The sequence below is a fragment of the Exiguobacterium sp. U13-1 genome, assembly GCF_001750115.1.
Lineage (GTDB): Bacteria > Bacillota > Bacilli > Exiguobacteriales > Exiguobacteriaceae > Exiguobacterium_A > Exiguobacterium_A acetylicum.
In genome coordinates, this window is record NZ_CP015731.1 from 522672 (window position 1) to 572500 (window position 49829).

Genomic DNA, 49829 nt, shown 5'->3' on the forward strand with positions numbered 1-49829 from the left:
CGATCGATGCATCGAACATCCTTAAACCATCACTCGCACGAGGCGAACTTCAGTGTATCGGAGCAACGACTCTTGATGAGTACCGGAAATACATCGAAAAAGATGCGGCACTCGAACGTCGTTTCCAACCGATCCAAGTCGCAGAGCCAACGACGGATGAAGCAACACAAATCCTATTTGGTCTTCGCGATCGTTATGAAGCACACCACCGTGTGACGATCACAGACGAAGCAATCCAAGAAGCCGTCACATTGTCGGATCGATACATTTCGGATCGTTTCCTTCCGGATAAAGCGATCGATTTGATCGATGAAGCGGCATCAAAAGTTCGTTTACGCTCGTATACAGCACCACCGAACTTAAAAGAAGTCGAAGCAAAACTCGAAGGTATCCGTAAGGACAAGGATGAAGCTGTCCAAAGCCAAGAGTTTGAAAAAGCAGCAAGTCTTCGTGACACAGAACAAAAATTACGCGATGAACTTGAGCGTTTGAAAGAGGAATGGCAGAATAAACAAGGCAACGAAAAACTTGAAGTCACAAAAGATGACATCGCACAAGTTGTTGCCAACTGGACAGGTGTACCGGTCACGAAGATCGCGGAAGAAGAGACGGATCGTCTCCTTCGCCTCGAAGAAATCCTTCACGATCGTGTCATCGGTCAAAACGAAGCCGTTAAATCGATTTCAAAAGCCATCCGCCGCGCACGTGCTGGACTCAAAGATCCAAAACGTCCGATCGGTTCGTTCATCTTCCTCGGCCCTACTGGGGTTGGTAAAACAGAACTCGCACGCGCTGTTGCCGAAGCGATGTTCGGAGATGAGGATGCGATCATCCGGATCGACATGTCAGAGTACATGGAGAAACATGCAACGAGCCGTCTCGTCGGTTCACCTCCAGGATATGTCGGTTACGAAGAAGGCGGTCAATTAACGGAAAAAGTTCGCCGGAAACCGTACTCGGTCATCTTACTTGATGAAATCGAGAAGGCGCACCCAGAAGTCTTCAACATTCTCTTGCAAGTACTTGATGATGGACGCTTAACAGACTCGAAAGGTCGGACGGTTGATTTTCGTAACACGATCATCGTCATGACATCGAACGTCGGTGCAAGTGCCCTTAAACGGAATAAATATGTTGGATTCGCTGTTTCTGAAGATACGGATCGCGAATACAAAGACATGAAAGATAAAGTCATGGAAGAACTCAAACGGGCATTCCGTCCAGAGTTCTTGAACCGGATTGATGAAACGATCGTCTTCCACTCACTCGAGAAACAACACATCGAAGAGATCGTGAAGTTGATGGCGAAAACCCTTGAAAAACGTTTGGCTGAACAGGAAATTCATTTCGAATTGACACCAGCTGCCCTCTCGAAGATCGCTGATATCGGGTACGATCCAGAGTACGGCGCACGTCCAATCCGTCGTGCCCTTCAACGGGAAGCGGAAGACCGGTTGTCAGAAGCATTGCTCGCAGGCGATATCCAAAAAGGAGAACGTGTTGCGCTTGATGTCGAAGAGAACGAATTCATCGTTCGCCGGAATCACGTGAGTTCTGCCGCAACGGAATAAGCACTGAGCACAGGGCCAGCTTTCGCACTTTCTGAGCGAAGCTGGTCCTTTTTTTGAAACAGAAAGGATGAATCGATTGGCTAAGTTAAAAACAAAATTCGTTTGTCAAAGCTGTGGGACCGAATCACCGAAATGGATGGGACGTTGTTCCGGGTGCGGGGAATGGAACACGATGGTCGAAGAAGTCGTCGAAGAGAAAAAAGGACGGCGCGGTGCCGCTTTCGTTCATACGACGACAAAACAATTGAAGCCAGAGCGTCTCGCGAACATCGTCTCGCAAGAAGAGAGTCGCGTCTTTACCGGAAGTGGTGAATTCGACCGTGTCCTCGGAGGAGGTATCGTTCCAGGTTCGATGGTGCTTGTTGGAGGAGACCCAGGGATCGGGAAGTCGACAATCTTGCTGCAGACGAGTGCACGCCTTGCTCAACGTGGCGAAAAAGTGCTCTACATCTCAGGGGAAGAATCGCTTAAACAAACCAAATTGCGCGCGGAACGGCTTGGCTTACCGACACAAGATTTGTTCGTCCTCAGTGAGACGGATATGAACATGATTGAACGTGTCGTCGATGAAGAACAGCCACGTTTTTTAATCATCGACTCGATTCAAACCGTCTACATCGATGAAATCCAGTCCGCACCCGGCAGCGTGACACAGGTACGTGAATGTACGGCGATGCTGATGAAAATTGCGAAGAGTCGCGGTATTGCGATTTTCATCGTCGGTCACGTCACGAAACAGGGTTCGATTGCTGGACCACGTTTACTGGAGCACATGGTGGATGCCGTCTTGTATTTCGAAGGCGAACGTCACCATACGTTCCGGATTCTGCGTGCCGTCAAAAACCGATTTGGTTCAACGAATGAAATCGGAATTTTTGAGATGCGGGAGTCCGGTCTTGAAGAGGTCTTGAATCCGTCAGAAATTTTCCTCGAGGAACGGACATCCGGTGTATCTGGTTCGACGATCGTCGCTTCCATGGAGGGGACACGGACGGTCCTCGTTGAACTGCAAGCGTTGATTTCACCGACGTCATTCGGGAATCCAAGACGGATGGCGACCGGAATCGATCAAAATAAGGTTGCCTTATTGATGGCTGTTCTTGAGAAACGGTCGGGTCTTCTCTTACAAACACAAGATGCCTACCTCAAGGCAGCCGGTGGTGTGAAGCTTGATGAACCTGCGATTGACTTGGCGGTTTGTGTTGCGATTGCTTCTAGTTTCCGTGACAAACCGACGCGTCCGACGGATGTCGTGATTGGTGAAGTCGGATTGACAGGTGAGGTTCGCCGTGTATCGCGGATCGAACAACGTGTAGCAGAAGCAGCTAAACTTGGTTTCACACGCGCCATCATTCCGAAAAACAACTTGGGTGGTTGGACGTATCCGGATGGAATTACGGTCGTTGGTGTCGAGAGTGTGGACGAAGCATTACGTGAAACAATTCCGTTTTAAACTGGAATGACGCAAAAAATGGGGGAACTGTAATGGATATGTAAACAGTTTCCCCTCCTTCCGGCGTAGGTAGTTCAAATCAGTACATGTTACAATGAACTTAAAATAAGCAAAGGAGGTGAGAAGATTGAAAATCGTCATTCGGGTATTTTTTGCATTACTCGGACTTGCCCTCGGGATTTTGTTGCTGCCTCAGTTCTTCCAATTAATTGAAACGGCAACGAATACGACATTCCCCGCCTGGTTGATGAGCGAATACGTAACTGGAACGATTGGTGCACTCATATTCTTATTAATTGGATTATTCATTACGGATTCGGTAATTCGACTTCTCCGATTTTTAGAAGAACGACTCGTCAAAGCCCCAGTGGCAGATCTCTTTTTTGGAACATTTGGTTTGTTGATCGGGTTGGTACTGGCTTTCCTTGTTAGTACATTGATTGATTTAGTAGGTATTCCTGTCCTCAGTAACGTCTTAACAATTTTCGTGACCGCGTTATTCGGATATCTCGGCTTTACGGTCGGGTATCGTAAACGTCATGAATTGACGAAAATCTTCTTACGCAGCAACCAAAGTGAGAAAAAAGCAACACCTGAAGTCGTCGTTCCAGTTAAATCAAACAGCAAGGTACTTGATACGAGCGTCATCATCGACGGACGAATTACGGATATCACGAAAACCGGCTTCGTCGAAGGAAAACTGATCGTCCCGCAATTCGTTATCGGTGAGTTGCAGTACATCGCGGATTCTTCCGATACGTTGAAACGAAACCGTGGACGTCGTGGACTTGATGTCTTAAAAGAGTTACAAGACATCCCTGGAGTCGAGGTCGAAATTTATGACGGCGATTTCGAGGATGTACCGGAAGTCGATATTAAGCTAATTAAACTCGCGGAACTCGTCAAAGGCATCGTCGTCACGAACGACTATAACTTGAACAAAGTCTGTGAAGTCCGACATGTTCCTGTTCTCAACATCAATGATCTGGCGAATGCCGTCAAACAAGTCGTCATTCCAGGAGAAGAGATGACCGTCCTTGTCATCAAGGAAGGGAAAGAACAAAAACAGGGCATCGCTTATCTCGAAGATGGGACGATGGTCGTCGTCGAAGGAGGCAAACACCTCATTTCGAAAACGATTGGTGTCGTCGTCACGAGTGTCTTGCAGACGTCAGCTGGACGAATGATTTTTGCGAAACCACAAGAAAAATGAGACACTATGCCTAGAGAGACATCGAGAGGCATTCGGATAGACCCCGCAACGGATTCGATTTCATGATCGAGTCCGTTTTCGGTGTGATGGAATGGATCACGATGATCAGTGAGAGAGAAAAGAGGGAATGGGATGTCTACAACCACCTATCGCGTCGTCATCCCCGCTGCTGGTGCCGGTAAGCGGATGGGCGCAGATCGTAATAAATTGATGCTTGAACTGAGAGACCGTCCAATCATCGCTTGGACACTAGATGTCTTCGAGGCAGATCCAGCTTGTACGGAAATCGTCCTCGCGATCAATCCACTAGAACAGGAATGGTTTACAAGTATTATCGCGTCTTATAAGACATCGATTAAACTTGTCACGGGTGGTGCCGAACGTCAGGAAAGTGTGCTCCGTGGTCTTGAGGCGTTAGAAGGCGAAGGAATTGTTCTGATCCATGATGGTGCCCGACCGTTCATTTCACAAGCAGCGATTCATGCGGTCGTCCAGGCGGCAGCTTTGGATCAAGCAGCGATTCTTGCCGTGCCGATCAAAGACACCGTCAAACGGATTGAAGCGAACCACATCAGCGAGACCGTTCCGCGGGAGCACCTGATGGCAGCCCAGACACCACAAGCGTTTGATCTTGCGACGATTCGTACGGTTCATGAAAAAGCGGCAACGAAATACCTAGGAACCGACGATGCAAGTTTGATAGAATGGGACGGAGGAAAAGTAACGATCGTCCACGGTCACTACGAAAATATCAAGATGACGACACCGGACGATCTTTGGTTCGGTGAAGCGATTCTAATGAAACGAGGGAAATGACGATGATTCGAATTGGACAAGGCTTTGATGTACATGCCTTTGCAGAGGATCGGAAATTGATTTTAGGCGGCATCGAGATTCCGCATACGAAAGGATTGCTCGGTCATTCGGATGCAGACGTTTTATTACATACGATTGCCGACGCAGCACTTGGTGCGATCGCAGCAGGGGATATCGGAAAACATTTTCCAGATACGGATCCGGAATTCAAGGATGCCGATTCAGCAAAATTGCTACAACATGTTTACGCGCTTGTTAAACAACAAGGGTATGAGCTTGGCAACCTAGATGCGACAGTCATCGCACAGGCACCAAAGCTGCGTCCTTACATCGACACGATGCGTGCGCGGATCGCGGAATTACTCGAAGCGGACATTGAACAGATCAATGTCAAGGCAACGACGACGGAATGGTTAGGTTTTACGGGACGTGAAGAGGGAATCGCTTGTCAAGCAGTGATTCTACTGAAACGAATCGAAGAATAAGGTATACTAGATAAGCGAATTTTAGTCGAAGGAGTGATTGGCAATGGCAGAAGTACGAGTACGTTATGCCCCAAGTCCAACAGGACACTTGCATATCGGGAATGCCCGGACTGCATTATTTAACTATCTGTTTGCACGCCATTTAGGCGGTAAGATGGTATTACGAATCGAGGATACGGACCAAAAGCGGAACATCGCAGGTGGTGTCGAGAGTCAAATGAAGAACCTCGAGTGGCTCGGTGTCGATTGGGACGAAGGTCCAGGTCGCGGTGGCGAGTACGGTCCTTATTCACAAATGGAACGTCTCGATATCTATCAAAAGTACACGGATGAGTTACTTGAAAAAGGACTTGCTTACCGTTGCTACATGACATCGGAAGAACTCGAAGCAGAACGTGAAGCACAAATCGCACGCGGAGAAGCACCACGTTATTCAGGAGCGCACCGTAACCTGACAGCAGAACAAGAAGAAGCGTTCCGCGCAGAAGGTCGCACGCCGTCAATTCGGATTCGTGTACCGGAGGATGTCACGTATACATGGAATGATATCGTTAAAGACGATGTCTCATTCGAATCAAAAGACTTCGGTGACTGGGTCATCGTCAAAAAAGATGGCATTCCGACGTACAACTTTGCCGTCGTCATCGACGATCATTTAATGGCGATCAGCCATGTTCTTCGTGGCGATGATCATATTTCGAACACACCGAAACAGATGATGATCTATGATGCGTTCGGTTGGGAATACCCAACGTTCGGTCACATGACATTGATCGTCAACGAATCACACAAGAAACTCTCGAAGCGTGATCACTCGATCATTCAGTACATCGAGCAGTATAAAGAGCTCGGTTATCTCCCGGAAGCATTGCTCAACTTCATCACGCTTCTCGGATGGTCACCGGTCGGCGAACAAGAAATCTTCACGAAAGAAGAGTTCATCGAAATCTTTGACGCGGATCGTCTCTCGAAGAGTCCAGCTGTCTTTGACCAAAACAAATTGGCTTGGATCAACAGTCAGTACATGAAACATCAATCGTTCGAAGAAGTATTCGAAGCCAGTCTTCCGTTCTTACAAGAAGCAGGTCGCGTCGAAGCGTCGCCTTCAGAAGAAGAGCTCGCTTGGGCACGTGATCTTGTCGCGTTATACCGCGAACAGATGACGCATGGCGCGGAAATCGTCAAGCTTTCAGAGATGTTCTTTGAGGACGAAGTGGTGTATGATGAAGAGGCAAACACTGTCTTGAGTGGCGAGACGGTTCCAACTGTACTTACAGAATTCGCGAACCAGTTACGCGCTCTCGAAGAGTGGACACCAGAAGCAATCAAAGCATCGATCAAAGCGACGCAAAAAGCGACTGGTCAAAAAGGTAAAAACTTGTTCATGCCAATTCGTGTCGCGACGACAGGACAGACACATGGTCCAGAACTCCCGAACACGATTCAATTACTAGGAAAAGACCGTGTGCTTGCACGGCTTGAAGCAGAATAACGAAAGCGTAGACGAGGAAAGTAACGATGCGTCTTCTTCTCCAGAGACAAGCTCGAATGGTGCGAGGGCTTGAAGAAGCGAATCATGAAATGCCCCTCTGAGTGCTGCCCGAAATCCCTGAGAGTAGGCGCAGACGTATCTCCGGCGTTAACGGACGTCGAGAGGGACGAGTCAATCGTCCAAACAGAGTGGGACCGCGCTTCGTTAGCGTCTCTGTGCAGCAATGCATAGAGGCGCTTTTTCTTATGGAGAGGAGAACGTATATGACACGGATACGAGAAGATATCCGCAATGTGTTTGAGCAAGATCCAGCTGCCCGCAGCACGTTAGAAGTCATTTTGACATACCCGGGCTTACATGCGATTTGGATGCATCGCCTGGCCCATCGACTCTGGAACGCAAAGTTTCGCTTACTCGGTCGATTAATTTCGCAGTTCAGTCGCTTTTTGACAGGCATCGAGATTCACCCAGGAGCGACGATTGGACGCCGATTCTTTATTGACCACGGGATGGGTGTCGTCATTGGTGAGACGACGATCATTGGTGATGACGTCACGTTATTTCAAGGCGTGACGCTCGGCGGAACGGGGAAAGAAACAGGAAAGCGTCATCCGACGATTGAAGACGGCGTACTTGTCTCTGCCGGTGCCCGTGTCCTTGGTGATATCACGATCGGGGCATACTCAAAAATCGGTGCCAGTTCCGTCGTCTTAAAACACGTTCCGCCAAATGCGACCGTCGTCGGCATTCCGGGACGTGTCGTCATTCAAGATGGCATGAAGGTCGAAGCACCGCTTGATCATCGTTTCCCGGATCCGGTCAGCGAATGCCAAGAGCGAATTGAAATGGAACTAGAAGTATTAAAACAAGAAATTGAACGGATTAAAGGAGGGCGACGTCATGATTCAACTGTACAACAGCATGACCGGAAAAAAGGAACCATTTAAACCATTAGAAGAAGGAAAGGTCAAGATGTATGTCTGTGGCCCGACTGTTTACAACTACATTCATATCGGGAACGCACGTCCAGCAATCGTCTTCGATACGGTTCGTCGCTACTTCACATACCGCGGATACGAAGTCAAATATGTCTCGAACTTCACGGACGTCGATGATAAGATCATCCGGACAGCGAACGAACTCGGAGAAGACTATCATGCGTTGACGAAACGTTTCATCGAGGCGTACCACGCGGATACGGGTGCCTTGAATGTCCAAAAAGCGGACATCCATCCACTCGTCACGGAAACGATGGACGATATCATCGCCTTCATCGAAGTCCTCGTCGAAAAAGGCAATGCCTACGCATCAAGCGGAGATGTCTACTTCCGGACGCGTAGTTTCAAGGATTATGGTCAATTGAGCCAACAGTCGATCGATGAATTGCGCGCAGGCGCACGAATCGAAGTCGGAGAGAAAAAAGAAGATCCGCTTGATTTCGTGCTCTGGAAAGCAGCAAAACCAGGGGAGCCGGCATGGACGAGTCCATGGGGCGAAGGACGACCAGGCTGGCACATCGAGTGCTCGGCGATGGCGAAGAAATACCTCGGGGAGACGATTGATATCCATGCTGGTGGACAAGACTTGAAGTTCCCGCACCATGAGAATGAGATCGCCCAGTCAGAAGCATGCAACTCGCAGAAGTTCGCGAACTACTGGATGCATAACGGGTTCTTGAACATCGAAAACGAGAAGATGTCGAAGTCACTCGGTAACTTCCTGACGGTCCATGAAGCGATCCAAGCAGTCGACCCGATGGTGTTACGTTTCTTCATGTTATCGGTTCAGTATCGTCACCCGATCAACTACAGTCGTGAACTGATCGATCAAGCAGCGAATGGTCTCGCGCGGATTCGGGAGTCGGTCGCAAACATCGAACACCGCCTTGAAATGACGGCCGATCTCGGAACAGGTGACGAGAAGTGGTTGAATCGTCTAGCGGCGATCAAGGAACACTTCATCACATCGATGGATGATGATTTCAATACAGCGAACGCTGTGACGGATTTATTTGATCTCTCGAAAGAAGCCAACTTATACCTCGGAGAAGCACATGTGTCAAAACAGGTGCTCGAACAGTTCCTCGCACTCTTCTCGGAATTATCAGATGTCCTCGGTGTCACGTTGACAGTCGACAAAGGCTTACTCGATGAAGAAGTCGAACAGTTGATCAAAGAGCGGAACACAGCACGTCAAAATCGTGACTTCGCACGAGCGGACGCAATCCGTGATCAGCTACGTGATCAAGGGATCCTGCTCGAAGACACAGCGCAAGGGATGCGGTGGAAGCGCGGATGAAGAACTACAAACAACTGAATGCACTCGCGTTAGCGTACATGGGCGACGTCGTCTATGAGATTCGTGTGCGGGAGCGATTGCTCGAACAAGGTTATGTAAAGCCGGGCGAGTTGCACAAAGCAGCTGTCCGGTATGTTCGGGCACAAGCACAAGCGACGGTCGTGACGCACTGGTTGAACACGGATGTGTTGACAGAAGAAGAAGCAGCGGTCGTCCGGCGCGGAAAGAACGCGAAATCCGGTTCTGTCCCGAAGAGCACGGACGTCCACACGTATCGCTACGCGACAGCATTTGAAGCATTGCTCGGTTATATTTATCTTTCAGAAGGAGGGGATCGCCTTGAAGAACTCATCGGACAAGCGTTCGAACTACTCGAAGCCGAAAAAACAGACGAATCCTAAGGCTACCGGTGCGAAGCCGAAAACGAAGGCGCAGCGTCCAGCGCAAGAGAAGCGAAAGACTGCTTCTGTTAAGGAACAACCGGTCGTAATCGAACCGCTCGAAGAAGGACAAGATTTCTTGTCAGGTCGTAATCCGGTCCTAGAGGCATTACGGAGCGGACGAGAAATGAACAAGCTGTTCTTGCAGGAAGGACAACAAAAAGGACCGCTTGCCGTCATCCATGCGATGGCGCAGGAAGCGGGCATTCAAATCCAGCTCGTCCCGCGTTCACGGTTAACCGGTTTAGCTGGAACGGAAAATCACCAAGGTGTCGTCGCCGCGGTTGCAGCGTATGAGTACGCTGAGATGGAAGATATCTTCGAGCTTGCCCGTCAAAAGGATGAAACACCACTCTTGATCATGCTTGATGAACTCGAGGATCCCCATAATCTCGGATCGATCTTGCGGACGGCAGACGCTGTTGGAGCTCACGGGATCATCATTCCGAAGCGTCGCTCAGTCGGATTGACGCAAGTCGTCGCGAAGGCATCAACAGGCGCAATCGAACATATCCCGGTCGTTCGCGTGACGAACCTCGCTCGGACGATGGAGGATCTAAAGAAACAAGGCATCTGGTTCGTCGGAACGGATGCACGTGAAAGTGACGACTACCGGACACTCGATGGTACGATGCCGCTCGGAATCGTCATTGGAAGTGAAGGAAAAGGAATGAGCCGGCTCGTCCGTGAGAAATGTGACTTCCTCGTCCACCTCCCGATGGCAGGACATGTCACGTCGCTCAACGCATCGGTTGCGGCTTCGCTATTATTATATGAAGTCTATCGGACTAGAAAGCCGTATGCGCGATGAAATATGATCGCCTCATCGTAGATGGCTACAATATCATTGGCGCATGGCCAGAATTTCGGACGTTGCGGGAGCAAGACTTTGAATTAGCACGGGAACGGTTGATTCATGCGATGGCGGAGTACCAAGCCGTCACAGGGATCAGCGTTACGATCGTCTTTGATGCCTATCTGCAACCAGGACGTGAGTCTAGGATGCTAAAAAGCGGAATCGATATCGTCTACACACGAGAAAACGAGACGGCGGACGAATGGATCGAGAAAACAGCGGCTGACTGGCTGCAGGATATCCGGGTCAAGCTGACGGTAGCGACGAACGACTATACGGAGCAATGGGTCATCTTCACGCTTGGAGCACTCCGTATATCGGCGCAGGAACTCCGGCGTGAGTGGAAAGCAGCAGTTGCCGTCATCAAGCAACAGACGACGTCTGCGAAGACGACGGCTCAACCGCGTTCGAAGATTGATTTACCGGAAGACGTCATCGCGCGCCTCGAAGCGATTCGTCGCCGAAAGAATTCAGATACATGATATGAACCATTCGCATGAGCAATCCACCGTTCTCCTTCATTCGAAAGAACGGTGGATTTTTTTGTAGAAAAGATACATTTTGGATACAACAAAAGAGGTCATGCCAATTTTCATTGTCGTGCCACAGGTAATTATTGTATAATTAAAAACAATTGAACTATTCGTCAATGATGCTTGGAGGGATACAGGATGAGTTTGGTTTCGTTCGACCAGTTTGAGTGCATGACCGATGAAGCGCTTGTAGAACAAGCGAAAGAGTTCGATAACAGCGATGCGCTCGAATTTTTGATCGAGCGGTATCGAAATTTCGTACGTGCCAAAGCCCGTTCTTACTTTTTGATCGGGGCAGACCGAGAAGACATCATCCAAGAAGGAATGATTGGTCTCTATAAGGCGGTACGGGATTACCGAACGGATAAGCTCGCCTCGTTTAAAGGATTTGCCGAATTATGCATCACGCGACAGATGATCACTGCGATCAAGACGGCGACACGTCAGAAACATATCCCGTTGAACTCGTACATCTCGCTCGATAAACCGATCTATGACGATGAATCGGAGCGGACGTTACTTGATATCATCACGTCGACAGCACCTTCTGATCCACAAATCTTGATCATCAACCGGGAAGAATACGCAGACATCGAATCGAAGATGGATGAGATTCTGAGCGACCTCGAACGGAAGGTCCTCGCGCTCTATCTCGACGGACGGACGTATCAGGAAATCTCTGACGACCTCGATCGTCATGTGAAATCGATCGACAATGCCTTGCAACGCGTCAAGCGCAAACTTGAGCGATATCTCGAAGCACGAAAGATGACGGTCTAACAGAGAGGTAGATTGACCGTAATCCCTTCCTATGCTACTGTATAACTAGCGCCTTACTAGCGAGACGCCGCTCATAGGCGTTTTTTTTTACGCTCTTTTTCGGAAGGAAAGTACCTTAACAGAAGAGAAGAGTGGCAAAGAAGGAGGACTTTGAGATGGCGAAGAAAGTAGGCCTTGCTTGTGATAATTGCGGTGCCCGCGACTATACGACGATGAAAAAAGAGGACGTCACTGTCCGCTTGGAATTGAAGAAATTCTGCCGTCGTTGTAACGCGCATACGATTCATAAAGAAGCGAAATAAGGCTTCATCTGTCCCGATTTATTACATCCTGGAGGGAAAGTACGATGAAATTTTTGCGTGACGTATGGAATGAATTGAAAAAGACGAGCTGGCCAAAACGGAAAGAGCTGACGAAATACACATTGACGGTCATCGGTATGGTGATCTTCATGGGTGTCTTCATCTTCGGCGTCGATTCAGGGCTTAGCGCATTGATGAGCTGGTTGATTAAGTAAAAAGAAGAGGTGGCCTACCATGGAGAAACAATGGTTTGTCGTCCAAACGTATTCCGGATTCGAAAACAACGTCAAGGCGAACCTTGAACGTCGGATTGAATCCATGAACATGGACGAAAAAATCTTCCGTGTACTCGTTCCGATTGAAACAGTACAAGAAGAAGTAACGAACAAAAAGGGAGAAACGAAAATCAAGGAACGTGAAGTCAAGATCTTCCCGGGGTATGTCCTCGTCGAGATGGTCATGACGGATGATTCTTGGTACGTCGTCCGGAATACTCCGAACGTCACGGGCTTCCTCGGATCAGTCGGCGGTGGTTCAAAACCGACACCACTCCTTCCAGAAGAAGCAGAAAACATTCTTGGATCAATGGGTCTCGTTGATCTGAAGAGCCGTTACGACTTCTCACTCGGACAAATCGTCCGAATCAAAGAAGGAGCTTTCGAAAATCTCGAAGGTACGATCGAGGAGCTTGATACAGATGCTGAGAAGATGAAAGTCTCTGTTGATATGTTCGGTCGCGAAACGAAGGTTGAGCTTGATTTCGCACAGGTCGATAAAATCGATTAAGTTTCCTATTGCGAATGTTTTGTTTTAATGATACAATTTTTCGTGTTTGATGTTGTGCTTATTTCGATAAATAACTCGTCGAATAGAATGAGTGGGAGGACGCGCAACGTCCAATTAAACCACATTAAAGAATTAAGGAGGTGTGTCTCGTGGCGAAGAAGGTTATGAAACTCGTAAAACTTCAAATTCCTGCGGGCAAAGCAAACCCAGCTCCACCAGTTGGACCGGCACTCGGTCAAGCAGGTGTGAACATCATGGGCTTCTGTAAAGAGTTCAACGCTCGTACACAAGACCAAGCCGGCTTGATTATCCCTGTAGTCATCACGGTTTTTGAAGATCGTTCATTCACATTCATCACTAAAACTCCTCCAGCAGCAGTTCTCTTGAAGAAAGCAGCTGGAATTGAGAGTGGTTCAGGTGAACCGAACCGTAAGAAAGTAGCGACAGTCAAACGTGACAAAGTTCGTGAAATCGCTGAAACAAAAATGCCAGACCTTAACGCATCATCTGTTGAAACAGCAATGTTGATGGTTGAAGGTACTGCACGTTCTATGGGTATCGTAATCGAAGACTAATGTCTTTTTGATTACCATGAACAACGATGAGGGTCGCAGGCGGATAGTTTCTTGAAGCCTGCTACCCTTTCATTATGTGGGAGGATTTTCCGCACAACCACAAAGGAGGAACCTAAAATGGGTAAGAAGTACAAAGAAGCTGCTAAGCTTATCGATCGTACGGTTTCATACGAACTCGCAGAAGCTGTAGATTTGACTAAAAAATCTGCAACTGCGAAATTCGATGAGACTATCGAATTGGCTGTTCGTCTCGGAGTAGATCCGAAGAAAGCAGACCAACAAATCCGTGGAGCAGTCGTATTGCCACACGGTACTGGTAAAACACAAAAAGTCCTCGTCTTCGCGAAAGGTGAGAAACTTAAAGAAGCGGAAGCTGCTGGAGCAGATTACGCTGGTGATGCTGAGTACATCAACAAAATCCAACAAGGATGGTTCGACTTCGATGTTATCGTTGCGACACCAGACATGATGGGTGAAGTTGGTAAACTTGGTCGCGTTCTTGGACCAAAAGGCCTCATGCCAAACCCGAAAACAGGTACAGTTACATTTGACGTCACAAAAGCAATCAACGATATCAAAGCTGGTAAAGTTGAGTACCGTGTCGACAAATCAGGTAACATCCACGTTCCTGTCGGTAAAAAATCATTCGATAACGAGAAACTCGTTGAGAACATCAACACAGTTATCGAAACTCTCGTAAAAGTTAAGCCTGCTACTGCTAAAGGTGTATACCTTAAGAACATCGCGATCGCTTCTACAATGGGTCCTGGTGTAAAAGTATCTTCAGCTGACTTCGCGAAATAATTTCGTCTAAAACGAACTTGACAACGTTCTAAGAACGCTGTTACAGTATAAAACGTTGATATATTTCGACATACCGTAGACAGAAGGTGCTCACATGGGCATAAATCCTTCCGAGGTGTTCTTGCTCAGAGAGCCTGTTTGTTCAGGTATCCTTTTTGACGATTACGCCTCCTCTGCTCTGCAGACGGAGGCTTTTTATTTGAAATCGAGCAGCCCCTCGCACCGGTACATTTCATCTACCAGGAGGTGCAACAGAAATGGCAAACGAAAAAGTTATCGCTGTCAAAGCGGATCTCGTATCTGAGATCGCTGAGAAACTCCAAGCGAGCGCAGGAACAGTTGTCGTCGACTACCGTGGTCTCACAGTAGAAGAAGTCACTGAACTTCGTAAACAACTCCGCGAAGCGGGCGTTGAATTCAAAGTTTACAAAAACGGTCTCCTCCGCCGCGCGGCAGTTCAAAGCAACCTCGAAGGTCTTGATGAAGTCTTCACAGGTCCTAGTGCGATCGCCTTCAGCAATGAAGACGTTATCGCGCCAGCTAAGATCTTGAACGACTTCGCTAAAACGCACAAGGCTCTCGAACTTAAAGGTGGTATCATCGAAGGCAAAGTCACTTCAGTAGAAGATGTCAAAGCCCTTGCGGAACTTCCATCACGCGAAGGTCTCCTTTCGATGCTCCTCAGCGTGCTTCAAGCGCCAATCCGTGGACTCGCGGTGGCAACGAACGCAATCGCAGAGCAAAAAGAAGAACAATCTGCTTAATTTCTGCTTAGCGGGATAGGCAACCAACACAATTTTCACACCCCAACGTGGGCTAAATCAAAGGAGGAAAACCATAATGGCTTTCAACAAAGAGCAATTTATCGAAGACCTCAAGGGCATGACTGTTCTTGAACTTAACGAACTCGTAAAAACAATCGAAGAAGAATTCGGCGTATCAGCAGCAGCTCCAGTAGCAGTTGCAGGTGCTGGCGCAGGCGCAGCAGCTGAAGAGCAAACTGAATTCGACGTTATCCTCACTAACGCTGGATCTGGTAAAATCAACGTCATCAAAGCAGTTCGCGAATTGACAGGCCTCGGTCTTAAAGAAGCGAAAGCTCTCGTAGACGGAACTCCAGCACCAGTTAAAGAAGGCGTTTCGAAAGAAGACGCTGAAGCAATGAAAGCTAAGCTTGAAGAAGCTGGCGCTACTGTAGAAGTTAAGTAATTTTCTTCTTCCGTAGAAACAAGAGAAGCTCGCATTGCGAGCTTCTTTTGTTTTCATCTTTTACATGAGAGGGGAAGGAAGCATGGCGGATCATTATTATACGAATGACCCTTCATCGAAACGAGATCCGAAGACGTGGGAATACGTCTTGCGTGGTCAGACGCTCCGCTTTACATCGGATCACGGTGTCTTTTCAAAGAACGGAATCGATTTTGGTTCCCGTCTATTGATTGAGACATTCACGGAACCGGCTGTAGCGGGAGACATTTTAGATGTCGGCTGCGGATACGGACCGATGGGCATTGCGCTCTCGAAGTCGACAGGACGTCCAGCACACTTGATCGATGTCAATGAACGGGCGCTCGAACTGGCGGCAGACAATGCGCGCGCGAACGGTGTTTCCGTGACGACCGGTGTGAGTGACGGGTATGATGGGGTAGGCGAATCGACATTCGCAGCGATCGTGACGAATCCACCGATTCGGGCAGGAAAAACGGTCGTTCATCGTATCCTCCGAGAAGCGTATGATCACCTCGTCGTGGGCGGCGAGCTTTGGGTCGTCATTCAAAAGAAACAAGGTGGACCATCTGCGAAGAAGTTGATGGAAGACGTATTCGGTATGTGTGAGACAGTTACCCGCGATAAAGGGTACTCGATATTTAAATCAATTCGGTCTTGACAAATCGAAGGATTTGTCGTTGACCGCATGTTGTGTCTATGATAGTATTATAAAATGCCATTGGAGTGATTTTTGGATAAGATGTTTGAAAGCAGCTGGCGTTCTCGACTACAGATGATTGAGTAGACAAGACGTCGCTTTTTTGCGCTTATCAATCAAAAAATGGCTTCAATGTTCGATATTACACCCGTCCTTCTCTATAAGAAGAAGTGGGTCTGAGAGGTGAATCAGTTGACTGGTCAACTTGTTCAGTACGGTCGTCACCGTCAGAGAAGAAGCTATGCACGTATCAGCGAAGTATTGGAACTTCCAAACTTAATCGAGATTCAAACGAATTCGTATGAGTGGTTCCTGCGGGAAGGTCTTCGTGAGATGTTTCATGACATTTCGCCGATTTCCGATTTCACAGGGAATCTCGTATTAGAATTCATCGACTACTCGCTCGGAGAGCCGAAGTATTCGATCGATGAATCGAAAGAGCGCGACGTGACCTATTCGGCACCACTACGCGTTAAAGTCCGTCTTCAAAATAAAGAGACGGGTGAATTGAAAGAACAAGAAGTCTTCATGGGTGACTTCCCGCTTATGACGGAGTCGGGAACATTCATCATCAATGGAGCGGAGCGCGTAATCGTTTCGCAGCTTGTTCGTTCGCCAAGTGTTTATTACAACAATAAGTTAGATAAGAACGGTAAGCGTGGATTCTCCGCGACAGTCATCCCAAACCGTGGTGCATGGCTCGAGCTCGAGACAGACGCGAAAGACATCGTTTATGTTCGCATTGATCGCACGCGTAAGATTCCAGTAACGGTTCTTTTACGTGCTCTTGGTTTCGGTACGGATCAGGAAATCATCGATCTTCTCGGTGATGATGAGTACCTCCGGAATTCACTTGAAAAAGATAATACGGAATCAACGGAAAAAGCCCTCATCGAGATTTATGAGCGTCTACGTCCGGGAGAGCCGCCGACAGTCGAAAACGCAAAAGCGTTACTCGTGTCGCGCTTCTTTGACCCGAAACGTTATGATTTGGCAAACGTTGGTCGTTATAAAATCAATAAAAAGCTTCATCTTAAGAACCGTCTCTTCGGTCAAAAACTTGCGGAAACGCTTGTTGATCCTGAGACAGGTGAAGTCATCGCGGAAGCAGGAACGGTCCTTGATCGTCGTATGCTCGATAAAGTCCTTCCATTCCTCGAAGGATCCGTTGGTTACATCGAAGCGACGCCTACAGGCGGCGTGACGCAAGGTGAGGCTTTCAACTTACAGTCAATCAAGGTGTTCGCACCGGACGATGCTGAAGGTGAACGCATCATCAATATCATCGGTAACGGTAACATCGATCGTGACATCAAGCACATCACGCCTGCTGACATGATTGCTTCTATCAACTACTTCTTCAACTTGTTGCATGAAGTCGGTACGACAGACGATATCGACCACCTCGGTAACCGTCGTCTCCGTTCAGTTGGTGAGCTGCTCCAGAACCAATTCCGGATCGGTCTCTCACGGATGGAACGTGTCGTTAAGGAACGGATGTCGATTCAGGATCAGAATGCGATCACGCCACAGGCATTGATCAACATTCGTCCAGTTATCGCATCGATTAAAGAGTTCTTCGGTAGCTCGCAGTTGTCTCAGTTCATGGACCAAACGAACCCGCTTGCGGAATTGACGCACAAACGTCGTCTTTCAGCACTCGGACCTGGTGGTTTGACACGTGAGCGCGCTGGTTTCGAAGTTCGTGACGTACACTACTCGCACTATTCCCGTATGTGTCCGATCGAAACGCCAGAGGGACCAAACATTGGTTTGATCAACTCGTTGTCTTCGTACGCGAAGGTCAATGAGTACGGCTTCATCGAAGCGCCATATCGTCGTGTCGATCCGGAAACGGGCGTTGTCACAGATGAAATCCACTACATGACTGCTGACGAAGAGGATCTCTACGTCGTCGCTCAGGCAAACATGTTGTTGACGGAAGAGAAGACGTTCCAAGATTCACACGTTCTTTCACGTTTCCGTGGACAAAACTTGTCTGTCGAACCAGCACGTGTCGATTACATGGACGTTTCACCGAAGCAGGTTGTATCTGCCGCAACGGCTTGTATCCCGTTCCTTGAGAACGATGACTCGAACCGTGCCCTCATGGGAGCGAACATGCAACGTCAGGCCGTCCCACTTCTGAACCCGGAATCTCCGATTGTTGGTACAGGTATGGAGTACGTGTCTGCGAAAGACTCAGGAGCCGCTGTTGTTGCGAAGCACGCAGGGATCGCTGAGCGTGTCACGGCGCGTGAAATCCTTGTCCGTCGTACGACGGAAGTCGATGGCAACATCGTTGAAGGGGAACTCGACCGTTACAAGATCCAAAAATTCATCCGTTCCAACCAAGGAACGTGTTATAACCAAAAACCAATCATCAAAGCAGGCGACCCAGTCGATAAAGGCGAGATCCTTGCAGATGGTCCATCGATGGACGGTGGGGAACTTGCGCTTGGTCGTAACGTACTCGTCGGTTTCATGACATGGGATGGTTACAACTATGAGGATGCTGTCATCATGAGTGAGCGTCTTGTCAAAGACGACGTCTACACATCGATCCACATTGAAGAATACGAATGTGAGTCGCGTGATACGAAACTCGGACCGGAAGAAATCACACGTGATATTCCGAACGTCGGTGATGATGCCTTGAAAAACCTCGACGATCGCGGAATCATCCGCGTCGGTGCGGAAGTCAAGGACGGCGATATCCTCGTCGGTAAAGTTACGCCGAAGGGTGTAACGGAATTGACAGCGGAAGAGCGTCTTCTTCATGCGATCTTCGGTGAAAAAGCACGTGAAGTCCGTGATACATCTCTCCGTGTACCACACGGTGGTGATGGAATCATCCTCGACGTCAAAATCTTCGACCGCGATAACGGGGACGAGCTCTCACCTGGTGTCAACCAGTTGATCCGTGCTTATATCGTTCAGAAGCGTAAGATTCACGAGGGTGACAAAATGGCGGGTCGTCACGGTAACAAAGGTGTTATCTCGCGTATCCTTCCAGAAGAAGACATGCCGTACATGCCAGACGGTACGCCAATTGACATCATGTTGAACCCACTAGGGGTTCCATCACGGATGAACATCGGGCAGTTGCTCGAGCTTCACCTCGGGATGGCAGCACGTCAACTCGGCATCAAAGTCGCATCACCAGTATTTGATGGTGCGCGTGAGGAAGATGTTTGGGCAACGATTGAAGAAGCAGGTATGGATCGCGACGCGAAGACTGTCCTTTATGATGGTCGTTCGGGTGAAGCGTTCGATAACCGCATCTCTGTCGGTGTCATGTATATGATTAAACTTGCTCACATGGTCGATGATAAACTTCACGCACGTTCGACAGGACCATACTCACTCGTTACACAACAACCGCTCGGTGGTAAAGCACAGTTCGGTGGTCAGCGTTTCGGTGAGATGGAAGTATGGGCACTTGAAGCATACGGCGCAGCCTACACGCTCCAAGAGATCCTTACAATCAAGTCGGATGACACGATCGGTCGTGTTAAAGCGTACGAAGCAATCGTCAAAGGTGAGAATGTACCACAACCGGGCGTACCGGAATCGTTCCGAGTCCTCATTAAAGAGCTTCAATCCCTCGGTATGGACGTCAAGATGATGTCTGCTGATGATGAAGAGATCGAAATGCGCGACGAAGACGAGGACAATATCCCGAACGCGACTCCAGCACTCGAAGAAGTTCAAGCGCCTGTCGCACCAGTTGTTACTGAAGAGGAATAAGCGAAAGGGAGGTCCACCCCTTGGTAGATGTTAATAGATTTGAATATATGCAAATCGGCCTCGCTTCCCCCGAAAAGATCCGTTCATGGTCTTTCGGGGAAGTGAAAAAGCCGGAGACGATCAACTATCGTACACTCAAACCGGAGAAAGACGGTTTGTTCTGTGAACGTATCTTTGGTCCAACGAAAGACTGGGAATGTTACTGTGGTAAATACAAACGGATCCGCTATAAAGGAATCATTTGTGACCGCTGTGGCGTTGAAGTCACGAAGTCGAAAGTCCGTCGTGAGCGCATGGGTCACATCGAGCTCGCAGCACCGGTTTCGCACATCTGGTACTTCAAAGGAATTCCTAGCCGTATGGGACTCGTCCTCGACATGTCACCGCGTGCGTTAGAAGAGATCATCTACTTCGCGTCGTACGTCGTCACAGATCCAGGCGAATCGACACTTGAGAAGAAACAACTCCTTTCAGAGAAAGAATACCGTGCCTATCGTGAGAAGTTCGGTCGTTCGTTCACTGCTGAAATGGGTGCGGAAGCAGTTCGTAAATTGCTCCGTGACGTAGAACTCGATAAAGAAGTCGCTGCATTACGTGAAGAGCTTCGTATGATTCAAGGACAACGTCGTACTCGTGCGATCAAACGCCTTGAAGTTCTCGATGCGTTCCGTAACTCAGGCAACAATCCAGAATGGATGGTGCTTGAAGTACTTCCAGTCATCCCACCGGAACTTCGTCCGATGGTTCAACTCGATGGCGGACGTTTCGCAACGTCTGACTTGAACGACTTGTACCGCCGCGTCATCAACCGTAACAACCGTCTCAAGCGTCTTCTTGACCTTGGCGCTCCGAATATCATCGTTCAGAATGAAAAACGGATGCTTCAAGAAGCAGTCGATGCTTTGATCGATAACGGTCGTCGCGGTCGTCCAGTCACTGGACCAGGTAACCGTCCACTTAAATCACTTTCACACATGTTGAAAGGGAAACAAGGACGTTTCCGTCAAAACTTGCTCGGTAAACGTGTCGACTACTCTGGTCGTTCGGTTATCGTCGTTGGTCCAAACCTGAAGATGTATCAATGTGGTCTTCCAAAAGAAATGGCCCTTGAGCTCTTCAAACCGTTCGTCATGAAAGAACTCGTCTCTCGTGGCATCGCACCGAACATCAAGAGTGCGAAACGGAAAATCGAGCGCGTTCAACCTGAAATCTGGGATGTCCTCGAAGAAGTCATCCGTGAGCATCCGGTTCTCTTGAACCGTGCACCGACACTTCACCGTCTCGGTATCCAGGCGTTCGAACCAACGCTCGTCGAAGGACGCGCGATTCGCCTTCACCCACTCGTATGTACGGCATACAACGCCGACTTCGATGGTGACCAAATGGCGGTTCACGTACCACTTTCGGCAGAAGCACAAGCAGAAGCACGTCTTCTCATGCTCGCTGCACAAAACATCTTGAACCCGAAAGACGGTAAACCTGTTGTTACACCATCGCAGGATATGGTCCTCGGTAACTACTACCTCACGCTCGAGCGCGAAAACGCGATCGGCGAAGGTAAAATCTTCTCGACAGTGAACGAAGCGCTCATCGCTTACCAAAACGGTTATGCGCACTTCCATACACGTGTTGCGATTCCAGCCGGCGTTCTCAAGAACCCGACATTCACGGAAGAGCAAAACGAGAAATTATTGATTACAACAGTCGGTAAGTTGATCTTCAACGAGATCCTCCCAACGACGTTCCCTTACTTGAACGAACCAACGATGACGAACCTTCAAGAAGCGACGCCAGACAAGTACTTCCTTGAAAAAGGAACAGATGTCGCGGCAGAACTGAAGAACCGTCCGATCATCGACCCGTTCAAAAAAGGATTCCTTGGAAATGTCATCGCGGAAGTCTTCAAACGGTTTGAGACGACAGAAACAAGCCGCATGCTCGACCGCATGAAAAACCTCGGATTCAAACACTCGACTCGTGCCGGTATCACGGTAGGGATCGCGGACATCATCGTTCTTCCGGACAAACAAGAGATTCTTGTTGAAGCGCAGGACAATGTCGACCGCGTCATGAAATCGTACCGTCGTGGTCTCATCACAGAAGACGAGCGCTATGAGCGTGTCGTTAAATCGTGGAATGATGCGAAGGATGAAATTCAGTCTCGTCTGATGAAATCCCTCAACCGTCTTAACCCGATCTTCATGATGAGTGACTCCGGTGCCCGTGGTAACGCGTCGAACTTCACGCAGCTCGCTGGTATGCGTGGACTCATGGCCGCTCCAAGTGGACGGATCATCGAGCTCCCGATCAAATCATCGTTCCGTGAGGGTCTAACGGTACAGGAATACTTCATCTCGACACACGGTGCACGTAAAGGTCTTGCCGATACAGCCTTGAAAACGGCTGACTCAGGTTACCTGACTCGTCGTCTCGTTGACGTTGCTCAAGACGTCATCATCCGTGAAGATGATTGTGGAACGGATCGTGGTATCCGCGTCACAGCACTCCGTGAAGGAACGGAAGAGATCGAAAGCCTCTACGACCGCCTCGTCGGACGTACTGCATTCGAAAACGTCGTTCACCCAGAAACAGGAGAAGTCCTCGTTTCAACGAACGAACTCATCGATGAAGACATCGCTCGTGTCATCACTGATGCTGGTGTCGATAACGTTGAGATCCGTACTGCCTTCACATGTAACACAAGCCATGGTGTCTGTAAGAAATGTTACGGACGTAACTTGGCAACAGGCAACGACGTCGAAGTCGGCGAAGCTGTCGGTATCATCGCGGCACAATCAATCGGTGAGCCAGGAACGCAGCTTACAATGCGTACCTTCCACACAGGTGGGGTTGCCGGGGATGATATCACACAAGGTCTTCCGCGTATCCAAGAGTTGTTCGAAGCGCGTAACCCGAAAGGTCAAGCGGTCATTTCGGAAATCGATGGTCAAGTCATCGACTTCACGGAATCGCGTGACAAACGTGAATTGACGGTCCAAGGACTCAGCGAAACACGCACATACACGATCCCATTCGGTTCGCGTCTACGTGTTCAGCTCGGGGACGAGGTCAAAGCCGGTCAAGTCTTCACGGAAGGTTCGATCGATCCGAAAGAACTCTTGAACGTTAAAGGTGTATCCGGCGTTCAGAACTACTTGCTCCAAGAAGTTCAAAAAGTATACCGGATGCAAGGGGTTGAGATCGGTGACAAACACGTCGAGGTCATGGTTCGCCAAATGATCCGTCGCGTACGTGTCATCGAGTCTGGTGAGACTTCACTCTTACCAGGTTCGCTCGTCGATATCAGCACGTTCAAGGAAGCTTGTAAAGAAGCGCTCCGTAACGGGAAAGCTCTCGCTTCGGCGAAACCAGTTCTTCTCGGTATCACGAAAGCGTCACTTGAAACAGATTCATTCCTATCGGCTGCGTCGTTCCAAGAAACGACTCGTGTCCTTACGGATGCAGCGATTAAAGGGAAGAGCGACTACCTTCGCGGCTTGAAAGAGAACGTCATCATCGGTAAGTTGGTTCCAGCTGGTACTGGGATGGCACGTTACCGTCAGATCGATCTCGAAGTAGCTGGCGAAGCACCTGTAGAAGCCGATTCTCCGGTAGAATAAAACGCCTTGACACGCCGGTATGGCGGTGCTACTATGATATAGTGTTGCCAACCGGCTGTGTTATTTTGGAGGATATCTTCATGTCTTACAAAAAAGTAGTCGGCGCAGATTTGAAGTTTGTCGGTCAAAAGCAAACGCTCAAAGCATTGCGATCTGGCAAGGCGTCGGAAGTGATCATTGCGGATGACGCAGATGAACACGTAAAACAAGCATTGCTCGATGCGGCGAAACAAGCTAACGTTCCAGTCGTGAATGTTCCTTCTAAGCAAGAGCTTGGAAAAGCTTGTGGAATCGATGTCGCAGCAACCGCTGTTGCCATTAAGAAAGTTTGATAATGCGTTTTGTGTGGCGATGGAATGCCTGAGCCACGCAAAACGTTTCATTATGACTTTCGATGAACCACCCGGCTCGGTGGTTTTGAAATTTGTCATGAATTCAGGAAGGGAGGATCTCAAAGATGCCTACTATCAACCAATTAGTCCGTAAAGGACGTCAATCAAAAGTTGTGAAATCAGATTCGCCAGCGCTGAACAAAGGGTACAACAGCTTCATTAAAGCTCGTACTGACATCAGCTCACCACAAAAACGTGGTGTTTGTACTCGTGTAGGTACAATGACTCCGAAGAAACCGAACTCGGCTCTTCGTAAATACGCACGTGTACGTTTGACGAACACAATGGAAGTAACAGCTTACATCCCAGGTATCGGCCACAACCTTCAAGAGCACAGTGTTGTTCTTATCCGCGGCGGCCGCGTAAAAGACTTACCAGGGGTACGTTACCACATCGTTCGTGGTGCGCTTGATACAGCTGGTGTTGACGGCCGTATGCAAGGTCGTTCGAAATACGGTACGAAACGTCCTAAAGTTAAAAAATAATCTAGATATCTTAAGATATCACCTCACTATATGAAAGGAGGGACTCGGAATGCCACGTAAAGGTCAAGCAGAACGTCGTGATGTAATGGCTGATCCGATCTACAACTCTAAACTCGTTACCCGCCTTATCAACCGTCTTATGTTAGATGGTAAAAAAGGTACTGCTCAACAAATCTTATACAAAGCTTTCGAAACTATCGCTGAACGTTCAGGTCGCGATGCAATGGAAGTCTTTGAAGAAGCGATGAACAACATCATGCCAGTTCTTGAAGTTAAAGCACGCCGTGTAGGTGGAGCTAACTATCAAGTTCCTGTCGAAGTTCGCCCAGAGCGTCGTACGACACTCGCACTTCGTTACCTCGTGAACTACTCACGTCTCCGTAACGAAAAAACTATGGATGCGCGCCTTGCTAACGAAATCATGGACGCTGCAAACAACACTGGTGCTTCTGTTAAGAAGCGCGAAGATATGCACAAAATGGCGGAAGCGAACAAAGCGTTTGCTCACTACCGCTGGTAATTCCGAAAATCACCACCTCATGCATGCCATTTTTAATGGAATTATGGGGTGGCTTTCGGGTATAGTCATGACGTGTGGCAACACACGACCACTAAACTAAAATGCGAAAGGAGAATGTTTAAAGATGGCAAGAGAATTCTCCCTTAAGAACACTCGTAACATCGGGATCATGGCTCACATCGATGCTGGTAAAACAACAACGACTGAGCGTATCCTGTATTACACGGGTCGTATCCACAAGATTGGTGAAACGCACGAAGGTGCTTCACAAATGGACTGGATGGAGCAAGAGCAAGAGCGTGGGATCACGATTACATCGGCAGCAACAACTGCTCAATGGAAAGGTAACCGCGTAAACATCATCGATACACCTGGACACGTAGACTTCACAGTTGAGGTTGAACGTTCACTTCGCGTACTTGATGGTGCGGTAGCAGTACTTGACGCTCAGTCTGGTGTTGAGCCACAAACTGAGACAGTATGGCGCCAAGCTACAACTTACGGCGTACCACGTATCGTTTTCGTTAACAAAATGGATAAAATCGGTGCAGACTTCTTGTACTCGGTCGGAACGCTTCGCGAACGCCTTCAAGCGAACGCACACGCGATCCAACTTCCAATCGGTGCGGAAGATGAATTCAAAGGAATCATCGACCTCGTCGAACAGAAAACATATATGTACGGTAACGATCTCGGAACTGACATCGAAGTGACTGACGGTTTCCCAGCTGATCTCGCTGATCAAGCTGAAGAACTCCGTGGATCATTGATCGAAGCAGTTGCGGATTATGAAGAAGAATTGATGATGAAATACCTCGAGGGTGAAGAAATCACAATCGACGAGTTGAAAGCGGCTATCCGTAAAGCAACTCTGACAGTTGACTTCTATCCTGTACTCGTAGGTTCGGCATTCAAGAACAAAGGTGTTCAGCTTATGCTTGACGCAGTTCTCGATTACCTCCCATCACCAATCGACGTAAAAGCGATCTCAGGTATCGACATGGATACGGATGAAGAAATCGTGCGTGAGTCTTCGGACGAAGCACCATTCTCTGCACTCGCGTTCAAAGTCATGACTGACCCTTACGTCGGTAAACTTACATTCTTCCGTGTGTACTCTGGTACAGCTTCGGCAGGATCGTACGTTAAAAACTCAACAAAAGGCAAACGTGAGCGTCTTGGACGTATCCTTCAAATGCACGCAAACAGCCGTGAAGAGATCCCGATGGTATACGCGGGTGACATCGCTGCAGCTGTAGGTTTGAAAGATACGACTACTGGAGATACGCTTTGTGCAGAGAAAGACAACGTCGTTCTCGAGTCAATGACATTCCCAGAACCAGTTATCTCGGTCGCTATCGAACCAAAAACGAAAGCTGACCAAGATAAAATGGGTCAAGCCCTCGCTAAGCTTGCTGAAGAGGATCCAACGTTCCGCACTGAAACAAACCCAGAGACTGGTCAAACGATCATCTCAGGTATGGGTGAGCTTCACCTCGACATCATCGTTGACCGTATGCGTCGCGAGTTCAAAGTCGAAGCAAACGTTGGTGCTCCACAAGTAGCTTACCGTGAAACGATCCGCCAAGCGGCGAAGATCGATTCGAAGTTCGCTCGTCAATCTGGTGGTCGTGGTCAGTATGGTCACGTCGTCGTAGAATTCGAGCCGAACGAAGAAGGCGCTGGCTTCGAGTTCAACAACAAAATCGTCGGTGGTGTTGTTCCACGTGAATACATCCCAGCGGTTGAGCACGGAATCGAAGAAGCACTTCAAAACGGTATCCTTGCTGGTTACCCAGTCGTTGACGTAAAAGCTTCACTCGTCTTCGGATCGTACCACGATGTCGACTCAAACGAGATGGCATTTAAAGTTGCGGCTTCAATGGCAGTCAAACAACTTAAAGATAAGAGCGGCGCTGTTATCCTTGAGCCAATGATGAAAGTTGAAATCGTTATCCCAGACGAATACATGGGAGACATCATGGGTGATGTTACATCACGCCGTGGTCGCGTAGAAGGTATGGAAGCACGCGGTAACGCTCAAGTTGTCCGTTCAATGATTCCACTTTCTGAAATGTTTGGATACGCTACTGGTCTTCGTTCACGCACACAAGGTCGCGGAACGTACTCGATGCACTTCGATCACTACGAAGAAGTACCGAAATCAGTTGCGGAAGAAATCATCAAAAAAGCGAACGGCTAATCCTTCACAGGTTGTCACGCTTTTATGATTAGTGTAAGCTAAGGAAGGTGTACGTTATCTTACGACTCACCTTCCTAGTTATAAAAAATTATTAGACACATAGAGGAGGAATTCAGAATGGGTAAGGAAAAATTCGACCGTTCTAAACCGCACGTTAACGTTGGTACAATCGGCCACGTCGACCACGGTAAAACAACTTTAACAGCAGCTATCTCAGCTGTACTTGCAAAAGCACAAGGTAAAGCTGCAACTAAGTTTGACCAAATCGATGGTGCTCCAGAAGAGCGCGAGCGCGGTATCACAATCGCAACAGCTCACATCGAGTACGAAACAGAAAAACGCCACTATGCACACGTTGACTGCCCAGGTCACGCTGACTATGTTAAAAACATGATCACTGGTGCTGCACAAATGGACGGCGCGATCCTCGTTGTTTCTGCAACAGATGGTCCAATGCCACAAACACGTGAGCACATCTTGCTTTCACGTCAAGTAGGTGTTCCTTTCATCGTAGTATTCATGAACAAAGTTGACATGGTTGACGACGAAGAGCTTCTTGAGCTCGTCGAAATGGAAATCCGTGAGCTTCTTTCTGAGTACGACTTCCCAGGTGATGACCTCCCAGTTATCCAAGGTTCTGCTCTTGGCGCGCTTAACGGCGAAGCTAAATGGGAAGAAAAAATCATGGAACTCATGGCAGCTGTCGATGAGTACATCCCAGAACCAACTCGTGACACTGAAAAAGACTTCATGATGCCAGTTGAGGATGTCTTCTCAATCACTGGTCGTGGTACAGTTGCTACTGGCCGCGTTGAGCGTGGAGTTCTTAAAGTCAACGACGAGATCGAAATCGTTGGTCTTCACGAAGAAACTAAAAAATCAGTATGTACTGGTGTAGAGATGTTCCGTAAGCTTCTTGACTATGCTGAAGCTGGCGACAACATCGGTGCTCTTCTCCGTGGTGTATCACGTGACGACATCGAGCGTGGACAAGTTCTCGCGAAACCAAACACAATCACACCACACAAAAAGTTCAAAGCGCAAGTTTACGTTCTTTCTAAAGAAGAGGGTGGCCGTCACACGCCATTCTTCGCGAACTACCGCCCGCAGTTCTACTTCCGTACAACTGACGTAACTGGTATGGTTCAACTTCCAGAAGGTACTGAAATGGTTATGCCTGGGGACAACATCGAAATGACTGTTGAACTCATCGCACCAATCGCTCTTGAAAAAGAAACTCGTTTCTCAATCCGTGAAGGTGGCCGTACAGTAGGCGCTGGATCAGTTACAGAAATCGTTGAGTAATTTTTAAGACAAAGGTCTTCCGTCTCCCGTGGCGGAAGACCTTTTTTCATTTCTTTGAAAACAGTCTTGCAACATGGTCTGACATCTTATATACTGAGGAAAGTGTTTGTGCGAGTGGTGAGAGACTTGAATACATATTCTATTTTATTAGTGCTTGCATTCTTGCTGGTGATTCAGTATGATAGAATATGTTGGTCACAAACACAACGCGATGAAGCGGGAGGTTATGACACACCAGGCGGCATTGCCATGGCTAGTGTGGAAATTTCCGCGGAGAATGTCTATTTACAAAATAGGCGAAAAGGAGGGAAATAACATGGCAAATGAAAAAATTCGGATCCGTTTGAAAGCATACGATCACCGCGTGCTTGATCAATCGGCTGAGAAAATTGTCGACACAGCAAAACGTTCAGGTGCTACTGTATCTGGTCCGATCCCACTCCCAACGGAGAAAGCGGTCTACACAGTACTTCGTGCCGTTCACAAGTACAAAGATGCTCGTGAGCAGTTCGAAATGCGTACACACAAACGTTTGATCGACATCGTTAACCCAACACCGAAAACTGTTGATGCGCTTATGCGTCTCGAACTTCCATCGGGCGTTGACATCGAAATCAAACTTTAATTTTTCTTCTATAGATAGTTGATACTAGCCAGAAGATCAAAATCATTCAATATTAGGAGGTGTATCTCATGGCTAAAGGAATCTTAGGAACTAAACTCGGTATGACACAAATCTTCAACGAGTCAGGCGAAGTCGTCCCTGTTACTGTCGTTTCAGTCGAAGGTAACGTTGTTCTTCAATTAAAAACAACGGAAGTTGACGGTTACGAAGCAGTCCAACTCGGCTTTGGTGATATCAAAGAAGGTCGTCAAAACAAACCGCAAAAAGGTCACGCTGCGAAAGCAAACGCGACACCTAAGCGCTTCATTAAAGAAATCCGTACATCAGTAGCAGATTTCGAAATCGGTCAAGAGATTAAAGCAGATACTTTCGCTGCAGGCGAAATGGTTGATGTAACAGGTACGTCGAAAGGTAAAGGTTTCGCTGGTGCAATCAAGCGTCACAACCAATCACGTGGTCCAATGGCTCACGGTTCGCGTTACCACCGTCGCCCAGGTTCAATGGGTCCTGTTGCTCCTAACCGTGTATTCAAAGGGAAATTGCTCCCTGGACGCATGGGTGGAGAGCAAATCACTGTTCAAAACCTTGAAATCGTAAAAGTTGATGCAGAACGCGGCTTACTCCTCGTCAAGGGTGCTATCCCAGGCGCACGTAAGAGCCAAGTTGTCATCAAAACTGCGGTTAAAGGCAACTAATCCGTTTGCAAGGAAAGGAGGAATAACGAATGCCTAAAGTAGCTTTGCTTAACCAAACAGGTACACAAGTTGGAGACATCGAGCTCGCAGATGCCGTTTTCGGAATCGAGCCAAATGAAGCAGTCGTATACGATGCAATCGTCATGCAACAAGCTTCACGTCGCCAAGGTACACATGATACAAAAGGTCGCTCGGAAGTTCGCGGTGGCGGCCGTAAACCATGGAAACAAAAAGGTACTGGTCGTGCACGCCAAGGTTCGATCCGTTCGCCACAATGGGTTGGCGGTGGAACAGTCTTCGGTCCAACACCACGTTCGTACGCTTACAAACTTCCTAAAAAGGTTCGTCGTCTCGCACTTCGTTCAGCACTTTCTTCGAAAGTCGCTAACAACGAGTTCATCGTTCTTGAAGGATTGACAATCGATGCTCCTAAAACTAAGGACATGATCGCAGTATTCGCTGCTCTTTCAATCGAACGTAAAGTTCTCGTCGTTACTGCTGATTACAACGAGTCAGTCGTTCTTTCAACACGCAACATCCCAGGTGTCACAGTCGTTGACGCTGCAGGTGTAAACGTCCTTGATCTTGTCGCTCATGACAAAGTCATCATTACGAAGGACGCTGTTGCGAGAGTAGAGGAGGTGCTTGCATAATGGCACACACACACGACATTATCAAACGTCCTGTCATTACTGAACGTTCAGTAAACCAAATGGCTGAGAAAAAGTACACATTCGAAGTAGACGTGAAGGCATCTAAGACTCAAATCAAAGATGCAGTTGAAGCGATCTTCGGAGTGAAAGTTGACAAAGTCAACACATTGATCTCAAAACCAAAAGCAAAACGCGTAGGTCGTCACGCTGGTTACACAGCACGCCGCAAAAAAGCGGTCGTCACGCTTACTGCAGATAGCAAAGAACTCGATTACCTCGGTTAATCGGAACTCTGTAGAAAAGGAGGGAACTCTCGATGGGAATTAAAAAGTTTAAACCGACCACTAACGGTCGTCGTAATATGACTGCACTTGACTTTGCTGAGATTACGGCTTCACGTCCTGAAAAATCGTTAACTGAAAAGCTTTCGAAAAAGGGCGGACGTAACAACCAAGGTCGCTTGACAGTACGTCACCAAGGTGGCGGACACAAACGTAAATATCGTATCATCGACTTCAAACGGAACAAGGATGGCATCGCTGGTCGTGTCGCTACAATTGAGTACGATCCAAACCGCTCTGCTAACATCGCATTGATCCACTACATCGATGGTGAAAAACGCTACATCCTCGCACCGAAAGGCTTGAAAGTAGACATGCAAGTCATGGCTGGACCAGAAGCTGACATTAAAGTCGGTAATGCTCTTCCACTTTCAAACATCCCAGTCGGTACGTTGATCCACAACATCGAACTTAAGCCAGGTAAAGGTGGTCAGCTCGTTCGCGCAGCTGGTACTTCTGCTCAGCTTCTCGGTAAAGATGGTAAATACGCGATCGTTCGTCTTCAATCAGGCGAAACTCGTATGATCCTTGCTACTTGCCGTGCAACAGTCGGCGCTGTCGGTAATGAAGAGCACGAGCTCGTCAATATCGGTAAAGCTGGTCGTTCACGCTGGCTCGGAAAACGTCCTACAGTTCGTGGTTCTGTCATGAACCCAGTCGATCACCCACACGGTGGTGGTGAAGGACGTGCTCCAATCGGTCGTTCGGGCCCACTTACTCCTTGGGGTAAACCGGCACTCGGATACAAAACTCGTAAGAAAAACAAAGCGAGCGATAAATATATCGTCCGTCGTTCTAAAAAATAATTACATGATTTCTGGACGGTTCGTAGGAACCGTTCCTGAATCATGCCAAAGGGAGGTACAACTATGGGTCGCAGCTTGAAAAAAGGTCCATTCGCAGATCACCATCTGCTCGCTAAGGTTGATAAAGCCAACGAAGCTGGTGACAAACATGTCATCAAAACTTGGTCACGCCGCTCGACAATCTTCCCAGAGTTCATCGGTCACACGATCGCTGTCTACGATGGTCGTAAACACGTACCGGTTTACGTGACAGAAGATATGGTCGGTCACAAACTTGGTGAATTCGCTCCAACACGTTCTTACAAAGGACATGCTGGAAACGATAAGAAAACGAAACGTTAATCTGAGGGGAGGTACTCATTATGCAATCAAAAGCATCGGCTAATATGGTTCGCATTGCTCCTCGTAAGGCACGTCTCGTAGTAGACTTAATCCGCGGGAAGCAAATCGGCGAAGCACTTTCGATTCTTGCTTACACGAACAAGGCAGCAACGCCAATCGTTGAGAAAGTATTGAAATCGGCAATCGCGAACGCTGAGCACAACTTCGACATGAACATCGAAAACCTCGTAGTCACTGAGGCTTACGTAAACGAAGGTCCAACGCTCAAACGTTTCCGCCCACGTGCAATGGGTCGCGCAAGCCGCATCAACAAACGTACGAGCCACGTTCACATCGTGGTATCTGAAAAATAAGGAGGGATTACCGTGGGTCAGAAGATTAACCCAACTGGTCTTCGCGTAGGTATCATCAAAGACTGGGAATCACGTTGGTTCGCAGATAAAGACTATGCTGATCTCCTTCATGAAGACTACGTAGTTCGTGAATATATCGAAAAACGTCTTAAAGACGCTAGTGTCTCTAAAGTAGAAATCGAGCGCGCAGCTAACCGCTTGAACATCTCACTTCACACTGCTAAGCCTGGTATGGTTATCGGTAAAGGCGGTTCTGAAATCGAAACACTTCGTAAAGACATCACTAACCTTGCAAAAGGCAAACGCGTTCACGTTAACGTCGTTGAAGTGAAAAACCCGGATGCAGTTGCTAAGCTCGTCGCTGAGAACATCGCTCGCCAACTTGAAGGTCGCGTATCGTTCCGTCGTGCTATGAAGCAATCAATCCAACGCTCAATGCGTTCTGGTATCAAAGGAATCAAGACTGAAGTTTCTGGTCGTCTTGGTGGCGCTGATATCGCTCGTTCTGAGAAGTATTCGGAAGGAACAGTTCCACTTCATACACTCCGTGCAGACATCGATTACGGTACTGCAGAAGCTGATACAACTTACGGCAAAATTGGCGTAAAAGTATGGCTCCACCACGGTGAAGTGCTTCCTACGAAAAAAGCAGCAGCAAACGAAGAATAATCCACATCCGTCTAGGGAAGGAGGCAACACAACATGTTGTTACCAAAACGTGTAAAATATCGTCGTGTTCACCGCGGCAACATGCGTGGTAAAGCGAAACGTGGTACTACAGTACACTTCGGCGAGTTCGGTATCCAAGCTCAAGAAGCTAGCTGGATCACTAGCCGTCAAATCGAATCAGCGCGTATCGCGATGACTCGTTATATGAAACGTGGTGGTAAAGTGTGGATCAAGATCTTCCCACACAAGCCATACACTAAAAAACCTCTTGAAGTCCGAATGGGTTCAGGTAAAGGTGCTCCGGAGGGCTGGGTAGCAGTCGTCAAACCGGGTAAAGTAATGTTCGAAATCGCAGGAGTATCGGAAGAGATCGCACGCGAAGCTCTCCGTCTTGCATCACACAAACTTCCAGTAAAATGTAAGTTCGTAAAACGTGAAGAAAATGGTGGTGATACGAATGAAAGCAACTGATCTCCGTCAGCAAACAACTGAAGAGCTTAACGGTAAAGTCGGTTCGTGGAAAGAAGAGTTGTTCAACCTTCGTTTCCAACTCGCGACTGGTCAGCTTGAGAACCCTGCTCGTATCCGTGAAGTGCGCAAGTCGATTGCACGCGCGAAAACCGTTCTTCGTGAACGCGAACTCGGCATCAACAACGCATAATTCACTCGGATTCTGAGAGGAGGAACACTCAATGGAACGCACTAACAACCGCAAAGTGTTAACTGGACGCGTCGTTTCTGACAAAATGGACAAAACGATCGTAGTTACAGTTGAAACAAAAGTAAAGCACAAGCTTTACGGCAAACGCGTAAACTACTCTAAAAAGTACAAAGCGCATGATGAAAACAACACAGCTAAAATCGGTGATGTTGTACGCATTCAAGAAACACGTCCATTATCTAAGGACAAACGTTTCCGTCTCGTAGAAGTCATTGAAGAAGCAGTAATCATCTAAACTCTAATTAGTTCGGGTGAATAAACATCCGGAGGGAGGTACAATCGTATGATTCAACAAGAATCTCGCTTAAAAGTAGCAGACAACTCAGGAGCTCGTGAAGTCTTGACGATCAAAGTCCTCGGTGGTTCTGGTCGTAAAACTGCTAACATTGGTGACGTTATTGTTTGTACAGTAAAACAAGCAACACCAGGTGGCGTTGTCAAAAAAGGTGAAGTTGTACGCGCAGTAGTCGTTCGTACTAAACGTGGCGTTCGTCGTAAAGACGGTTCGTACATCCGTTTTGACGAAAACGCAGCAGTCATCATCAAAGATGACAAAAGCCCACGTGGCACACGTATCTTCGGACCAGTCGCACGCGAACTTCGTGAAAAAGACTTCATGAAGATCGTCTCGTTGGCACCGGAAGTACTTTAATTCCAAAGAATTCCTACAAGGAGGTGCTCTAACGATGCATGTCAAAAAAGGTGATAAAGTTCAGGTTATGACTGGTAAAGACAAAGGCAAACAAGGCGTTGTCCTTACAGCTATGCCTAAAAAAGATCGCGTAATCGTCGAAGGCGTTAACATGATCAAAAAACACTCAAAACCTTCTCAACTCAACCCGCAAGGCGGAATTGTCGAGAAAGAAGCACCGATTCACGTATCGAACGTTATGCTCATCGACCCTAAGACAGGTAACCCAACACGCGTTGGTTTCACTGTGGTTGACGGCAAGAAAGTACGTATCGCTAAAAAATCGGGCGAAGCTTTAGATAAATAAGAAGATTTAAAGAAAGGAGGTCCACTTTCTGATGAACCGTTTAAAAGCTAAATACCAAGACGAAATCGTCAAAGTAATGATGGAGAAATTCAATTACAGTTCTGTAATGCAAGCGCCGAAAGTCGATAAAATCGTAATCAACATGGGTGTTGGTGACGCTGTTACGAACTCTAAGGCACTTGACATGGCAGTTGAAGAGCTTCAGCTCCTCACTGGTCAGAAGCCACTCATCACGAAAGCTAAGAAATCAATCGCTGGTTTCAAACTTCGTGAAGGTATGCCAATCGGTGCGAAGGTTACACTTCGTGGCGAGCGCATGTACGAATTCCTCGACAAGTTGATCAACGTGTCACTTCCACGTGTACGTGACTTCCGTGGCGTATCGAAAAAATCTTTCGATGGCCGTGGTAACTACACGCTAGGCGTGAAGGAACAATTGATCTTCCCAGAGATCGACTACGATCGCGTATCGAAAGTCCGTGGTATGGACATCGTTATCGTAACTACTGCTAACACGGATGAAGAGTCACGTGAGCTTCTCACAGCACTCGGCATGCCATTCCAAAAATAAGGGAGGTCGACAACATGGCTAAGAAATCAATGATCGCACGTGAAGTAAAACGTCAAGCACTCGTTGAGCGCTACGCTGAAAAACGCGCAGAATTGAAAGCACAAGGCGACTACATCGGCTTGAGCAAACTCCCACGTAACTCTTCAGCGGTTCGTTTACACAACCGTTGTAGTATCACTGGCCGTCCACACGGTTACATTGGTAAATTCGGTATCAGCCGTATTAAGTTCCGTGATCTTGCTCATAAAGGTCAAATCCCTGGTGTTAAAAAAGCAAGCTGGTAATTCATTAAAGTTGTGAAAGGAGGTACATCGCATGGTTATGACAGATCCGATTGCAGATATGCTTACACGCATTCGTAATGCAAACATGGTTCGCCATGAGAAGTTGGAAATGCCAGCTTCTACAATCAAACGTGAAGTCGCTGAAATCCTCAAACGTGAAGGTTTCATCCGCGATGTTGAATATCTCGAGGACAGCAAACAAGGTACGCTCCGCGTATTCCTTAAATACGGCGCAAGCAACGAGCGCGTCATCACTGGACTCAAACGTATCTCGAAACCAGGTCTTCGCGTTTACGCGAAAGCTGATGAAATCCCGAAAGTACTCGGTGGTCTCGGAATCGCTATCGTTTCAACATCTAAAGGTGTAATGACTGACAAAGAAGCTCGCCAACAAAAAGTCGGCGGCGAAGTGATCGCATACATCTGGTAATACACGCATAAAAAGAACGGAGGTGTCTTAAATGTCACGTATTGGTAAAAAGCCAGTCGTCATCCCAGCAGGCGTTACAGTAACAGTTGAAAACAACACGGTTACGGTAAAAGGTCCTAAAGGGGAACTCACACGCGAGTTCAGCCCAGCTATGGCGATCAACGTAGAAGGTAATGAATTGACTGTCACTCGTCCGAACGACGAGAAAGCAAGCCGTACGATCCACGGAACGACTCGTGCGCTTATCGCGAACATGGTCGAAGGTGTAAACAACGGTTTCGCTAAGACACTCGATATCCAAGGTGTTGGTTACCGTGCACAAAAGCAAGGTAACAAAATCGTACTCAACCTCGGTTACTCACACCCAATCGAGTACACTCCGGAACAAGGCATCGAAGTCGAAGTTCCTACGAATACGCAACTCATCGTTCGCGGAATCAGCAAAGAACGTGTTGGTCACGTCGCTGCATTGATCCGTTCGTACCGTCAGCCTGAGCCATACAAAGGTAAAGGTATTCGTTACAGTGATGAAGTCGTTCGTCGTAAAGAAGGTAAAACAGGTAAGTAATTCGCAAATGCGAATTGACCGGAAAGGAGTGGCATAAATGATCTCAAAGGCAGATAAAAACGCTACGCGTAAAAAACGTCATGGTCGTGTCCGTCGTACAATCATCGGGACTGCAACACGTCCACGTATGAACGTATTCCGTTCGAACAAGAACATTTACGTACAAGTCATTGACGATGCAACACATGCAACACTCGCATCTGCATCATCACTCGACCTTGAAAAAGGCAACACGACTGACGCTGCAACAGCAGTTGGTAAGCTTGCAGCTGAGCGCGCTCTTGAAAAGGGTATTGAAACAGTCGTTTTCGACCGTGGAGGATATCTCTATCATGGACGTATCAAAGCTGTAGCTGAAGCAGCTCGTGAAGCTGGTCTCAAATTCTAATAGAAAAGGAGGGAACCTCTACATGCGCCAGTTAGAAATTAACATGGATCAACTCGAAGAACGCGTTGTTACCGTAAACCGCGTCGCGAAAGTAGTAAAAGGTGGCCGTCGCTTCCGTTTTGCTGCACTCGTCGTCGTTGGTGACAAGAATGGTCACGTAGGTTTCGGTACGGGTAAAGCTCAGGAAGTGCCTGAAGCGATCCGTAAAGCAATCGAAGATGCTAAGAAAAACATGGTTAACGTTCCAATCGTTAACACAACAATTCCACACGAAGTCAACGGTGTATTCGGTGCAGGTCACGTCTTCTTGAAGCCTGCTTCTGAAGGTACTGGAGTCATCGCTGGTGGTCCAGTTCGTGCGGTTCTCGAATTAGCGGGAATCAACGACATTCTTTCAAAATCACTTGGATCAAGCACTCCAATCAACATGGTTCGTGCGACTGTCGAAGGTCTCACATCACTCAAACGTGCTGAAGAAGTTGCGAAACTCCGCGGTAAAACCGTCGAAGAACTTCGCGGTTAAGAAAGGGAGGGAAAACAGATGGCGAAACTCGCAGTTACCCTCACACGCAGCATGATCGGTCGTCCGGAGAACCAACGCGTTACTACTCGTACGCTTGGTCTCCGTAAGATGCACCAGACTGTTGTCGTACCTGACAACGCTGCTATGCGTGGGATGATTAACCACGTGTCACACTTAGTGACAGTAAAAGAAATTCAAGAGTAATAGTTCGATATAATTTTATGAGGAGGTGCCCCACTATGAAACTCCATGAATTGAAACCAGCTGCTGGTTCACGTTCAGAACGCAACCGTGTAGGTCGCGGTATGTCTTCTGGTAACGGTAAGACTTCTGGCCGTGGTCACAAAGGTCAAAAAGCTCGTTCAGGCGGTGGTGTTCGTCCAGGTTTCGAAGGTGGACAAAACCCACTTTACCGTCGTTTACCAAAACGCGGCTTCAACAACCCAACTCGTAAAGAGTTCGCGGTCATTAACCTTGACACACTCAACCGTTTTGAAGAAGGAACTGAAATCACTCCAGAACTTCTTGTCGAGACTCGTACAGTCAAAGGCATGAAAGACGGCGTTAAGATCCTTTCTAACGGTAAGATCGAAAAGAAACTAACAGTTAAAGCTCATAAGTTCTCCGAAGCTGCGAAGCAAGCGATCGAAGCTGCCGGCGGTACGGTTGAGGTGATCTAATGTTTCAAGCGATCTCCAATATGTGGCGCGTAGCTGACATTCGTCGGCGCATTCTCTTTACCTTGGCATTGGTCATCGTGTTCCGGATCGGAGCACATATCCCGGTGCCGATGGTAAACACGGAAGTGTTCAAGATCGACCAGAATGGTATTCTTGGTTTCTTGAACTCGTTCGGTGGGAATGCTTTGCAGAATTTCTCACTCTTTGCGATGGGAATCATGCCGTATATCACGGCCTCGATCGTTGTCCAACTCTTACAGATGGACGTTGTTCCAAAGTTTGCCGAATGGGCAAAACAAGGAGAGGCGGGCCGTAAGAAGTTAGCAACGGTAACGCGCTATGGAACGATCGTACTCGGCTTAGTCCAAGCGTTTGGAATCGCGCTTGGATTTAACCGTATCTACCCAGGTCTTGTCGACGAACAGTTCGGCACCTGGACATACGTTATGATTGCACTCGTATTGACAGCGGGAACAGCATTCTTGATGTTCATCGGTGAACTCATCACGGAGAAGGGCATTGGTAACGGGATATCAATGATCATCTTCGCTGGGATCGTCGCGGGCTTCCCGAATGCATTCCGCCAGATTTACGAAACGAAGCTCCAAAATGCAGGGGATGCTTTGTTTGTAAACGTGCTTTATATCGTACTCTTGCTTTTAATCATCATCGCGGTCATCGTCGGAGTCATCTACGTCCAGCAAGCTGCACGTAAGATTCCGATTCAGTACGCTAAGCGTACGGTGAACCGGACACCAGTTGGCGGTCAATCGGCACACTTGCCGATCAAATTGAACGCTGCCGGTGTTATTCCAGTCATCTTCGCGGTGTCGTTCATGGTGACGCCACCAACGATTGCGAGTTTCTTTGCAAGTCCGGAAACGGCAACGAAGATCCGTGACATCTTCGACTACACGAGTCCAATCGGTATGTCGATCTATGTGGCACTGATCATCGCGTTCTCGTACTTCTACACATTTGTTCAGGTGAACCCGGAACAAATGGCAGAGAACCTTCAAAAACAAGGCGGATACATTCCTGGTATTCGTCCTGGTAAGCAAACGGAGCAGTACATCACGAAGATTCTATACCGTCTGACATTCTTCGGTTCACTCTTCCTCGCTGTCATCGCGGTGACGCCGACATTCTTTATTAAGTTTGCTGGCTTACCGAACTCGGTGCAGATTGGTGGAACGAGCTTGTTGATCGTCATCGGTGTAGGACTAGAGACGATGAAACAGATTGAAAGCCAATTGGTTAAACGACACTACAAAGGCTTTATCCGATAAGGCGGGAGGAAGGGGACCATCCCTTTCCTTTCTGTTGTGTCTATAGAGCTATAGAAGTGGAGGCTACCGACATGAATCTAGTATTGATGGGTTTGCCGGGTGCTGGTAAAGGAACGCAGGCTGCGAAAATCATCGAAGACTATGCGATCCCCCATATCTCGACAGGCGACATGTTCCGCGCGGCGATCAAAGATTCAACGCCACTCGGACAAGAAGCGAAATCATACATGGATAAAGGGGAACTCGTTCCGGACGAAGTCACAATCGGCATCGTACGTGAGCGTCTCGCCAAAGAAGACTGTGCAAATGGTTTTCTCCTTGACGGTTTCCCACGCACAGTGAAACAAGCAGATGCTCTTGAAGCATTACTTGAAGATCTGGGCAAACAAATTGATCACGTCATCCACATCGGTGTAGACCCGGAGAAACTTGTCCCTCGTTTGACAGGTCGCCGGATTTGCCCAACTTGCGGAGCAACGTATCATGTTCTCTATAACCCACCAAAAGTGGAGGGGATCTGTGATATCGACGGATCAGCACTTGTACAACGTGAAGATGACCAAGAGGAGACAGTACGTCGTCGCTTGGAAGTCAACGTCGCTCAAGCGCAACCTTTGATTGACTTTTACGCAGAAAAAGGGTATCTTCGTAATTTGGACGGTGATCGTCCAATCAACGATGTATATTCCGATGTTCAGGCACTCCTTGGTGATCAGTAATGATCATCACGAAAGCGCCGCGTGAAATCGACATCATGCGTAAAGCAGGACAAATCGTCGCCCGGACGCATAAGGAGCTTCAAGCTCACATTCGCCCAGGTATCACGACGGGGCAACTCGACGCGATCGCTGAACGCTATATTCGAAGTCAAGGGGCAACACCATCGTTTAAAGGGTATAATGGTTTCACGGGTAGCATCTGTGCTTCCGTGAACGAAGAGCTTGTCCATGGTATTCCGGGAGATCGTGTACTTCAGGACGGTGACATCATCTCGATTGACATCGGAGCAGAGTACAATGGGTATCACGGAGATTCAGCCTGGACATATCCGGTAGGTACAATCTCTGAAGAGACGAAGCGGTTACTTGACGTAACTGAAGAATCTCTGTATAAAGGATTGGAGCGCGCCAAAGCTGGCGTGCACCTGACAGATATTTCGCATGCGATTCAGTCACATGTTGAAGCAGCGAATTTTTCTGTAGTCCGCGAATATGTGGGCCACGGCGTGGGACAAAATTTGCATGAAGATCCGCAAATTCCACATTATGGACCACCGGGGAAAGGGCCGCGCCTGAAAACCGGCATGACACTGGCAATTGAGCCAATGGTCAACGTCGGGAAACGCTATGTTCGCACACTATCCGACAATTGGACGGTAGTGACGGTGGACGGTAGCATGTGCGCCCACTTTGAGCACACCATCGCCATCACAGACGACGGCTACGAGATCTTAACGGTCGATGCAGAGTGAGCTGTGCGCGTTATTGGTGTCACCTTTCTATAAGCCAGTATCCACTCGTGTTTGTGACCGATGATCTCTCAATGGCTCTTGTAGAAAGCCCCTAGCGCTACAAATCGTCTGGGCTCCCAATCAACTTTATAGAGAAAGGGGTATAATTGATGGCGAAACAAGATGTAATCGAAGTGGAAGGTACGGTTATCGAGCCGCTTCCAAACGCGATGTTTAAGGTGGAGTTAGAAAACGGCCACACGGTCCTCGCGCACGTCTCAGGAAAAATTCGGATGCACTTCATTCGGATCTTGCCAGGAGATAAAGTAACGGTTGAGTTGTCACCATACGACTTGACTCGCGGACGGATCACATACCGTTTCAAATAAAAACTCCGATTTTTTCAGGAGGAGGTATTCACAATGAAAGTAAGACCTTCGGTTAAACCGATCTGTGAAAAATGTAAAGTTATCCGCCGTAAAGGCAAAGTAATGGTTATTTGCGAAAACCCTAAGCATAAACAAAAACAAGGGTAATTAAACAAGGAGGTGCACACATGGCACGTATTGCTGGTGTAGATATTCCACGTGAGAAACGCATCGTCATCTCACTCACTTACATCTATGGTGTTGGTAAAACGACTGCTCAAAAAGTCTTGAAAGAAACTGGTATCTCTGAAGATACTCGTACTCGCGACTTGACTGAGGAACAATTGAACCAACTTCGTGATGGTTTAGACAAAATCAAAGTTGAGGGTGACCTTCGTCGTGAAATCTCACTCAACATCAAACGTTTGATCGAAATCGGTTGCTACCGTGGTGTTCGTCACCGTCGTGGTCTTCCAGTTCGTGGTCAAAACACTAAAAACAACTCGCGTACTCGTAAAGGCCCACGCCGTACAGTAGCGAACAAGAAGAAGTAAGGGAGGGTAAACTAAGATGGCAAAACGCAAACAGAACGTTCGTAGTAAACGTAAAGTCAAAAAGAATATTGAATCTGGTATCGTGCATATCCGTTCAACATTCAACAACACGATCGTTACGATCACTGATATGCAAGGGAATGCAATCTCTTGGGCAACTGCAGGTAACATGGGCTTCAAAGGCTCACGTAAATCGACTCCTTTCGCTGCACAAATGGCATCTGAAACAGCTGCTAAAACAGCAATGGATAACGGTATGCGTACTGTAGAAGTTAACGTTAAAGGTCCTGGTGCAGGTCGTGAAGCAGCTATCCGTGCTCTTCAAGCAATCGGTCTCGAAGTCACTGCAATCCGTGACGTTACTCCAGTACCACACAACGGTTGCCGCCCTCCAAAACGTCGTCGCGTGTAACCCGTCTTGTACTGCAGAGCGGGGATTCGAGTAGACTTTTGTTGATCGTTTGACCAAGCAAGGCAGTAGAAACGTACACAAGGCGGTTGGCGATTGAACGCGATGGCCAACATGACGATATTCAAGGAGGGGTTCAGATGATCGAAATCGAAAAACCGAAGATTGAAACGATCGAGTTAAGCGAGAACGCTACGTTTGGTAAATTCGTAGTTGAGCCGCTTGAGCGTGGATTCGGTACAACGCTTGGTAACTCATTGCGTCGTATCCTATTGTCTTCACTTCCGGGTGCTGCAGTCACTGCAGTCCAAATCGATGGCGTTCTTCATGAGTTCTCGACGATTGATGGCGTTGTAGAAGACGTTACCCAAATCATCTTGAACCTTAAGAAACTCGCCCTCAAAGTGTACTCGGAAGAAGAGAAAACGCTTGAGATCGATATTCAAGGCGCTGGTGTTGTCACTGCTGCGAACATTACGCATGACAGCGACGTCGAAATCCTCAACCCAGAACTTCACATCGCAACGCTTGCAGAAGGTGCATCACTTCATATGCGTCTAACAGCACGCCGTGGTCGTGGATATGTTCAGGCTGAAGATAACAAACGGGACGATATGCCAATCGGTGTAATCCCAATCGACTCGATTTACACGCCAATTCAACGTGTAAATTATCAAGTTGAAAAAACACGTGTCGGTCAAGATGCGAGCTTCGATAAGTTGACGCTTGATGTTTGGACGGACGGTTCAATCCGCCCTGAAGAAGCAGTGTCACTCGGTGCGAAAATCATGACAGAACACTTAAACATCTTTGTTGGTCTTACGGACGAAGCGCTCCATGCTGAAATCATGGTCGAAAAGGAAGAAGATCAAAAAGAAAAAGTACTCGAAATGACGATCGAAGAACTCGATCTCTCAGTTCGTTCGTACAACTGTTTGAAACGCGCTGGTATCAACACGGTTCAAGAACTCGCGAACAAGAGCGAAGACGAGATGATGAAAGTCCGTAACCTCGGACGTAAATCACTCGAGGAAGTTCAAGCGAAACTCGACGAACTCGGACTAGGCTTGCGCAAAGAAGACTAATACTATTAATTGCACGAAGGAGGGAATCCATCCATGGCATACTCGAAATTAGGCCGTACAAGCTCACAACGTAAGGCACTTTTGCGTGACCTTGCGACTGATCTCATCATCAATGAGCGTATCCAAACTACAGAACAAAAAGCGAAGGAACTTCGTCCAGTCGTAGAGAAACTCATCACTTTAGGTAAACGCGGTGATCTCCACGCTCGTCGTCAAGTTGCATCGTTCGTTCGCCGTGAAGCTGCTGGTCAAAACGCAGAGGGCAAAGCACAAGACGCGATCCAAAAATTATTCGCTGATGTGGCTCCACGTTTTGCTGAGCGTCAAGGTGGTTACACACGCATCATGAAAATGGGACCACGTCGTGGTGACGGCGCAGAAATGGTCATCATCGAACTCGTTTAATCCTCATTAAATGATTCGCCATAAAAGGGCAGTGCGTATCCCGCTTCTGCCCTTTTGCTACAAAATGAAAGTATTGATTTGATGAAGGAGGAGAGATCATGGACAAGCTGATTGAACTGGAACAGGTCACCTATCGGTATCCGGAACAGGAGCAAGCAGCCCTACACGAGGTCTCTCTGACGATTCGTTCAGGTGAATGGGTCGCCATCGTTGGTCACAACGGCTCTGGAAAATCAACGCTGACGAAATTGTTTAATGGATTGTTGTTACCGGAGACAGGGACCGTTACGGTTGCTGAGCGCTTTTCAAGTGCGAATCCGGAGCAACTGTGGGAGATGCGCCGAGCAATCGGCATCGTCTTCCAAAATCCAGATAATCAATTCGTTGGCACGACCGTGCGCGACGACGTGGCATTTGCTCTAGAAAACTGGGGTGTGCCACGCGAGGAAATGGTTCGTCGTATCGACGACAGTCTAGCGCGCGTTGGCCTTACGGATTTTGTTGATCGGGAACCCCATCAACTATCCGGCGGACAGAAGCAGCGTGTCGCAATCGCTTCGGCGCTTGCGATGCGCCCTGATGTTCTCGTGCTCGATGAATCTACATCGATGCTTGATCCATTAGCACGACAAGAGGTCATGTCGACCGTTCAGGAACTCCATGCGACCCACCCAATGGCGGTCATCGCGATTACACACGAATTAGACGAAGTATTACGGGCTAGTCGTGTCATCGTCATGGATGCCGGGAAAATCGTATTAGAAGGATCCCCTCAGGAAGTCTTTCGTCATGCATCGTTCTTAGAAGACATCGGACTCGATGTTCCATTCGTTGTTCGGGTACAAGAACGTTTACGGGCGCAAGGTCTCTCACTCGAGGAGACGATACTAGATGAAAGAGAATTGGTGAACCGTTTATGCCAATCTTAATCCAGGAATTAAATTATACGTATCAACTCAATAGTCCGTTCGAACGAGTCGCGCTACGTGATGTGAATCTTGAGATTCCGTCAGGGGCGCTTGTTGCGTTTGTAGGGCATACCGGATCCGGGAAATCGACGCTCGTGCAGCACATCAATGGGTTGCTCAAGCCGACAGCGGGGAAGGTACAAGTCGATGACATCATCGTCGAACCGAAGAAAAAACAAGACCTCAAGCCATTAAGACGTCGCGTCGGGCTTGTTTTTCAATATCCGGAATATCAATTGTTCGAAGAGACGGTCTTAAAGGATGTCATGTTCGGTCCGATGAACTTCGGTCATGACGCCGCGAAGGCTGAGCAATTAGCGAAAGAGGCATTACGGACTGTCGGACTCGATGAAGTCTTTTGGAGTCGTTCGCCGTTTGACCTGTCTGGTGGGCAAATGAGGCGTGTTGCAATTGCCGGCGTACTCGCTAGTCAACCAGACGTGTTGATCGTCGATGAGCCGACGGCAGGACTCGATCCGCAAGGGCGCAAGCATATGCTGAGTCTGTTTGCCCGGCTCCATGCAGAGACCGGTATGACGTTGCTCCTGATCACGCACGACATGGATCAGGTGCTTGAGTATGCCGAGCGTGTGATCGTCATGGAAGACGCCCAGGTGGCGTTTGACGGGCTACCGCTTGATCTGTTTAAAGAAGAGACTTTGCTCGAGCAATTCCATCTCGATCTTCCACATGTCTTATCGCTTGCTTGGCAAGTCGCTGATCAGCGTGGACTGGAACGACCGGACATCCGGACGGAGACCGAATTGATCGAGTGGTTGATGACGAAAGGGGTGAGCGAATGATCGTCGGACAACATATTCCCGGTCAGTCGTACTTGCATCGCTCGTCAGCACTCGCGAAGATCATCTTTGCTTTCTGCTTCATTCCGCTCGTCTTTCTCGCGAACAATGCAGCAACGAACATCTTTTTACTCATTTTTACGTTTCTCGCACTCATGAGTAGTCGCTTACCGCTTCGTTATGTTCTAAAGGGACTACGCCCGATTCTGTTCCTGATCGTCTTTACGTTCGTCATCCAACTGTTCTTCACGCGCGAAGGTGCTGTCCTCTTTGAGTTCGGCTGGCTCCGGATCTACGAAGAAGGACTTCGACTCGCGATCATCGTCTCATTACGTTTCTTCTATCTCGTCTCGATCACGACGCTCGTCACGCTGACGACCTCACCGATCGAATTGACAGATGCGATTGAATTGTTGTTGAAGCCGTTCAAGGTCGTCCGTGTCCCGACGCATGAGATCGCCTTAATGTTATCGATCTCACTTCGGTTCTTACCAACCTTAGCGGAGGAGACAGAGAAAATCATGAAGGCACAGCAAGCACGTGGTGTCGATTTGTCAGCAGGACCAATCAAGGAGCGCTTACGGGCGATCATTCCGTTATTGATTCCCTTGTTCATCTCCGCCTTTAAGCGGGCAGAGGATCTTGCGACAGCGATGGAAGCGCGGGGGTACCGTGGAGGAGAGGGACGGACACGTCTACGGGAGTCCAAGTGGACGATGCGGGATACGGGTCTGATGATCCTACTCGTCCTCCTGACGATCAGTTTAGTAGGATTGCGAGGGATCGGGTAATGCGTCGTTTAAAATGTACGATTCAGTATGACGGAACCGGCTACGCCGGGTATCAGGTGCAACCAAACGGATTGACGATTCAAGAAGTGATTGAAACGACGCTTGCGCGGATGCACAAACATCCCGTCAAGGTCATCGGGTCGGGACGGACGGATGCGAGAGTGCATGCCTACGGACAAGTCATTCATTTTGATACGGAACTAGCGATTCCCCCGGAGAACGTCGTCAAGGCACTGAATACGCTCTTACCAGCGGATATTCGTGTCCGGAGCTGCGAGGAGGTCGAACCGACCTTTGAAGCACGTTACGATGTCGTAGGGAAGGAATACCGCTATTTCGTCCGCCGCGAAGAAAATGCGTTTCGTCGAAATCTGTCGGTTCATATCCCGTATCCGCTCGATCTCGAGCGCATCCGTCAAGGGATGGCACATCTCGTCGGGACGCACGACTTCAGTTCGTTCTGTGTCGCGAAGACGGAAACGGATAACCGGGTCCGGACGATTTACGAGGCAGAGTTGATGACGATCGGTGACGAACTCGTCTTTCGATTCCAGGGCAGTGGTTTTCTCTATAATCAAATCCGGATCATGGTCGGGACGTTACTTGACGTCGGACGCGGTCGTTTTGCACCAGAGGACATTAAAAAAATGTTGCTGGCAAAGGACCGGAACGTCGCAGGCGTGACGGCGCCTCCTCATGGACTCTATCTATGGGAAGTTTTCTATCCGGAGTGAAAAAAGGCAATTGACATTGGCTATTAAAAAACATACAATGTTTATTGGCATTTCATTTATTATGAAACCACAATCTTAGCCCCGTACACCTAAGATTATGATAGATTCACCTAGTGAATAAATGAAAAATCAAAAACAGAACTTTTAATTCCTTAGGAGGTATTTTACATGCGCACAACTTTCATGGCGAAAGCTACTGATGTAGAACGCAAATGGCTCCTTATCGACGCTGAAGGTAAAACACTCGGTCGCCTTGCGAGCGAAGTTTCATCACTTCTCCGTGGTAAGCACAAGCCTACGTTCACACCACACGTTGACTGTGGGGATAACGTTATCCTCATCAACGTTGAGAAAATCGTTTTAACTGGTAACAAACTCGACAAAAAAGTCTACTACCGTCACTCTGGTCATCCAGGCGGCTTAAAGCAGACTGTTGCACGCGATATGCTTGCTAACAAACCTGAGCGCATGCTTGAACTCGCGATCAAAGGGATGCTTCCAAAAGGTAGCCTCGGTCGTCAAATGTTCAACAAACTCCACGTCTACGCTGGAGCTGCACACAAGCACGAAGCACAACAACCAGAAGTTTACGAACTTCGCGGTTAATACGAATTTAGGAGGAACTACACGATGGCAGATGTACGTTACTACGGCACTGGTCGCCGGAAACACGCGGCAGCGCGCGTTTTCCTCGTTGCTGGAGACGGTAAAGTCACAGTTAACGGTCGCGATATCAGCGAATACTTCGGTTATGAGACATTGATCATGACTGCAAAAGAACCACTCGTAATCACAGAAACAGAAGGCAAGTACGATGTAATCGTAACGGTCAAAGGCGGCGGCTTCACTGGTCAAGCAGGCGCTATCCGTCACGGTATCTCACGTGCTCTTCTTCAAGCGGATCCAGAATTCCGCGGCGCACTCAAAGCGAAAGGCTTCTTGACTCGTGATGCTCGTATGAAAGAGCGTAAAAAATACGGTCTTAAAGCAGCTCGTCGTGCACCACAATTCTCGAAACGTTAATTCTTTTCGAATCCCTCTCACCCTTGTGGTGGGAGGTTTTTTTGTGCACTAAAAAACCGCTCTCCTGACGAAGTGTCAGAACAGCGATTCAAGTCAAGTCGATTTAGTGGAGCGTAATCGGTGCAACACCGTCAGAAGAAGATAGAGGATGACGATCGTCAGCGGGATGCTCCAAACAAAGAGAGATTGTATGAATTGGGTAGGTGTATGTGTCGTCGCTTGACCGACATGTCCCGTAAAAGAGGTTTCTTCACTCAAGACGGTTGCATTGTCCGGTAACTCCGTCTTGGTAGCTACGGTCGGTTGCAGCGTCAGATACAGGACGAAGCTAAGATGTAAGAGACAGGTGACGCCAAGTGTCCAAATGATGCGTTTTTTCATAGGATGCTCCTTTTGATATGAGTTAAAATCATTCTGCATTCCATAAGTATAGCGGATTTTGTTTTCGGGAACAGGAGACAAAGGGAGTGAGCATAGATGGCATTATCGATCAGCTGGTTACTCGAGCGAGCGAATCGGAAGTTGAATGCTTCGGGACTTTCACGAGAAGTCGCCAAACGGACGCAAGAGGTCATCCGGGAGATGCATGCGCAAGGGATTTATGTCGGCGTCGCACAAGGGTACCGATCCATTGCAGAACAGAATCGGTTGTACGCACAGGGACGGACACTACCGGGACCAATCGTAACGAATGCACGTGGGGGACAATCGAGTCATAACCGCGGAATTGCCGTCGACCTTTTTCAATATTCCCAAGACGGTACACAAGCGCTGTTTCGAAACGATCAAAGCTTTCAAAAGATTGTTGCTGCGATGAAACGACGTGGCTTTTCTTGGGGTGGGGACTGGACGAGCTTTAAGGACTATCCACACTTTGAATTACTAGGAGTGTCTGAAGAAACGCCGAATCACTCTCGTGCGATCGTTCCGTATCCAGGTCGTCCGTTGTATCAAGGTGCAGCCAATATGAATCCGCGGGATATCGAACGAATTCAGCGTGCAGTCAAAGCAACCGTGACTCGGCGCTTTGATGCAGAGACGGCTCAGAAGGTGCGCGCCTATCAAACACGTCAAGGACTTGATGTCGATGGTGTCGTGGGTCCTGGTACATGGAACCGAATGTTCTAAAACGAGTGAATGATCGAGTGAAATGATGAAAACCGACACTGGACATGGAAAAGTCATCCTTTCCGGTGTCGAAATGTGCAAGCGCTCTCTTATTTTTGTTATACTAATAAGGATTAAATCGAACGTTTTCAGGGGGAAGGCACTATGTTGAATGAACAAGAAATTCGCGAGGTAGTCGGAACGCTCGTCGATCCGACGATTGACCGCCCGCTTGCAGATACGAACGGCATTCGTGACGTCCGGATTAAAGGTGATTATGTCAGTCTGAAAATCGCTTTAGCTCAATCTGGTTCTGGGGAGCAACTCGTGCTCCAACAGCAAATCGTCAAGGAACTAAAAGAAAAAGGATTCAAGACGGTTGGACTCCGTTTTGAGGCACTTGGTGACCACGGGATCCAAGCAGCAACGACACCGTCGATCCTCAAACCAGAATCCGGTACGACGTTCATCGCGATCGCTTCTGGTAAAGGGGGCGTCGGGAAATCAACGGTTTCCGTTAACTTAGCAGTTGCCCTCGCACGAGCAGGGAAGAAAGTCGGCTTGATTGATGCCGATATCTACGGCTTTAGTGT

General features: G+C 48.2%; 67 protein-coding genes and 2 other annotated features (2 of these 69 cut by a window edge). Of the genes, 66 read left to right on the forward strand and 1 reads right to left on the reverse strand.

What is annotated here, in order from left to right; translation table 11 throughout:
- The 64 genes from clpC to rpsI all read left to right on the forward strand — a co-directional run.
- Positions 1-1571 carry the 3' portion of an ATP-dependent protease ATP-binding subunit ClpC gene (clpC, locus tag ESP131_RS02730; protein WP_023466588.1) on the forward strand. It extends 877 nt beyond the left edge of the window, so only the last 1571 of its 2448 coding nucleotides appear in the window; its start codon lies beyond the left edge, outside the window; it ends in the stop codon at positions 1569-1571.
- Between the two features lie 76 nt (positions 1572-1647).
- Positions 1648-3024, forward strand: coding sequence for a DNA repair protein RadA (radA, locus tag ESP131_RS02735; RefSeq protein WP_029343076.1), 1377 nt, complete (start codon positions 1648-1650; stop codon positions 3022-3024).
- A gap of 127 nt (positions 3025-3151) precedes the next feature.
- Positions 3152-4237 (forward strand): PIN/TRAM domain-containing protein, encoded by a 1086-nt coding sequence (locus tag ESP131_RS02740; protein ID WP_047390578.1) that lies wholly within the window; start codon positions 3152-3154, stop codon positions 4235-4237.
- A 132-nt stretch (positions 4238-4369) separates the two neighbouring features.
- On the forward strand, positions 4370-5053 hold the full coding sequence (gene ispD / locus ESP131_RS02745) for a 2-C-methyl-D-erythritol 4-phosphate cytidylyltransferase (RefSeq protein ID WP_029343078.1): 684 nt from the start codon (positions 4370-4372) through the stop codon (positions 5051-5053).
- 2 nt (positions 5054-5055) lie between these two features.
- Positions 5056-5538, forward strand: a complete 483-nt coding sequence (gene ispF, locus ESP131_RS02750) for a 2-C-methyl-D-erythritol 2,4-cyclodiphosphate synthase (protein WP_029343079.1) — start codon at positions 5056-5058, stop codon at positions 5536-5538.
- 43 nt (positions 5539-5581) lie between these two features.
- Positions 5582-7030 carry a glutamate--tRNA ligase gene (gene gltX, locus ESP131_RS02755; RefSeq protein ID WP_029343080.1) on the forward strand — a complete coding sequence of 483 codons (1449 nt, stop codon included), beginning with the start codon at positions 5582-5584 and terminating at the stop codon, positions 7028-7030.
- Positions 7030-7248, forward strand: a binding site (T-box leader). Its footprint overlaps the gene before it by 1 nt.
- A 9-nt stretch (positions 7249-7257) precedes the next feature.
- Positions 7258-7977 carry a serine O-acetyltransferase EpsC gene (gene epsC, locus ESP131_RS02760; RefSeq protein WP_255343794.1) on the forward strand — a complete coding sequence of 240 codons (720 nt, stop codon included), beginning with the start codon at positions 7258-7260 and terminating at the stop codon, positions 7975-7977.
- Positions 7931-9328: a cysteine--tRNA ligase gene (gene cysS / locus ESP131_RS02765; protein WP_047390581.1), complete on the forward strand. Its 1398-nt coding sequence runs from the start codon at positions 7931-7933 to the stop codon at positions 9326-9328. The genes epsC and cysS overlap by 47 nt, the downstream gene beginning before the upstream one ends.
- Positions 9325-9729 carry a Mini-ribonuclease 3 gene (locus tag ESP131_RS02770; RefSeq protein ID WP_047390584.1) on the forward strand — a complete coding sequence of 135 codons (405 nt, stop codon included), beginning with the start codon at positions 9325-9327 and terminating at the stop codon, positions 9727-9729. The genes cysS and ESP131_RS02770 overlap by 4 nt, the downstream gene beginning before the upstream one ends.
- Positions 9730-9895: 166 nt before the next feature.
- Entirely contained in the window at positions 9896-10579 is a 684-nt protein-coding gene (gene rlmB, locus ESP131_RS02775) for a 23S rRNA (guanosine(2251)-2'-O)-methyltransferase RlmB (protein WP_412767687.1), read from the forward strand.
- Positions 10576-11106 carry an NYN domain-containing protein gene (locus ESP131_RS02780; RefSeq protein ID WP_029343083.1) on the forward strand — a complete coding sequence of 177 codons (531 nt, stop codon included), beginning with the start codon at positions 10576-10578 and terminating at the stop codon, positions 11104-11106. Before rlmB ends, ESP131_RS02780 begins: the two co-directional genes overlap by 4 nt.
- 189 nt (positions 11107-11295) lie before the next feature.
- Positions 11296-11937, forward strand: a complete 642-nt coding sequence (sigH, locus tag ESP131_RS02785) for an RNA polymerase sporulation sigma factor SigH (RefSeq protein WP_029343084.1) — start codon at positions 11296-11298, stop codon at positions 11935-11937.
- A 155-nt stretch (positions 11938-12092) separates the two neighbouring features.
- Positions 12093-12239, forward strand: a complete 147-nt coding sequence (gene rpmG, locus ESP131_RS02790; protein ID WP_023466603.1) for a 50S ribosomal protein L33 — start codon at positions 12093-12095, stop codon at positions 12237-12239.
- Between the two features lie 44 nt (positions 12240-12283).
- Positions 12284-12454, forward strand: a complete 171-nt coding sequence (gene secE / locus ESP131_RS02795) for a preprotein translocase subunit SecE (RefSeq protein ID WP_023466605.1) — start codon at positions 12284-12286, stop codon at positions 12452-12454.
- A 19-nt stretch (positions 12455-12473) separates the two neighbouring features.
- The gene (nusG, locus tag ESP131_RS02800) at positions 12474-13025 is read left to right on the forward strand and encodes a transcription termination/antitermination protein NusG (protein WP_023466607.1); all 552 of its coding nucleotides are present in this window, start codon (positions 12474-12476) and stop codon (positions 13023-13025) included.
- 149 nt (positions 13026-13174) lie between these two features.
- Positions 13175-13600, forward strand: a complete 426-nt coding sequence (gene rplK / locus ESP131_RS02805) for a 50S ribosomal protein L11 (protein ID WP_023466609.1) — start codon at positions 13175-13177, stop codon at positions 13598-13600.
- A gap of 117 nt (positions 13601-13717) precedes the next feature.
- On the forward strand, positions 13718-14404 hold the full coding sequence (rplA, locus tag ESP131_RS02810; protein ID WP_023466610.1) for a 50S ribosomal protein L1: 687 nt from the start codon (positions 13718-13720) through the stop codon (positions 14402-14404).
- 55 nt (positions 14405-14459) lie between these two features.
- Positions 14460-14611, forward strand: a sequence feature (ribosomal protein L10 leader region).
- 50 nt (positions 14612-14661) lie between these two features.
- A complete protein-coding gene (gene rplJ / locus ESP131_RS02815) occupies positions 14662-15168 on the forward strand; it encodes a 50S ribosomal protein L10 (RefSeq protein ID WP_023466611.1) in 507 nt (168 codons plus the stop codon).
- A 76-nt stretch (positions 15169-15244) separates the two neighbouring features.
- The gene (gene rplL / locus ESP131_RS02820; RefSeq protein ID WP_023466613.1) at positions 15245-15613 is read left to right on the forward strand and encodes a 50S ribosomal protein L7/L12; all 369 of its coding nucleotides are present in this window, start codon (positions 15245-15247) and stop codon (positions 15611-15613) included.
- An 82-nt stretch (positions 15614-15695) separates the two neighbouring features.
- The gene (locus tag ESP131_RS02825) at positions 15696-16292 is read left to right on the forward strand and encodes a class I SAM-dependent methyltransferase (RefSeq protein WP_069940145.1); all 597 of its coding nucleotides are present in this window, start codon (positions 15696-15698) and stop codon (positions 16290-16292) included.
- 231 nt (positions 16293-16523) lie between these two features.
- Entirely contained in the window at positions 16524-20081 is a 3558-nt protein-coding gene (gene rpoB / locus ESP131_RS02830) for a DNA-directed RNA polymerase subunit beta (protein ID WP_047390625.1), read from the forward strand.
- A gap of 20 nt (positions 20082-20101) precedes the next feature.
- Positions 20102-23701 (forward strand): DNA-directed RNA polymerase subunit beta', encoded by a 3600-nt coding sequence (gene rpoC / locus ESP131_RS02835; protein WP_047390588.1) that lies wholly within the window; start codon positions 20102-20104, stop codon positions 23699-23701.
- Between the two features lie 80 nt (positions 23702-23781).
- Positions 23782-24033 carry a ribosomal L7Ae/L30e/S12e/Gadd45 family protein gene (locus ESP131_RS02840; protein ID WP_023466620.1) on the forward strand — a complete coding sequence of 84 codons (252 nt, stop codon included), beginning with the start codon at positions 23782-23784 and terminating at the stop codon, positions 24031-24033.
- Positions 24034-24158: 125 nt separating this feature from the next.
- The gene (rpsL, locus tag ESP131_RS02845) at positions 24159-24578 is read left to right on the forward strand and encodes a 30S ribosomal protein S12 (RefSeq protein ID WP_023466621.1); all 420 of its coding nucleotides are present in this window, start codon (positions 24159-24161) and stop codon (positions 24576-24578) included.
- Between the two features lie 49 nt (positions 24579-24627).
- Entirely contained in the window at positions 24628-25098 is a 471-nt protein-coding gene (gene rpsG / locus ESP131_RS02850) for a 30S ribosomal protein S7 (protein WP_023466623.1), read from the forward strand.
- Between the two features lie 124 nt (positions 25099-25222).
- Complete coding sequence (gene fusA / locus ESP131_RS02855; protein WP_029343088.1) at positions 25223-27301, forward strand: elongation factor G; 2079 nt, start codon at positions 25223-25225, stop codon at positions 27299-27301.
- A 117-nt stretch (positions 27302-27418) separates the two neighbouring features.
- Positions 27419-28606 (forward strand): elongation factor Tu, encoded by a 1188-nt coding sequence (tuf, locus tag ESP131_RS02860; RefSeq protein WP_023466627.1) that lies wholly within the window; start codon positions 27419-27421, stop codon positions 28604-28606.
- 126 nt (positions 28607-28732) lie between these two features.
- Positions 28733-28921 carry a hypothetical protein gene (locus ESP131_RS02865; protein ID WP_156772478.1) on the forward strand — a complete coding sequence of 63 codons (189 nt, stop codon included), beginning with the start codon at positions 28733-28735 and terminating at the stop codon, positions 28919-28921.
- 1 nt (position 28922) lies between these two features.
- Complete coding sequence (gene rpsJ, locus ESP131_RS02870) at positions 28923-29231, forward strand: 30S ribosomal protein S10 (protein WP_029343090.1); 309 nt, start codon at positions 28923-28925, stop codon at positions 29229-29231.
- A gap of 68 nt (positions 29232-29299) precedes the next feature.
- Positions 29300-29926: a 50S ribosomal protein L3 gene (gene rplC, locus ESP131_RS02875; protein ID WP_023466629.1), complete on the forward strand. Its 627-nt coding sequence runs from the start codon at positions 29300-29302 to the stop codon at positions 29924-29926.
- Positions 29927-29955: 29 nt separating this feature from the next.
- Complete coding sequence (gene rplD / locus ESP131_RS02880; protein ID WP_023466630.1) at positions 29956-30579, forward strand: 50S ribosomal protein L4; 624 nt, start codon at positions 29956-29958, stop codon at positions 30577-30579.
- Entirely contained in the window at positions 30579-30863 is a 285-nt protein-coding gene (rplW, locus tag ESP131_RS02885) for a 50S ribosomal protein L23 (protein WP_023466631.1), read from the forward strand. Before rplD ends, rplW begins: the two co-directional genes overlap by 1 nt.
- A 32-nt stretch (positions 30864-30895) precedes the next feature.
- Positions 30896-31726, forward strand: coding sequence for a 50S ribosomal protein L2 (gene rplB / locus ESP131_RS02890; RefSeq protein ID WP_023466632.1), 831 nt, complete (start codon positions 30896-30898; stop codon positions 31724-31726).
- 63 nt (positions 31727-31789) lie between these two features.
- Positions 31790-32068, forward strand: a complete 279-nt coding sequence (gene rpsS / locus ESP131_RS02895) for a 30S ribosomal protein S19 (RefSeq protein WP_012369013.1) — start codon at positions 31790-31792, stop codon at positions 32066-32068.
- 20 nt (positions 32069-32088) lie between these two features.
- Positions 32089-32421, forward strand: a complete 333-nt coding sequence (rplV, locus tag ESP131_RS02900; RefSeq protein ID WP_012369014.1) for a 50S ribosomal protein L22 — start codon at positions 32089-32091, stop codon at positions 32419-32421.
- Positions 32422-32433: 12 nt separating this feature from the next.
- A complete protein-coding gene (gene rpsC, locus ESP131_RS02905; RefSeq protein ID WP_023466633.1) occupies positions 32434-33090 on the forward strand; it encodes a 30S ribosomal protein S3 in 657 nt (218 codons plus the stop codon).
- A gap of 33 nt (positions 33091-33123) precedes the next feature.
- Positions 33124-33561 (forward strand): 50S ribosomal protein L16, encoded by a 438-nt coding sequence (gene rplP / locus ESP131_RS02910; protein WP_012369016.1) that lies wholly within the window; start codon positions 33124-33126, stop codon positions 33559-33561.
- A complete protein-coding gene (gene rpmC / locus ESP131_RS02915) occupies positions 33548-33751 on the forward strand; it encodes a 50S ribosomal protein L29 (RefSeq protein ID WP_012369017.1) in 204 nt (67 codons plus the stop codon). Before rplP ends, rpmC begins: the two co-directional genes overlap by 14 nt.
- 31 nt (positions 33752-33782) lie before the next feature.
- Positions 33783-34046: a 30S ribosomal protein S17 gene (rpsQ, locus tag ESP131_RS02920; protein ID WP_023466634.1), complete on the forward strand. Its 264-nt coding sequence runs from the start codon at positions 33783-33785 to the stop codon at positions 34044-34046.
- A 48-nt stretch (positions 34047-34094) separates the two neighbouring features.
- Positions 34095-34463: a 50S ribosomal protein L14 gene (rplN, locus tag ESP131_RS02925; protein ID WP_012369019.1), complete on the forward strand. Its 369-nt coding sequence runs from the start codon at positions 34095-34097 to the stop codon at positions 34461-34463.
- 34 nt (positions 34464-34497) lie between these two features.
- Entirely contained in the window at positions 34498-34809 is a 312-nt protein-coding gene (gene rplX / locus ESP131_RS02930; RefSeq protein ID WP_012369020.1) for a 50S ribosomal protein L24, read from the forward strand.
- 31 nt (positions 34810-34840) lie between these two features.
- Positions 34841-35380, forward strand: a complete 540-nt coding sequence (rplE, locus tag ESP131_RS02935) for a 50S ribosomal protein L5 (RefSeq protein ID WP_023466635.1) — start codon at positions 34841-34843, stop codon at positions 35378-35380.
- 14 nt (positions 35381-35394) lie between these two features.
- Positions 35395-35664, forward strand: coding sequence for a 30S ribosomal protein S14 (gene rpsN, locus ESP131_RS02940; protein WP_023466636.1), 270 nt, complete (start codon positions 35395-35397; stop codon positions 35662-35664).
- A gap of 31 nt (positions 35665-35695) precedes the next feature.
- Positions 35696-36094, forward strand: a complete 399-nt coding sequence (gene rpsH, locus ESP131_RS02945) for a 30S ribosomal protein S8 (protein WP_012369023.1) — start codon at positions 35696-35698, stop codon at positions 36092-36094.
- 31 nt (positions 36095-36125) lie between these two features.
- Positions 36126-36662 carry a 50S ribosomal protein L6 gene (rplF, locus tag ESP131_RS02950; protein ID WP_029343091.1) on the forward strand — a complete coding sequence of 179 codons (537 nt, stop codon included), beginning with the start codon at positions 36126-36128 and terminating at the stop codon, positions 36660-36662.
- A 37-nt stretch (positions 36663-36699) separates the two neighbouring features.
- Positions 36700-37050, forward strand: a complete 351-nt coding sequence (gene rplR / locus ESP131_RS02955; protein WP_029343092.1) for a 50S ribosomal protein L18 — start codon at positions 36700-36702, stop codon at positions 37048-37050.
- 22 nt (positions 37051-37072) lie between these two features.
- On the forward strand, positions 37073-37573 hold the full coding sequence (gene rpsE / locus ESP131_RS02960) for a 30S ribosomal protein S5 (RefSeq protein ID WP_023466639.1): 501 nt from the start codon (positions 37073-37075) through the stop codon (positions 37571-37573).
- A gap of 18 nt (positions 37574-37591) precedes the next feature.
- Entirely contained in the window at positions 37592-37777 is a 186-nt protein-coding gene (gene rpmD / locus ESP131_RS02965) for a 50S ribosomal protein L30 (RefSeq protein ID WP_023466640.1), read from the forward strand.
- Positions 37778-37812: 35 nt separating this feature from the next.
- On the forward strand, positions 37813-38253 hold the full coding sequence (rplO, locus tag ESP131_RS02970; RefSeq protein WP_047390602.1) for a 50S ribosomal protein L15: 441 nt from the start codon (positions 37813-37815) through the stop codon (positions 38251-38253).
- Positions 38253-39542 carry a preprotein translocase subunit SecY gene (gene secY / locus ESP131_RS02975; protein WP_023466642.1) on the forward strand — a complete coding sequence of 430 codons (1290 nt, stop codon included), beginning with the start codon at positions 38253-38255 and terminating at the stop codon, positions 39540-39542. The genes rplO and secY overlap by 1 nt, the downstream gene beginning before the upstream one ends.
- A 71-nt stretch (positions 39543-39613) precedes the next feature.
- On the forward strand, positions 39614-40261 hold the full coding sequence (locus ESP131_RS02980; RefSeq protein ID WP_023466643.1) for an adenylate kinase: 648 nt from the start codon (positions 39614-39616) through the stop codon (positions 40259-40261).
- A complete protein-coding gene (gene map / locus ESP131_RS02985) occupies positions 40261-41013 on the forward strand; it encodes a type I methionyl aminopeptidase (RefSeq protein WP_023466644.1) in 753 nt (250 codons plus the stop codon). Before ESP131_RS02980 ends, map begins: the two co-directional genes overlap by 1 nt.
- Before the next feature lie 149 nt (positions 41014-41162).
- Positions 41163-41381 carry a translation initiation factor IF-1 gene (gene infA / locus ESP131_RS02990; RefSeq protein ID WP_012369032.1) on the forward strand — a complete coding sequence of 73 codons (219 nt, stop codon included), beginning with the start codon at positions 41163-41165 and terminating at the stop codon, positions 41379-41381.
- Between the two features lie 33 nt (positions 41382-41414).
- A complete protein-coding gene (gene rpmJ, locus ESP131_RS02995; RefSeq protein WP_003156543.1) occupies positions 41415-41528 on the forward strand; it encodes a 50S ribosomal protein L36 in 114 nt (37 codons plus the stop codon).
- 20 nt (positions 41529-41548) lie between these two features.
- The gene (gene rpsM / locus ESP131_RS03000) at positions 41549-41914 is read left to right on the forward strand and encodes a 30S ribosomal protein S13 (protein WP_023466646.1); all 366 of its coding nucleotides are present in this window, start codon (positions 41549-41551) and stop codon (positions 41912-41914) included.
- Between the two features lie 16 nt (positions 41915-41930).
- Entirely contained in the window at positions 41931-42326 is a 396-nt protein-coding gene (rpsK, locus tag ESP131_RS03005) for a 30S ribosomal protein S11 (protein ID WP_023466647.1), read from the forward strand.
- A 137-nt stretch (positions 42327-42463) separates the two neighbouring features.
- Complete coding sequence (locus ESP131_RS03010) at positions 42464-43408, forward strand: DNA-directed RNA polymerase subunit alpha (protein WP_023466648.1); 945 nt, start codon at positions 42464-42466, stop codon at positions 43406-43408.
- A 33-nt stretch (positions 43409-43441) separates the two neighbouring features.
- Positions 43442-43813, forward strand: a complete 372-nt coding sequence (gene rplQ / locus ESP131_RS03015) for a 50S ribosomal protein L17 (protein ID WP_023466649.1) — start codon at positions 43442-43444, stop codon at positions 43811-43813.
- A 98-nt stretch (positions 43814-43911) separates the two neighbouring features.
- A complete protein-coding gene (locus ESP131_RS03020; RefSeq protein ID WP_069940146.1) occupies positions 43912-44742 on the forward strand; it encodes an energy-coupling factor ABC transporter ATP-binding protein in 831 nt (276 codons plus the stop codon).
- A complete protein-coding gene (locus tag ESP131_RS03025) occupies positions 44730-45584 on the forward strand; it encodes an energy-coupling factor transporter ATPase (RefSeq protein ID WP_029343096.1) in 855 nt (284 codons plus the stop codon). Before ESP131_RS03020 ends, ESP131_RS03025 begins: the two co-directional genes overlap by 13 nt.
- Positions 45581-46372 (forward strand): energy-coupling factor transporter transmembrane component T family protein, encoded by a 792-nt coding sequence (locus ESP131_RS03030; RefSeq protein WP_029343097.1) that lies wholly within the window; start codon positions 45581-45583, stop codon positions 46370-46372. Before ESP131_RS03025 ends, ESP131_RS03030 begins: the two co-directional genes overlap by 4 nt.
- Entirely contained in the window at positions 46372-47106 is a 735-nt protein-coding gene (gene truA / locus ESP131_RS03035) for a tRNA pseudouridine(38-40) synthase TruA (protein ID WP_029343098.1), read from the forward strand. Before ESP131_RS03030 ends, truA begins: the two co-directional genes overlap by 1 nt.
- Before the next feature lie 168 nt (positions 47107-47274).
- The gene (gene rplM / locus ESP131_RS03040) at positions 47275-47712 is read left to right on the forward strand and encodes a 50S ribosomal protein L13 (protein WP_023466654.1); all 438 of its coding nucleotides are present in this window, start codon (positions 47275-47277) and stop codon (positions 47710-47712) included.
- Between the two features lie 24 nt (positions 47713-47736).
- Positions 47737-48129 carry a 30S ribosomal protein S9 gene (rpsI, locus tag ESP131_RS03045; protein WP_023466655.1) on the forward strand — a complete coding sequence of 131 codons (393 nt, stop codon included), beginning with the start codon at positions 47737-47739 and terminating at the stop codon, positions 48127-48129.
- Between the two features lie 93 nt (positions 48130-48222).
- Here rpsI and ESP131_RS03050 read toward each other — a convergent pair whose 3' ends face one another.
- Positions 48223-48510, reverse strand: a complete 288-nt coding sequence (locus tag ESP131_RS03050; RefSeq protein ID WP_029343099.1) for a hypothetical protein — start codon at positions 48508-48510, stop codon at positions 48223-48225.
- 96 nt (positions 48511-48606) lie between these two features.
- Here ESP131_RS03050 and ESP131_RS03055 point away from each other — a divergent pair, with 96 nt between their 5' ends.
- Positions 48607-49257 carry a M15 family metallopeptidase gene (locus tag ESP131_RS03055; protein WP_029343100.1) on the forward strand — a complete coding sequence of 217 codons (651 nt, stop codon included), beginning with the start codon at positions 48607-48609 and terminating at the stop codon, positions 49255-49257.
- A 144-nt stretch (positions 49258-49401) separates the two neighbouring features.
- Positions 49402-49829, forward strand: the 5' portion of a protein-coding gene (locus ESP131_RS03060; RefSeq protein ID WP_029343101.1) for an Mrp/NBP35 family ATP-binding protein. The gene runs 604 nt beyond the window's last position; the window shows 428 of its 1032 coding nt (coding positions 1-428); the start codon lies at positions 49402-49404; its stop codon lies beyond the right edge, outside the window.

What these genes read in the sequence shown, in the direction of transcription:
- ESP131_RS02980 (WP_023466643.1), top strand. Translation starts at nt 39,614, where the DNA reads ATGAATCTAGTATTGATGGGTTTGCCGGGTGCTGGTAAAGGAACGCAG.
- secY (WP_023466642.1), top strand. Translation starts at nt 38,253, where the DNA reads ATGTTTCAAGCGATCTCCAATATGTGGCGCGTAGCTGACATTCGTCGG.
- ESP131_RS03020 (WP_069940146.1), top strand. Translation starts at nt 43,912, where the DNA reads ATGGACAAGCTGATTGAACTGGAACAGGTCACCTATCGGTATCCGGAA.
- tuf (WP_023466627.1), top strand. Translation starts at nt 27,419, where the DNA reads ATGGGTAAGGAAAAATTCGACCGTTCTAAACCGCACGTTAACGTTGGT.
- rplJ (WP_023466611.1), top strand. Translation starts at nt 14,662, where the DNA reads ATGGCAAACGAAAAAGTTATCGCTGTCAAAGCGGATCTCGTATCTGAG.
- ispF (WP_029343079.1), top strand. Translation starts at nt 5,056, where the DNA reads ATGATTCGAATTGGACAAGGCTTTGATGTACATGCCTTTGCAGAGGAT.
- ESP131_RS02770 (WP_047390584.1), top strand. Translation starts at nt 9,325, where the DNA reads ATGAAGAACTACAAACAACTGAATGCACTCGCGTTAGCGTACATGGGC.
- ESP131_RS03050 (WP_029343099.1), bottom strand. Translation starts at nt 48,510, where the DNA reads ATGAAAAAACGCATCATTTGGACACTTGGCGTCACCTGTCTCTTACAT.
- rpsE (WP_023466639.1), top strand. Translation starts at nt 37,073, where the DNA reads ATGCGCCAGTTAGAAATTAACATGGATCAACTCGAAGAACGCGTTGTT.
- rplA (WP_023466610.1), top strand. Translation starts at nt 13,718, where the DNA reads ATGGGTAAGAAGTACAAAGAAGCTGCTAAGCTTATCGATCGTACGGTT.
- ESP131_RS02840 (WP_023466620.1), top strand. Translation starts at nt 23,782, where the DNA reads ATGTCTTACAAAAAAGTAGTCGGCGCAGATTTGAAGTTTGTCGGTCAA.
- gltX (WP_029343080.1), top strand. Translation starts at nt 5,582, where the DNA reads ATGGCAGAAGTACGAGTACGTTATGCCCCAAGTCCAACAGGACACTTG.
- rpsL (WP_023466621.1), top strand. Translation starts at nt 24,159, where the DNA reads ATGCCTACTATCAACCAATTAGTCCGTAAAGGACGTCAATCAAAAGTT.
- rpmG (WP_023466603.1), top strand. Translation starts at nt 12,093, where the DNA reads ATGGCGAAGAAAGTAGGCCTTGCTTGTGATAATTGCGGTGCCCGCGAC.
- rpsM (WP_023466646.1), top strand. Translation starts at nt 41,549, where the DNA reads ATGGCACGTATTGCTGGTGTAGATATTCCACGTGAGAAACGCATCGTC.
- rpsH (WP_012369023.1), top strand. Translation starts at nt 35,696, where the DNA reads ATGGTTATGACAGATCCGATTGCAGATATGCTTACACGCATTCGTAAT.
- nusG (WP_023466607.1), top strand. Translation starts at nt 12,474, where the DNA reads ATGGAGAAACAATGGTTTGTCGTCCAAACGTATTCCGGATTCGAAAAC.
- rpsN (WP_023466636.1), top strand. Translation starts at nt 35,395, where the DNA reads ATGGCTAAGAAATCAATGATCGCACGTGAAGTAAAACGTCAAGCACTC.
- secE (WP_023466605.1), top strand. Translation starts at nt 12,284, where the DNA reads ATGAAATTTTTGCGTGACGTATGGAATGAATTGAAAAAGACGAGCTGG.
- rplR (WP_029343092.1), top strand. Translation starts at nt 36,700, where the DNA reads ATGATCTCAAAGGCAGATAAAAACGCTACGCGTAAAAAACGTCATGGT.
- fusA (WP_029343088.1), top strand. Translation starts at nt 25,223, where the DNA reads ATGGCAAGAGAATTCTCCCTTAAGAACACTCGTAACATCGGGATCATG.
- rplW (WP_023466631.1), top strand. Translation starts at nt 30,579, where the DNA reads ATGGCACACACACACGACATTATCAAACGTCCTGTCATTACTGAACGT.
- rpsG (WP_023466623.1), top strand. Translation starts at nt 24,628, where the DNA reads ATGCCACGTAAAGGTCAAGCAGAACGTCGTGATGTAATGGCTGATCCG.
- rpsI (WP_023466655.1), top strand. Translation starts at nt 47,737, where the DNA reads ATGGCAGATGTACGTTACTACGGCACTGGTCGCCGGAAACACGCGGCA.
- rpmC (WP_012369017.1), top strand. Translation starts at nt 33,548, where the DNA reads ATGAAAGCAACTGATCTCCGTCAGCAAACAACTGAAGAGCTTAACGGT.
- rpsS (WP_012369013.1), top strand. Translation starts at nt 31,790, where the DNA reads ATGGGTCGCAGCTTGAAAAAAGGTCCATTCGCAGATCACCATCTGCTC.
- ispD (WP_029343078.1), top strand. Translation starts at nt 4,370, where the DNA reads ATGTCTACAACCACCTATCGCGTCGTCATCCCCGCTGCTGGTGCCGGT.
- map (WP_023466644.1), top strand. Translation starts at nt 40,261, where the DNA reads ATGATCATCACGAAAGCGCCGCGTGAAATCGACATCATGCGTAAAGCA.
- ESP131_RS02780 (WP_029343083.1), top strand. Translation starts at nt 10,576, where the DNA reads ATGAAATATGATCGCCTCATCGTAGATGGCTACAATATCATTGGCGCA.
- ESP131_RS03025 (WP_029343096.1), top strand. Translation starts at nt 44,730, where the DNA reads ATGCCAATCTTAATCCAGGAATTAAATTATACGTATCAACTCAATAGT.
- rplF (WP_029343091.1), top strand. Translation starts at nt 36,126, where the DNA reads ATGTCACGTATTGGTAAAAAGCCAGTCGTCATCCCAGCAGGCGTTACA.
- rplP (WP_012369016.1), top strand. Translation starts at nt 33,124, where the DNA reads ATGTTGTTACCAAAACGTGTAAAATATCGTCGTGTTCACCGCGGCAAC.
- truA (WP_029343098.1), top strand. Translation starts at nt 46,372, where the DNA reads ATGCGTCGTTTAAAATGTACGATTCAGTATGACGGAACCGGCTACGCC.
- rplX (WP_012369020.1), top strand. Translation starts at nt 34,498, where the DNA reads ATGCATGTCAAAAAAGGTGATAAAGTTCAGGTTATGACTGGTAAAGAC.
- rpsK (WP_023466647.1), top strand. Translation starts at nt 41,931, where the DNA reads ATGGCAAAACGCAAACAGAACGTTCGTAGTAAACGTAAAGTCAAAAAG.
- ESP131_RS03010 (WP_023466648.1), top strand. Translation starts at nt 42,464, where the DNA reads ATGATCGAAATCGAAAAACCGAAGATTGAAACGATCGAGTTAAGCGAG.
- ESP131_RS03055 (WP_029343100.1), top strand. Translation starts at nt 48,607, where the DNA reads ATGGCATTATCGATCAGCTGGTTACTCGAGCGAGCGAATCGGAAGTTG.
- rpmD (WP_023466640.1), top strand. Translation starts at nt 37,592, where the DNA reads ATGGCGAAACTCGCAGTTACCCTCACACGCAGCATGATCGGTCGTCCG.
- rplM (WP_023466654.1), top strand. Translation starts at nt 47,275, where the DNA reads ATGCGCACAACTTTCATGGCGAAAGCTACTGATGTAGAACGCAAATGG.
- ESP131_RS02825 (WP_069940145.1), top strand. Translation starts at nt 15,696, where the DNA reads ATGGCGGATCATTATTATACGAATGACCCTTCATCGAAACGAGATCCG.
- rplN (WP_012369019.1), top strand. Translation starts at nt 34,095, where the DNA reads ATGATTCAACAAGAATCTCGCTTAAAAGTAGCAGACAACTCAGGAGCT.
- sigH (WP_029343084.1), top strand. Translation starts at nt 11,296, where the DNA reads ATGAGTTTGGTTTCGTTCGACCAGTTTGAGTGCATGACCGATGAAGCG.
- rplO (WP_047390602.1), top strand. Translation starts at nt 37,813, where the DNA reads ATGAAACTCCATGAATTGAAACCAGCTGCTGGTTCACGTTCAGAACGC.
- rplE (WP_023466635.1), top strand. Translation starts at nt 34,841, where the DNA reads ATGAACCGTTTAAAAGCTAAATACCAAGACGAAATCGTCAAAGTAATG.
- rplD (WP_023466630.1), top strand. Translation starts at nt 29,956, where the DNA reads ATGCCTAAAGTAGCTTTGCTTAACCAAACAGGTACACAAGTTGGAGAC.
- rpsJ (WP_029343090.1), top strand. Translation starts at nt 28,923, where the DNA reads ATGGCAAATGAAAAAATTCGGATCCGTTTGAAAGCATACGATCACCGC.
- ESP131_RS03030 (WP_029343097.1), top strand. Translation starts at nt 45,581, where the DNA reads ATGATCGTCGGACAACATATTCCCGGTCAGTCGTACTTGCATCGCTCG.
- rpsQ (WP_023466634.1), top strand. Translation starts at nt 33,783, where the DNA reads ATGGAACGCACTAACAACCGCAAAGTGTTAACTGGACGCGTCGTTTCT.
- rplQ (WP_023466649.1), top strand. Translation starts at nt 43,442, where the DNA reads ATGGCATACTCGAAATTAGGCCGTACAAGCTCACAACGTAAGGCACTT.
- cysS (WP_047390581.1), top strand. Translation starts at nt 7,931, where the DNA reads ATGATTCAACTGTACAACAGCATGACCGGAAAAAAGGAACCATTTAAA.
- rlmB (WP_412767687.1), top strand. Translation starts at nt 9,896, where the DNA reads ATGAACAAGCTGTTCTTGCAGGAAGGACAACAAAAAGGACCGCTTGCC.
- rplB (WP_023466632.1), top strand. Translation starts at nt 30,896, where the DNA reads ATGGGAATTAAAAAGTTTAAACCGACCACTAACGGTCGTCGTAATATG.
- rplL (WP_023466613.1), top strand. Translation starts at nt 15,245, where the DNA reads ATGGCTTTCAACAAAGAGCAATTTATCGAAGACCTCAAGGGCATGACT.
- rpmJ (WP_003156543.1), top strand. Translation starts at nt 41,415, where the DNA reads ATGAAAGTAAGACCTTCGGTTAAACCGATCTGTGAAAAATGTAAAGTT.
- rplV (WP_012369014.1), top strand. Translation starts at nt 32,089, where the DNA reads ATGCAATCAAAAGCATCGGCTAATATGGTTCGCATTGCTCCTCGTAAG.
- rplC (WP_023466629.1), top strand. Translation starts at nt 29,300, where the DNA reads ATGGCTAAAGGAATCTTAGGAACTAAACTCGGTATGACACAAATCTTC.
- infA (WP_012369032.1), top strand. Translation starts at nt 41,163, where the DNA reads ATGGCGAAACAAGATGTAATCGAAGTGGAAGGTACGGTTATCGAGCCG.